Here is a 57671-nt window from a genome sequence, read left to right as displayed (position 1 = left end):
TCGGCAAGGCGACCATGAGCCGTCAGCTGCGGGCCCTGGAGGGGCTCGGTCTGGTGGCGCGCGAGGCCGACCCCGCGGACGCCCGCGCCTCCCTGGTCCACCTCACCGACGAGGGCCTCGCGCGTTTCCGCAGCGTCCGTGACGCGCGACGCGGCCGCTACGCCCGGAAGCTCGCCGGCTGGGACCGGACCGAGGTCGCGGAACTGGCCCGCCTGCTGCACCACTTCAACGAGCGCGCCGAGGAGTGAGGAGCGCCGGGGTGGAGCGGCTACAGCTCGACGAGGACCGCCGTCGCGTCGTCATGGGTCTTGCTGCTGCGCAGGTGCACGCGCTCGGTGTCGGCCCGCTCCAACTCCCTGACGCGGTCGATCAGCCCCTGAGGTCCCGCCTCGCGCAGCACCCCCAGGGTGGCCGTCCAGTCACCCTCCCGGAACTTCTCCGTCCAGCGGCTCGCCCCGTCGGTCAGCGCCGCCAGCGCCCTGACCTCCGCCCGGGGGGTCTCGCCGGTCACCGCGCGTGACGCCACCAGGGGGTCGGCGGCGGCCGTGAAGAAGCCGCCCTCCTTGTTCCGCACGTGGGCGTCCGCGATCTCCGCCGAGGCGAGCGAGCCCGGCGGCAGCCGGTCGAGGCGGTCGTCGAGCAGCGGTCTGACCGTGCCGTCGGGCCCCTCGACGAGCAGGGCCGAGTCGGAGAGCACCAGGTGCTCGACCCTCTCGTCGTCCCAACGCGCCAGGACCACGGTCGCCTGAGGCGTACGGGGGTGAGAAAGGTCACACAGGGAACGGTGCGTGTCGGCGGTGCGCCGGATGGACGCCGCGAGGATCTCGGTGAGTGTCAGATCCCTCCGCGAAGCGGACAGTTCGGCCAGCGCGCCCCCGAGCCGCGCCGTGAACCACGGAACCGAGTGCACACAGCCGTCGCTGCCGGGGGGAGGCGTCACGCCGTCCAGCAGGACGAGGGCGCCACCCCGGCCTTCCGCAGGGGCCAGGGCCGATACCCAGTCCTCGTTGGGGCGTTCGGGGCCGCCCGGCTCGGTGGCGAGTTCGATGCGCATTCAGCCAGTCTGCACGATGCCTTCACGGCGCCTGCACGATCCCGGGGTTGGGCCGTCGCGGCAGGTCAGAATGGCCACGGGGCAAGGAATCCAGGGCCTTGTGCATATGCGGGCGGGCATACTGCCAAAGCCTGGCCCGAAGTTCCACCCGGTGGTCCGCGCATGCCTGGAGCCGCCTGTGGGGAGACTTGTTCGCCAACTCCGGAGTGATGTTCACTCGTTCGAGTGGCGGAGCGGTTGATGCGCGGCCCCCCTCCCAAAAGCGCTGGAATGGTCGGAAGCCGTACGGCGCCCACCAGGGCGGGGTGCCCATTCACGTGACTGCGCGTCACCTCTGCTTCAAGGGCGGACGAGTCAAGATTGCGAGCACCGGTGCAGAAGAAGCGGCCTCGGAGCAAGGACAGCACGCGCGAGGAGTCCGGGGCGGTGCCTCAGGCTGCGGGTGCCTCCAAGCGGACCGTACGGGTACGCAGCCGGCTCGTCGCCGGCGTCGCCGTCGTGGGGATCACCGTCATCGCGGCGGGAGCCCCGGCGGCCCTCGGCGCGTCCTCCGATCTCAACGAGTCCCAGCGGCTGGTCACGCTCGCCGAGCTGAACCAGCAGGCCATCACCCTCGCGCACTCCCTCGCGGACGAGCGCGACCAGGTCACCGCCCACATCGCGGGCGGCCGTGAGGACAAGGACGCCGAGGACGGCACCACCGGGCCCGCGGCCCGCGTCGACCAGCAGGCCGACGAGATCAGGGAGGCCGCCCCGGCAGCACTGCGCCGGGACCTCGCCGAGATCCCGTCGCTCCGCCGGACCGCCCTCACCGGCAAGGGCTCGGCCATGGAGGCCTACCAGGCCTACTCCGAGGTCATCGCGAAGCTCCACGACCTCGCCGACGAGCTCGCCGAGAAGACCCCGCCGCGCGCCGCCGACGCCACCCGCGCGCCGCTCGCGCTCGGTGGCGCGGTCGAACAGGCCTCCGCCACCAGGGGACTCCTCCTGGCCGCGCTCGCCGTGCCCGGCTCGGAGCCGCCCCAGCAGCAGATCGACCCGTTCACCGGCCTGCCCGTCCAGGGCCAGGACACGGGCGGCGACGAGGACGACCGCGACCGCGACGAGCTGAGCGCCGCCGCCCAGCAGGCCCGGGTGCGCGAGCTCGCCTCCCTCGCCGAGTTCGACCAGTCCGCCGGGCCCACCGCCCGCGACAAGCTCTCCTCCACGGTCACCGGCCCCGAGGTCACCCGTGCCGAGAAGTACCTCACCCGGTTCACCGACCGCCCCGAGCTGTCCGACGAGGACCGCGCGGCCGACCCCGAGAAGGTCGAGGCCGCGCTCTCCGCGCGGATCGACCGCATGCGCTCGGTCGAGTCCGCGCTGGGCACCGCACAGGTCGCGCGACTGGAAGGGCTGCGGGACGACGACGTCACCGCACTGGAGCTCAGGCTCGCCCTGCTCGGCGGCTGCCTGCTGATCGCCGTCGGTGTCTCCACGGCCGTCGCCCGCACCCTCACCCAGCCGCTCGCCGTCCTGCGGATCGGCGCCGGCCGGATCGCGGCCGAACCCGAGACCGCCGAACCGGTCCGCTACACCGGGCGCAACGACGAGTTCGCCCAGGTCGTACGGTCCATCAACGCCCTGCACGGCAAGCTGCACGGGCTGCACAACGACGTCACCGGCCGGCTCGGGAGCATGGAGACCGAGCGGGGCGAGCTGATCGCGGGCCGCGAGGCCCTCACGCTCCAGCGGGCCGAACTCCAGGTCCGGGTGGCGGAACTCTCCGGACAGCTGGAGCGGCTGCGGAACACGGTCCACCACACCTTCGTCAACCTGTCGCTGCGGACCCTCGGCCTGGTCGAGCGGCAGCTGGGCGTCATCGAGGGCCTGGAGGAGCGCGAGCAGGACCCCGAGCGCCTCGCGACCCTCTTCAAGCTGGACCACATGGCCACGGTCATGCGGCGCCACAGCGAGAACATGCTGGTCCTCGCCGGCACCGATCACAACCAGGGCCACGCGGGTCCGATCCCGCTCGTCGATGTACTGCGCGCCGCGGTCAGCGAGATCGAGCGGTACGAGCGGGTGACCATCCAGTCCCTGCCGCCGCACGCCCAGGTCGCGGGCTTCGCCGCCGACGACCTGAGCCACCTCGTCGCCGAACTCCTGGAGAACGCGACGTCCTTCTCCCCGCCCGACTCCCATGTCGAGCTCTCCGGCTGGCTGCTGGAGACCGGGGAGGTGATGCTCTCCGTGCAGGACGAGGGCATCGGCATGTCGGCGGTCCGGATGAGTGAACTCAATGCCAGGCTGGCCGACCCGGCGTCCTTCGAAGCGGGCGAACAGGCCGCCGACGGGGCCGGGCTGGGTCTTCAGGTGACCTCGCTGCTGGCGGCCCGCCACGGCGTACGGGTGCAGTTGCGCGAGCAGAAGGGGAGCGGGGTGACCGCGGTCGTCGTCCTTCCCCAGGCGCTGCTGCCCAAGGCACCGCCCACCGCGTCCCCGCCGCCCGTCACGCTGCCGGGCGACGCGCCCACCCTGAACCTCCCCGGATCGGTCGCCGAGGCCAACTCCAACGCGCTGCCGACCCGTTCGGCCCTCCCGGCAGGGGATCCGCTGATCGCGGCAGCCGAGCGGACCCTCCAGGCGGCCGGCACGGAGCCCGCGGCGACGGAGGCAGCGGTGCCGGGGCCCGCCCCGGCACCCGCCGAGGCCGTGGTCCACGAGGCGCCCGCGCCCGCCGCCGCCCGGCCCGGGCCCGCGGCCGACGAGGAGCCCGCGGCCGGCGAGGAGTCCGACGCCGAGACCACCATGCAGGTCCGGCTCCCCGCACAGAAGGACGCGCCGAGCCCCTACGCCATCGGGCCCGACCGCCACGAGCGCGCCGCGGACACCAGCCCCGCCACGGCCCCCGCCCCTGCTCCGGCCCCCGCTTCCGACCCGGCTGCCGAGGCCGTGCCGGGCCCCCGGCAGCCGCTGACCGGACTCGGCGAGGAGGTGCCCGACCCGGCGCCCTCGCCCGAGCGCCTCACCGACAAGGGGCTGCCCAAGCGCACCCCGAAGATCTCCGCACCTCCGGCGGCCCCGGTCACCGAGCGGAAGGGCACCCTGGACAAGGAGGCCCTGCGCCGCCGGCTCGGCGGCTTCCACCAGGGTGCGAAGGACGGCCGCCGCGATGTCGAGGCGGAGATCGCCGACAGCGGCCCACAGACCGACCACGACCGTACCGACGGTCGAATCGATGAGACGGGGGACACAGTCGAGGAGGCACGCAGTTGACTGCGCCCAGCACATTCGGGCTGAGCACCGAGGCCCGGAACCTTCACTGGTTGCTGAGCAATCTCGTGGAGGAGGTGCCAGGGGTCCACTCGGTCACCGTCGTCTCGTCCGACGGGCTGATGCTGCTCTCCTCGGACCCCGGTCTCGCGACGGCCAAGGCGGCAGGACGGCAGACGGGTCCCAGGGGCTCCAGTGCCGATCTCGCCACCATCGTCTCCGGCATCGGGTCCCTCACCATCGGCGCCGCCAAGCTGATGGACGGCGGTGGCGTCAAGCAGACCATGGTCGCGATGGACGAGGGCAGCGTCTTCGTCATGTCGATCAGTGACGGCTCCCTGCTCGGTGTGCACGCCACCCCCGACTGCGACATGAGCGTCATCGCCTACCACATGGCGCTCTTCGTCGGCCGTGCCGGACACGTACTCACCCCCGAACTCCGCAGTGAGCTGCGCAAATCGATGGAGAGCACCCAGTGACGTCAGCTGCTGAACCCGTACGAAAACTCCCCGTCCGGGGTGCCGACCGGAAGGCCGCTCGGGTCCGTCCGTACTCCCTCACCGGCGGCCGCACCCGCTTCGGGCACGTCCTGCTCGTCGAGACCTTCGTCGCCGCGCTGGACGCTCCCGAGGAGCGCCGCGAGCTCACGAACGGCAACCTCGCCTCGCGGGTCATGCCCGAGCTGCACGCCATCGTCGAACTCTGCCGCCGTATGCGTACGGTCGCGGAGATCTCGGCCCTGCTGAAGATGCCGCTCGGCGTGGTCCGGGTGCTGCTCAGCGACTTGGCCGACCAAGGAAAGATCCGCGTGTACGGAACCGGTCACGGCACCGGCCAGCCCGACCGCGCGCTGCTCGAAAGGGTGCTCAATGGACTCCGCCGTCTCTGAGGCGCCGCTCTTCACTCCGCGTCAGCGGGGGCCGCAGGACGGGCCCGGTGAGTCGGTCCAGGCCTGGCAGCTCGACCACACGCGCGCACCGATCGCGACCAAGATCGTGGTCGCGGGCGGCTTCGGCGTGGGCAAGACGACGTTCGTCGGATCGGTCTCCGAGATAACCCCGCTGCAGACCGAAGCGCTGATGACGCAGGCCAGCGAGGAGACCGACGACCTCACGGCGACCCCCGACAAGGTCACCACGACGGTCGCGATGGACTTCGGCCGCCTGACACTGGACGACGACCTCGTCCTGTACGTCTTCGGCACCCCCGGTCAGCAGCGATTCTGGTTCATGTGGGACGACCTCGTGCGCGGCGCGATCGGCGCGGTCGTCCTGGCCGACACCCGGCGGCTCGCCGACTGCTTCGCGGCGCTCGACTACTTCGAGAGCTGCGGCCTCCCCTACATCGTGGCGGTCAACCACTTCGAGGGGACGACCGGTTACGAGGAGGACGACGTCAGGGAGGCCCTGACCGTGCCCCCGCACGTGCCTGTTGTGATCATGGATGCGCGTAAGAGGATCACGGTCGTCGAGTCGCTGCTCGCCCTGGTGGGCCACGCACTCGACGTCGCCCCCGAGTAAGACGGACGCACCCAGCACACGTAACGGAGAACCGCGATGCGGAAGATACTCATAGTCGGAGCCGGCCAGTCCGGTCTCCAGCTGGCCCTCGGACTGCAGTCCAGCGGGTACGAAGTCACCCTGATGTCCAACCGCACCGCGGACGAGATCCGGTCCGGCCGGGTCATGTCGACGCAGTGCATGTTCCACACGGCCCTCCAGCACGAGCGCGACCTGCAGCTCAACTTCTGGGAGTCGCAGGCCCCGCGGATCGAGGGTGTGGGCGTCTCGGTCGCCGGCCCCGACTCCTCACGGGTCATCGACTGGGTCGGCAAGCTCGACGGCTACGCGCAGTCCGTGGACCAGCGCGTGAAGATGGCCGGCTGGATGGACACGTTCGCCCAGCGCGGCGGGCAGCTCGTCATCCACGGTGCCGCCGTCTCCGACCTGGACTACTTCTCCCGCACCTACGACCTGGTGATGGTCTCGGCCGGCAAGGGCGAGCTCGTCTCCATGTTCGGCCGGGACGCCTCCCGTTCGGCGTTCGACGCCCCGCAGCGCGCGCTGGCCGTCGCCTACGTCCACGGTCTGGGCCCCCGCCCGGAGCACCCCGAGTTCGACGCGGTGCGCTGCAACCTGGTCCCCGGGGTCGGTGAGCTCTTCATCATGCCGACCCTGACGACCTCGGGCCGCGCGGACATCCTGTTCTGGGAGGGCATCCCCGGCGGTCCGCTCGACGCCTTCCAGGGCATCAAGGACCCGTCGGAGCACCTGGCCAAGACGCTGGAGCTCATGGAGACGTACACCCCGTGGGAGTACGCGCGCGCCACCAAGGTCGAGCTGACGGACGCCAACGCCACGCTGGCGGGCCGTTACGCCCCGACCGTCCGCAAGCCCGTCGGGCGGCTGCCCGGCGGTGGTCTGGTCCTCGGCGTCGGGGACGTGGTCGTCGCCAACGACCCGATCACCGGTCAGGGTTCCAACACCGCGTCCAAGTGCGCGCACTCCTACCTGCACTCGATCCTCGAGCACGGCGACCGCCCGTTCGACGAGGAGTGGATGGAGGCCACCTTCGAGCGCCACTGGGAGAAGACGCAGCACGTCGTGAAGTGGACGAACGCGATGCTCGGCCCGCCGCCGGAGCACGTGCTGAACCTGATCGGGGCCTCCGGCCAGCTCCAGCCGGCCGCCGACCGCTTCGCCAACGGGTTCGACAACCCGGCGGACTTCGACAACTTCTTCTTCGAGCCGGAGAAGACGAACGCGTACCTCGGCTCGCTCACGGGCGCCCAGGGCTGACGTCCGCGCACCCCGGAACCGGGCCGCCACATCCGTCACGCAGGCAGGGACGGACGGGGCGGCCCGGTTCTCATGCGTCCGGGGCGTCGTACCCGGTGTCGGACCCGGAGGCGGCGTCCTCGGGCAGCTCCGGAAGGGTGTACGCGCTCAGCGGCTCGCCGTCCGGATCCGGGCGTACGGCACCCAGCAGGGGGTTGGAGGCCAGGGGGGACACCTTCACCGAGGCCCCGGCCCTGGGGGCCTGGACGACGAGGCCGTCGCCGATGTACAGCGCCACGTGCGTCGCCTTCGGGAAGTAGACCACCAGGTCGCCGGGGCGCAGCGAGCCGACCGGAATCCTCGGCAGCTCCCGCCACTGCTCCTGCGAGGTCCGTGGGATGGTCCGCCCCGCGTCCGACCAGGCCTGCGAGGTGAGCCCGGAGCAGTCGAAGGAGTCCGGCCCCTCGGCGCCCCAGACGTACGGCTTGCCGATCTGCCCGACCGCGAACCGCACGGCCTCGCTGCCCTCCTCGGACGGCGGCCGGGCAGAGCTGAGCGCTCCGGAGGCGGCCAGCGCGTCCTGGGCCTCGCCGACGTTCTTCTTCTCCAGCGACGACAGGGCCGCGAGCTGCTCCGCGGACAGCGAGGCGAGCATCGCCTCGATGCCCTTCAGCCGTGTCTCCACGGTGTCGCGCTGCTTCTTCCGCTGCGCGGCCAGCGCCCGCTGCCGGTCCTGGGCGGTCCGGGACCGGGCCGCCAGCTCCTCGGCGTGCTTCTCCGCACCGGTCAGCCGGTCGACCACCGCCGACCGGCCGGCCTGGGCGCGCTCGATGACATGGCTCTGCTCCAGGGCCCGTGCCGGGTCCTCGGCGAGCAGCAGGCGCAGATAGACGGAGAAGTCGGTGCGTCCCTGGTACTGGTCCCGCGCCAGCCGCCCGGCGTCACGGCGGCCCGAGTCCAGGGCCCTGCGCGCCCGGGCGAGCTCGGCGCGCAGCTTCCCGGCCGCGGCCGTACGCTTCTTCAGCTCGTCCTCGGTGCCCTTGTACAGCTCGCCGGCCTCCTCGGCCTTCCGGTAGAGCGTCTGCAGCTGCGCGAGCAGTCCCGCCACGCTCTGCGGCTCGGCTCCGGCGGCCGGGGCGGGGTCCGGCCCGGCCGCCGGAGCCGACCCCGGGTCGGCAGGTTCGGCGAAGGCGGGCGAGGCGGCGACGACCGCGGCCAGCGCCGCGGTGCAGAGGGTACGTGCGAGTCTTCCTGACACGACATCACCTCCGGTGACAAGGGTGATGCCGATTAATCGGATTACCCCACGAATGGTCGGATCTCGACCATCCGGTCACTCGGCCGGGAGTGATGCAAGGACCGTCCCGCGCGCCGTCCGGGGCGTGCCCCGAACGGAGGACGCCCCGGGAGTCACTCCACGGGGAAGGCGTAGAAGGCCCGTTCTCGCCGTACGACGGTGGTCCTGCCGGCGGGCAGCACCCGGTACCACCCGGTGACGGTCGCACCCTTCGGGTCCTGGACCCCGATGTCCTGGAACTTCCACAGCCGGCGGCCGTCCGCCGCGTCGAAGGCGGTCACCTGCGTGGTGTCCGCCGCGAGCAGGGTCTTCCCGCCGCCGCTGAGCGCGATGGAGGGCGCGTAGGTGCCGAGCGGACCCTCGGTGGACCGTCGCCAGAGCAGCCTGCCGGTCGCGCTCTCGACCGCGGCGACCTCCTGGTTGCGGTTCGTGGTGTGCAGCACCTCCCCCGCAGGGAGGGGGGTGCCGAAGACGGACGACGCCGTGCCGTTGAGCGTCCAGACCGGCTTCCCGGTGCCGGTCCCGAACGCCTGCAGGTCGTCGCCGACCGCGGCGTACAGCCGCCCCGCCTCGTCACCGGCCGCCGATCCGGACGGCGGGACCGCGCCGAACTGCCGGGTCCACAGCGGCTTTCCCGTGGCGCGGTCGAAGCACCGGAAGGTCGCCCTGCCCTTGGCCGCCGCCACGTCGGCGGGCGTGAGCGTGCCGGCGTCCTGCCGTACGACGATGTCGGCGTCCCTGACGGCGGTCAGACGGTGGACCGGGGTGCCGGGGGCCCGGCCGGCGGGGACGGGGGTGCGCCAGAGTTCCTTGCGCCGCACGAGGTCGTACGCGAAGAGGTACGCCTTGACGACCTGCTTGTCCTTGCCGGGCTTCTTGCCCTTCTTCGGCTTCGGTGCCTTCTCGGTGACGGTGTGGGACCCGGTGAACCAGAGCACGGAGCCGGACACTCCGGTGAGCGTGGAGACCTTCATGCCGGGCATGCCGGTGAACTGGTCGGCGAAGCGCACCCGGTGCGCGATCCGCCCGTCCTTCGCCGACAGCCAGAGGAACTCCGTCGGGCTCGCCAGGAAGCAGAGGCCCTCACCCGCCGGGAGGACCTCCTGGGCACCGGCCGCGTCGGCACGCTCCCAGACCTTCCGCCCGGTGCGCAGGTCGACGGCGGTCGCCCGGGCCTCGTCCGTCAGCACCAGGAGCTCGTCCTGCCAGACGCCCGCGGTGAGCGGGGCCGGTGAGGCCGCCGGGTGGGTGTAGATCCACCGGGGATCCGGGGCCCGGCCGGGGACGGCGGGGCCGGGCCGGGCGGCCGGCTTGTCGTCGGTGTCCGCGGCGGCGGAGTCGTCCTGCCCGAGGGCGGCCACCGCGGCTCCGCCCAGGACCAGCCCGGCGGCGCCCGCGGCGACGGCGGTGAGCAGCGCCCGCCGCCCGGTGACCGGGCCGGCCCCTCCGCCACCGGCCGGTGCGGCCGGTGCGGCGGCGGGCAGGGGCAGCGGGGCGGGTGCGGGCGGCCCCTGGGGAGCGGCGGCCGGGTACGCGTACGGGTACGGCTGCGCGGAAGCGGGAGCAGGCACGGGCACGGGCGGGAGTGCGGGAGCGAGGGCGGGGAGCAGCGCCGCTGCGGCGGGGCCCGGGGGAGTGGATCCGGTCGCTTCCCGGGGGAGGGCGAGCTGGGCCGTCACCCGGTCGGACTGCGGTGAGCGCGCCCCGGTTCCCAGGAATCGCGTCGTCCGGCTGTCGTCGCCGACGTCCCCGCCGTCCCCCGCTCCGTCCGCGGGAGCCGCGTCCTGGACCGGGTCCGGAACCGCGTCCTGGGGCGGGTCCACCGGAGGCTCCAGGGACCGGGCCCTGACCCCCTGGTCCGTCACCGCGGCCGACAGGGGCCCGGGGAGCCAGCCGCCCTTGGCGAGCCCCGCGGCGCCCTCCAGCGCCAGTTTCGCCGCCACCGCTCCCGCACCGGGCCGGTCGTCCGGATCCTTCGCGAGGCAGTCCGCGATCAGATCACGCAACTCGTCCGGTACCGAGCCCAGTTCGGCCGAGCCGTGCGCGATGCGCTCCGCGGCCTCGTCGGCGGGCCCGTCGGCGAGCGGGGTGGTCCCGGTCGCCGCGTACGCAAGCAGCAGGCCCAGGACGAACAGGTCCGACGCCGGGCCCGCCTCCTTGCCCTCGACCTGCTCCGGGGTGAGATATCCGAGCCGTACCGACAGCTGCCCGCTCTCCCGGGACTCTGCGGAGGCCGCGGCACCCAGGGGGCCGAACGCAGCGAGCCGGGGCCCGTCCTCGGCCAGCAGCACCGTCTCCGGCGCCAGTCCCTGGAGCACGGCCCCGGCGGCGTGCACCCGGGAGAGGGTCTCGGCCAGCCCGGCACCGATTATCCGCACGGCACGCTCGGGCAGCGGACCGGCGAGGCCGATCGCCTCGGCGAGCGTCACCGCGGGCACATAGGCGGCGGCGGTCCACAGGGCCTCGTCCTCCGGCGCGGCGAGCGGCGGCTGGACCCAGCGGCCCGCGAGGCGCTCGGCGGTGCGGGCCTCGGACCGGAAGCGGCGCCGGAACGCGGGTACGGAGGCGAGGGCGGGCCGTGCGGCGGTCACCACGGCGAGCTCGTCGCCGTCCGCGCCGCGGGCCAGGAAGTGCACCGAACTCGCGCTCTCGCGGAGGCGCGCCAGCGCCGTGTACGGGCCGAAGCGGCGTGGATCGTCCTGACGCAGCGCCTCCATGGCGCACCCCCCTTGTGACCGTGCCCTCGGCACCTGACCGCCGATCTTACGGCCGCCCGCGCGGATGCGGCTCAGGACCCGCTGCGGGGCCTGGTCCAGGGCCACTTGGGGGTGAAACGCTCCCGTCCGCCGGGGGCGTACTCGTACACCCAGCCGCGCTGGAGCCCGAGCCGCTTCGAATAGCCGGCCGGAGCACGCCGGTACGCGTACACGGTGGCCGGGCCGCCGTCGGCGGCCGGCACCGGGACCTCGTACCACTTGGGCGGATGGCCGGTCGGCCCGAGCAGGACGGGCAGCACCCGGCCGTCCAGGGGGCCGCCGCGGAAGGGCGTGTTCTCGCTTTTCACGGTGCCAGTCTCACCCAGGAGCCCTCAGTCCGGCGGCAGCAGGTGTGCGGCCCGGCCGGCGACCGGGATGATCAGCGTCGCGAGCCGGCCGGCGGGGCCGTCCGCGGTCTCCTTGCCCAGGAGCTCCGCCACCACGGCTTCCGTCTCCTTGTCCGAGGCGGCGGTGGCCGCGAGCAGGGCCATCAGATGGTCGACGAGCCAGCCCCGCAGGTCGGCGGGGCCGGGCTGCTTCCCCTCGTCCAGCCAGATCAGGGACGCGGCCTCCACGGCCGCGATCCAGGTGCGCACCATCATCCGCAGGCGCGGCCCGGCGGGTTCCTGTCCCGGGCCGCCGCCGCGCCCGAGGTGGAGCAGGATCTGCTCGGCCGCCGACCGGCGCACGCCGTCCACGATCGTCGACGTACGCGAGGTCTCGGCCACGCTCCCTCCGCGCAGCAACGCGCTGAAACCGGCGTCGTGCTGGTCGACGAAGCCGAGGTAGCGGTCCAGGACCCGGCTCACGCGCTCGGTGGGCGGCCCGACCGCGGGTTCGGCGAAGCAGAGCGTCAGCTGCTCGGCGGCCGACCCGAGAGCGGCCTCGTACAACTGCTGCCTGCCGCCCGGGAAGTAGCGGTAGACCAGGGGCCGGGAGACACCGGCCGCCGCCGCCACCTCGTCGATGGAGACGTCGTCCGGTGCCCGGTGGGCGAAGAGGGTGAGCGCCGCGCCGAGCAGTTGGGCGCGGCGCTCCTCGACACCGAGCCGTCGGTACGCGCGGGCCGGCGGTGCTGCGGGGGCGGAGGTCATACCCCGAAGCCTACGGCGGGCCGGCGCGTGAGGGGGCGGCGTCGCGCGGGCCGGTACGCGCGAAGGAGGCGGCCTCAGGCCAGCAGACCCGAGCTCTTCCACAGCCTGCGTCCCACCCCGTTGAGCACACCGATGTCGTCGAAGAAGTCCGTCAGCCGCTTCGCCCCCGTCTGCATGACCTCCGCCCGGTGGCCGCTCGCCTTCACCTGGGCGACGGCCTCGTGGCGGTCCAGACCCACGTTGTCGTAGACCTGCGGGTTGACGAAGCAGACGGAGAAGACCCGGGCCGCCTCCCCGCAGTTGAGCCGGGTGAGACGGCGCTCCCAGTGCGGCGCGGTGACCATCTGGCGCCGCAGCTCCTCCCGGGCGTAGCGCACGTGCCGGGCCTCCTCGACGACGTGGATGCGGGTCACCCCGCGCACCAGCGACTGGACGCGCTCGTCGGGGAAGGTGAGCCGCTGCATCCAGTCCAGGATCTCCTCGCCCAGCAGAGTCGCGGCGAAGGAACCTGGGGTGGTGGAGATGGTCTTCAGTACCCGTGCCAGGTTGTGGTAGCGCCGGGGGACCGGATAGCTGGGTGCCCCGCCCCACTCGATCATGCGGGCGAACATCATGGAGTGCCGGCACTCGTCGGCTATCTCCGTGAGGGCGTACCGGACGTGCTTGCTGGTCACGGACTTGTCGTAGATGTGCCGGACGAGGAGCTGCATCAGGATGATCTCGAACCAGATCCCGAGCGAGGCCAGCGACGCCGCCTCGTGCCGGGCCAGTTCCATCCGCTGCTCCTGCGACATCTTCCGCCACAGCGGGGTGTCGTAGAGGGAGACCAGCTCCGGGGGCCAGAACCACTTGCCGTCCTCGACGGCCGAATCCCAGTCCAGCTCGGTGTCCGGGTCGAAGGAGTGCTTGGCCGAGGCCTCCAGAAGGCGGACGGCGACCTGTTCGCGGTCCTTGAGGGGGCCGAGGGCATCGCGCAGCGCCTGGATGTCCTGGTCGGTCACTGTCGTCATGGCTGAAGGCACCTCGCACATGGGGTTACCGGCGGTCAGGTTGGCGGTCACCCATATGAGACTGCCTGTCAGCAAGACAGTCAATCCCTTGTGCGCGACTTGTTGACCGCGCGTCTACCAACGTGTGAACCTGCCAACTGACGTCAGCACCACGGAACGTACGATCCTCGCCAGGCGAAGGAGCTGTCCGTGTCGACACACGACCTCTACACCACCGCACCCACCGCACCCACGTGGCAGGTCCCCGCCACAGGGGCGGCCCGGTTCAACTGGGACTACGACGACGGCCGCGAACGCCTCCTCGCCCTGTACCAGAAGGGCAAGGACAAGCAGTGGGACGGCAACAAGCGCATCGACTGGAGCCTGGAGGTCGATCCCGCCGACCCGCTCGGCACCCCGGACGAGGCCCTCACCCTCTACGGCACCCCGCACTGGGCGAAGATGACCGAGCGGGACCGCGGCGAGCTGCGCAAGCACTACACCTCCTGGCAGTTCAGCCAGTTCCTGCACGGCGAGCAGGGGGCGATGGTCTGCGCCGCCCGGATCGTGGAGTCCGTCCCCGACCTGGACGCGAAGTTCTACTCCGCGACCCAGACGATGGACGAGGCCCGGCACGCGGAGATCTACGGACGCTTCCTGCACGAGAAGATCGGGATGCTCTACCCGGTCAACGACAACCTCCAGGGGCTGCTCGGCGACACTCTCCGTGACTCCCGCTGGGACATGCCCTACCTCGGTATGCAGGTCCTCATCGAAGGGCTGGCACTGGCCGCGTTCGGAATGATCCGCGACACCACCACCAAGCCGCTGCCGAAGCAGATCCTCGCCTACGTCATGCAGGACGAGGCCCGGCACGTGGCCTTCGGCCGGATGGCGCTGCGCGACTACTACAAGCAGCTGAGCGACGCCGAACTGCGCGAGCGCGAGGAGTTCGTCATCGAGGGCTGCTACCTGATGCGCGACCGCCTCAGCGGTGTCGAGGTCCTGGAGAACTTCGGCATCGGCAAGCAGGAGGCCAAGGACCTCTCCGAGCACTCGGAGTACCTCCAGCTCTTCCGCAAGCTGTTGTTCAGCCGGATCGTCCCCTGCGTCAAGGACATCGGCCTCTGGGGCGAGCGGCTCCAGAAGGCCTACGTCGACATGGGCGTGTTCGAGCTGGGCGACTCGAATCTGGACCTGCTGATGGCCCAGGACGAGGAGATCGCCGAGCAACTGGACCGGGACCGCTTCGCCGTGGAGGAGCAGGCGCGGGTCGCGGAGGTCGCCGACGCGATAGCGGATGGCGGCACCCCCGGGTGAGCGCGCCCGGGAGTGCACCCCGGTCGAGTGCCTCCGAGTGAGCACCCCCGGGGCGCGCGGCGCCGGACGCCTGCGGGGCCCGGCGCGTGCGGCGCCCGTGCACGGAGAAAGGGGATGTGCGCCTCCGGGCCACCCGGGCAGGATGGGAGGCATGAACTCGACCTCCACCGGCGGGGACACGGCGGCCGCGCGCCGCAGCCTCGAGGCGCTCGCGCTCGGTGACGCCTTCGGGGAACGCTGGTTCCCGCTCTTCCGGCCGCCCCGGCAGGCGTACGCCGAGGTCCGCGCGCGCCGGACCCCGCACGAGCCCGAGTGGCACTGGACCGACGACACCGCGCTGGCGCTCGCCCTGCAACGGGTGCTGGACGAGCACGGGGAGGTCGTACAGGACCGGCTCGCCCTGTACTTCGCCCTGGCCTTCGAGGCGGACCGTGCCCGCGGGTACGGGCACGGCATGCACATCCTGCTGCCGGAGCTGCTGACCTCGCCGGCCGACTGGCGCACGCTGGCGCCCGGACTCTTCGAGGGCGGCAGCCTCGGCAACGGCGCGGCGATGCGGGTTGCGCCGCTCGGGGCCCGCTTCCACGCGGACCTCGGCCACGTCGCCGAACAGGCCGCGCTCTCCGCGGTCGTCACCCACGCCCACCCGGAGGGCGTCGCCGGCGCGGTGGCGGTGGCGGTCGCCGCGGCGCTCTCGGTGCGCGGGGAGTTCACCCTGGAGGCCGTCGCCGGGCGTACGCCGGAGGGGCTCGTGCGCGAGGGCGTGCTCCGTGCTGCCGAGGTGCCCTTCACGACGGAACCCTGGAGGGCCGCCGATCTCCTGGGCAACGGGCGGCGGATCAGGGCCGACGACACGGTGCCGTTCGCGCTGTGGACCGCCGCCCGGCATCCGGACGACCTGGAAGCGGCCCTGTGGTCGACGGCCGAGGGCTTCGGAGACGTGGACACGACCTGCGCGATCACCGGGGGCGTCGTCGGCGCCCGGACCGGGATGGAGGGCGTCCCCGCGGAGTGGCGGCGGCGGAGGGAGCCGCTGGACCGATGGGGGCGGCCGCGGAGCGATCCCTGGTGACCGGGCGGGCCTGACCGGGCGGATTCCCCGGAACCGGCCGACAGGTGCACGGACCTGGCGTTCCCGGCACCACGCACAGGCCCGTGGTGCCGAAGACCCTGGCGGCCGGAGGAGGAGTTCACCCCCGGCCGCGATCCTGGAGGGGGCCGCCGAGTCGGACGGCGGCGAGGCCGTCGCCCCGTCGACCTGGCGACGTCGGCCGGCGGGACGCCGGTGGTGCGCGCGGAGATCCGTCAGCCGACCGGCCGGGACCGGGGGAGATGGCGCTCCAGCGCGCGGGCGGCGCCGAGCAGTTCGGCGTCCTGCCCCCGGTCTGCCACCAGCTGGAGCCCGGCCGGGCAGCCGTCCGGGGTGAGCCCGGCCGGCAGGCTCGCCGCCGGATGCCCGCTGAGGTTGAAGGCCCACGTGAGCGCGGTGGAGTAGACGTCACCCGGCCCGTCGTGGCCGTGCGGCCGGTTGGGTGTGACCGGGGTGAGCAGCAAGGGCGTCCGGGCGAAGAGGGCGTCGAGGGTCCGGTCGTTGGCCTCCCGCAGCCGCTCCGAGGACGGGGTCCGGGTCCCTCCGCGCACCGCGAGCCAGGCCTCGGCCGGATCCAGCAGTGTGCAGGGGGCCGGCACCAGGCGTACGGCTCCCGCCGCCACCAGCCGGCCCACCGCGGCCCGTGTCACCTCCGCCACCTCCGGGTCGACGCGGGCGAATCCGAGATCCGGGCTGAACACGGCGGGAACGGGGAGGCGCGCGGGTCTCGGCACATATCCGTCCAGGACATGGCTCAGACAGGTCTCCGCGAGCCCGGCGGAGCTCGCCAGCAGGCCCGCGGACGCGAGGCCCGTACGGTCGGGGGAGGGCAGCAGCCCCCTCGTCGTCCGCAGACCGAACACCCCGCACCACGCCGCCGGGATCCGCACCGACCCGGCGCCGTCGCTGCCCGTGGCCACGTCGACCATGCCTGCCGCGACGGCCACCGCGGAGCCCGCGGAGGAGCCGCCCGGAGTCCGGTCGCGGCACCAGGGGTTGACCGTACGGCCGTGCGCCCCCCGGCCCCAGGTCTGCCACCCGGTGCCCGGGCCGGGCACCGAGGTCGCACCGACCGGGATCCCGCCCGCGGCGATCAGACGGCGTGCCGTGTACGAGCGGATGCCCGCGCGTCCCTTCACGGCGAACGGCAGTCCGGCGAGCGGGAGGCGGGACGCGTCTGCCTCCCGGGACCGTGCCTCCTCGTGCCACACCTCGGTGAACGCGCACAGGTCCGGGTCGAGCCGGTCGATCCGTCCGAGGGCCGTCGCCAGAGCCGATGTCATGGACCCAGTGTCGCCGGGCCGGCCTCACTCCCGCAGCGCCGCCTCCATCACCGCACGGGCGATCGGGGCCGCGTTGCCGCCCCCGCTGACGTCGGCCCGGTCGGCCTCCGCGTCCTCCACGACCACCGCCACGGCGACCGCCGGGCGCCCGGAGTCCGGCGCCTGCGCCCAGGCGATGAACCAGGCGTACGGGGTCCCGGAGTTGTCGACCCCGTGCTGGGCGGTGCCCGTCTTGCCGCCGACCGTCACACCGTCGATCGCCGCGTTCGTGCCGGTGCCGTTCTCCACCACGTCGACCATCATCCGCTGGAGCTGCCGGGCCGTCGTGGGGTTCATGGCCCGGTGGTACGAGTCGGGCCCCTGCTGCCGGACCGTGCCGCCGTCGTCGGTGGTCACCCGGTCCACCAGCTGCGGGCGCATGAGCTCACCGCCGTTCGCCACCGCCGAGGCGACCATCGCCATCTGCAGCGGGGTCGCCGCCGTGTCGAACTGGCCGATGGAGGACTGGGCGAGCTGGTCGTCGCTCATGTCCTCGTCGAAGTTGCTGCGGGCGACCCGGGAGGGGATCTTCAGGCCGTCGTCGTTGAACCCGAATCCGGCGACCGCGTCCAGCATCCCGTCCAGCCCCACCTGGACGCCGAGATGGGCCATCACCGTGTTGCAGGACACCCGGATCGCCTCCGCCAGGGACGCCTTCCCGCAGCCCTTCGCCTCGTTGGGCAGCACGGTCGAGGTCCCCGGCAGGACGTACGGCGACGGGGTGTCCGTGTCCGCGTCCGGATCGGTGACCACGCCCGCGTCCAGCGCCGCAGCCGCCGTCACGATCTTGAAGGCGGAGCCGGGCGGATAGGTCTGCCGCAGGGCCCGGTTGAGCATCGGGCGGCTCGGCGCACGGTTGAGCCGCGCCCACGCGTCGGTGACGGCAGGGCCGGTCCCGGAGAGGACCTCGGGGTCGTACGAGGGCGAGGAGACCAGCGCCAGGATCCGGCCGGTCGCCGGGTCGAGCGCCGCGACCGCGCCGCGCCGGCCGTCCAGGCCCTCGTACGCCGCGCGCTGCACCGCGTCCTGGACGGTGGTGACGACGTCGCCCCCGGGCTGCAGGCTGCGTGTGATGTCACCCCACAGGGGGAGCGGGGCCAGGATGGGGTCGGAGCCGGAGAGGACCGGGTCCTCGGCGTTCTCCAGCAGCGTGGTCCCGTACGTCTGCGAGGCGTACCCCGTCACCGGTGCGTACAGCGGACCGTGGCGGTAGGTGCGCTCGTACGCCAGCTGCTCGCCGGTGTCCTTCGAACCGGTGACGGATTCGTCGCCGACCAGGATGTTGCCGCGCGGCTGGTCGTAACGGTCGATGGTGGTGCGGCGGTTGGCCGGGTTGGCGTCGAGCTCGTCGGCCTCGAAGAGCTGGACGCGCGCGGCGTTCGCCAGCAGGGCGAGGAGCAGCAGCAGGCAGAAGCCGGCGGCGTGCCGGATGTAGCGGATCACTGTTCCTCCGCGGCCGGCACGGTTGCGGTGCCGGGGTCGGGTGTGCGGGCCACGTCGCTGACCCGGATGAGGAGGGCCACGATGATCCAGTTGGTGACGACGGACGAGCCGCCCTGGGCGAGGAACGGCATCGCCATCCCGGTCAGCGGGATCAGCCCCATCACCCCGCCCGCGATCACGAAGACCTGGAGCGCCAGGATCGAGGCGAGGCCGATCGACAGCAGCCTGCCGAAGGGGTCGCGCAGGGCCAGCCCCGCGCGGAACCCGCGGGCCACCAGCAGGGCGTACAGCAGGAAGATCGCGGTGAGGCCCGCCAGGCCGAGTTCCTCGCCCGCGGTGGCCAGGATGAAGTCCGACTTGGCGGCGAACCCGATGAGGATGGAGTGGCCCAGCCCGAGGCCGGTGCCGAGCATGCCGCCGGCGGCGAACGCGAAGAGCGACTGCGCGAGCTGACCGGGTCCCTGCCCCGCGTCGATCGTGGCATAGGGGTCGAGCCAGTCCTCCACCCTGCTGTGCACATGGGGTTCGAACGAGCCGACGACGAAGGCGCCCGCGGCGGCGAGGAGCAGCCCGACGGCGATCCACCCGGTCCGGCCGGTGGCCACGTACAGCAGGATCACGAAGAGGCCGAAGAAGAGCAGTGAGGTGCCGAGGTCCCGTTCGAGGACGAGGACACCGACGCTGAGCAGCCAGATCGCCACGATGGGCCCGAGCACCCGGCCCGTGGGGAACTGGATCCTCCAGATCGTGCGGCCCGTGTACGCGAGCGCGTTGCGGTTCGCGGCGAGGTAGGCCGCGAAGAAGACGGCGAGCAGGATCTTGGCGAACTCGCCCGGCTGGAAGGAGAGGCCGCCGAGACGGATCCAGATCCTGGCCCCGTTCACCGCGGGGAAGAAGATCGGCACGATCATCAGCACCAGCGCCGCGGCGACCGAGAGGTACGCGTAGCGCTGGAGCACCCGGTGGTCCCGGAGCAGTACGACGACGGCGATGAAGAGGGTGACCCCGAGGGTGGACCAGATCAGCTGGGTCGTCGCCGCACGGTCGCCCGGGGTCTCCAGGTCGAGCCGGTAGATCAGCACCAGCCCCACCCCGTTGAGCAGTACGGCGATGGGCAGCAGCAGCGGATCGGCGAACGGGGCGCGGAAGCGGACCGCGAGATGGGCGAGCAGGGCGAGGAGGCCGAGCCCCGCGCCGTACCCGGCGACGTCGGGAGGCACGGCGTCGTTCCGGGCGAGGCCGACGGCGGCGTAGCCGTAGACGGAGATGAGCACGGCCCCGATCAGGAGCGAGAGCTCGACCCCGCGCCGCTTGGGCAGGCGTAGCTCGGGCGGGCGTGCCTCCGCCGTCGGTGCGGTCATGCCCCGCAACGTAGCAAGAGGCGGGTGTTATTTCCCTTATGTCACCCTCGTGGCACTTCCCCGGCCTCCACCGCCCGACGGATCAGCTCTGGTAGGGGTTCTGGCCGCCGGGGGGCGCGTAACCGGGCTGCTGCTGCGGCGCTCCGTACGGATTGCCGTCCTGCCCGCCCTGGGCCTGCGCCAGCAGCTGTTCGGCCTGCTCCTTCGGTATCTGCCGCTCACCGCCGCAGAAGGTGCACTGCGTCGCGTACTTCGTGGAGAAGGGGAACAGCGGCACGAAGAACAGCGTGAACTTGGTGACCCGCTTGCGCAGGGTGTGCGCCGCGGGATTCCCGCACCAGCCGCACACCATCGTCAGGACCGCCAGTTGGTGGAGATAGCCCCGCGTACCGAAAATGATCATGATGTGTTTCCTTTCCCCGTGCTTCCCAGGAGCGCCCGCCGGCAGACCGCCAGCAGCTTCTCGTCCTCATGAGTGTCGTGACTGCCGTATCCGCCGTCCATCGCCTTGTGGCGGCGTACGGACAGGAGCTCGGCGCGCAGCACCCGTGTCGCGTCCGAGCCTGCACCGCCGGGGCCCATCCGCGCCAGGCATTCCGCCACCCGGACCCTGACATGGCAGTTCTTCTCCCACGCCGACAGGAGCACCGGCACCACCTCGGCGGTCCGCCCCGAGATCTCCCACAGGGCGATCGCCGCCTCGACCCGGAGCCACAGCTCGTCGTGCGCCAGGAGGGCCCGCAGCCGCGGCGCCACCGCCCCCGCCCGGGGTCCCAGCGCTCCCAGCGCGCTCGCCGCCGCCCGGCAGTCGCGCGCCTGTTCCGCCCACAGCCCCTCGGTCAGCACCGGCAGGACCGCGTCGGCGTCGCCGGTCACCGCCCAGAGCGCCTCGGCAGCCTCGGTCGCCGCAGCCGTCCCCGGGCGCCGGACCAGCCGCCGGAGCTCCGGGACCGCGCAGCCGGCGGCCGGTCCGAACGAGCCCAGCGCCCGCAGCGCCGCTGTCCGCAACCACTCGCCCCGGTACTCGGGCGCCCCTCGCAGCACCCGCAGCACCTCGGGGGCCGCCTCGCCCGCGCGCAGCGCCGTCAGCCCCGCGAGCAGCGGACTCGCCCGGTCGTACGCGCTCTCGTCCAGGGCGACCTCGCCCAGCCTGCGCCGCAGTGCCCCGGCGAGCGGGTCGGCCGCGGCACCCAGGCATCCGATCGCGAAGCCCACGTCGTGCGGCACCTCCGGCCGCTCCAGAGCCGCAGCCAGGGCGGGCAGTACCCGCGCGTCGCCCAGCCTGGCCAGCGCCTTCACCGCCGAGCCGAGCCCCGGAGGGCCGCTCGGCCACTCCTTCACCCAGGCCCCGGGGTCCCCCGCCACCCGCTCCGCGAGGGCGTCCCCGGCCGGCGCGGCCAGGGCGAACAGGTCCTCCAGCGCGTACGAGGCCGCCTCGGCCAGCCGGGGTTCCGGATCCGAGAGCTGCGCCCCGACCAGCCGCACCAGCTCCTCGTACGCCCCGCGCCAGGCCCGCATCAGCCCGCTGCTCATCCGCACGGCGTCGACGCGCTGCCAGGGGTCGGGGCTGCCCAGCTGGTCCGTCAGCAGCGCCGTACGGTCCGCCACGCGGTCGTCCAGGCCGACGTGCAGGGTCCGCAGCAGGTCGGTGGCCCACGGGGTGCCCCGCCCGGCGGAGTCCTCCGCGGACAGCTCCCGCAACCGGCCCACCAGGGTCGGAGCGGTGGTCCGGTCCGACGCCCCCTCGTCGCCGCCCGGCGGCTCCGAGGCGGAGGTCTCCACGAGGGCCGGCCCCGAGCGGAGCTCCCGCAGCAGCCCGGACACCACCCGCACGACGTCGCCGGGCAGGGCGTCGGGGGAGCACCGGGCGAGCTGGGCGAGGGCGGCGAGCCGCAGTCCGGGCGGGTACGCCTCCGCCGCGAGCCGGCTCAGCCAGTCCGCCACCCGTTCCGTGAGCCGGGCATGGCGCAGGGCGATCCGGCCGGCGGCCTCGACGAGCGCGAGGCGCACCTCGTCGTCGGCCTCCACGGGCAGCCGCTCCCTCAGCAGCGCGAGCACCCTGGCGGGCCGGGTGTGCAGGGTGGCCAGCGCCAGCGGGGCGGCGAGTCGCACCCCCGGGTCCTCGTCGGCGACGAGCTCGAAGAACACCGGGGAGCCCGCCGACACGGCGGCCGCCGCCATCGCGTAGTTGGCCACGCCCTCGATCTCGTCCTCGTCCAGCTCGTCGAGCCCGTCCTCCTCGTCCTCGTCCAGGTCGATGCCGCCGATGCTGGTGAGCAGCTCCACGATGCCGCCCCGGTCCCGTATACCGGGGTCGGCCGCCAGCTCGAAGAGGAACGGGATGCAGGCCAGCGTGCACGCGTACACGTTGCCCTGGTGGTGGACCGCGCCGTACATCCCGTCGAGCGCGCTCTCCCGCTCCGCCGGGTCTGCGGAGGCGAGTCCGTACAGCAGCCCCGGCACGTCGTCGGCCGGGCCGTAGGCATGCTTCATCGAGGCCCAGCCGACCTCGTCGATCCCCGTGAACACGCCACACCCTCCCCGTGTCTTCCTTCCGCGCCCCCCACACGGCGGAGAACCATGCCGTGAAGCAGCGTCTGGGCAGAGTGTGCACCACGGCCCGGACAATCCACCCTCCACTTGCGGCCTTTCCTCGCCGCGCCGGCCCAGGGCTGTGAAGGTGCTGTGAGCGCCCTCTTCCCGACCGCCCTCCTCAGCCCCGGGGGAGTGCCCGGGCCTGCCCGGGATCGTTCAGCGGAGCGAGGAGATCCCCGTGCCGTTCCAGCCGTGCGGGCATGTCACCGGCGAGGAGGAGCAGGTCGTCCGGAGCGCGGCACCCCTCGATCTCGTCCCAGGTGACGGGTGCGGACACGGTCGGGCTGCCCTTCGCCCGCAGGGTGTACGGCGCCGCGGTGGTCTTCGCGGCTGCGTTCTGGCTGAAGTCGACGAACACCTTTCCCGGGCGCAGCGCACGCGTCATCCGGTGCACGGCCAGTTCGGGCAGCGCGCCCTGTGCCTCGACCGCCAGCTTCTTCGCGTAGGCCGTCACCTCCTCGGAGGGGGTGGGCTCCAGGGGCACGAGCAGGTGCAGTCCCTTGGACCCCGAGGTCTTGCCGTACGAGGACAACCCGTCCTCGGCCAGCCGCGCCCTCAGCCACAGGGCGACCTCGCAGCACTCGACGACGCCGGCGGGGGGCCCGGGATCCAGGTCGAACACCATCCGGTCGGCCACGGCGGGGGAGTCCCGCCGCCACTGGTGGGTGTGGAACTCCACCACCAGGTTCGCCGCCCACATCAGCGACGGGAGGTCCTGTGCGAGCACCTGCCGGGCGCCGGGGTCGTCGCTGCGGGGGACCGGGGCCGTCCGCACCCAGTCGGGTGTACCGGGCGGCGGATTCTTCGTGAAGAAGCGCAGCCCTTCCGGGCCGTCCGGATACCGGAGGAACGACAGCGGGCGGTCACGCAGGTGCGGCAGCATCACGCCCGCCGCCGTGGCCGCGTAGTAGTGCAGCACCTCGCCCTTGGTCGTGCCGGTGGCCGGGTACAGCACCTTGTCGAGATTGCTGAGCGCCAGGCGCCGCCCCTCCACCTCCGTCATCGGCGTCATACGATAAGAATCACATGAAATCGGCTGATTGAGGGCACGGCGGGCGCGAGGAGTGAAGCGGTGAGGTCGATCTGGAACGGTTCCATCTCGTTCGGGCTGGTCAGCATCCCGGTCAAACTCATGAACGCCACGGAGAACCACGCGATCTCCTTCCGGCAGATCCACCTCGCCGACGGCGGACGCATCCGCTACCGCAAGGTCTGCGAACTGGACGAGGAGGAGGTGCCGCCCTCCGAGACGGTCAAGGCGTACGAGGACGCCGACGGCACGGTGATCCCGGTGACCGACGAGGACCTGGCCTCGCTCCCGCTCCACACCGCGAAGACGATCGAGATCGAGGGCTTCGTGCCGGCTTCGGCGATCGACCCCCTCCAGCTGGACTCGGCCTACTACCTCGCGGCCAACGGCGTCCCTGCCGCCAAGCCCTACGCCCTGCTGCGCGAGGCCCTGCGGCGCAGCGGCAAGGTCGCCGTCGCGAAGTACGCACTGCGCGGGCGGGAGCGGCTCGGCATGCTGCGGGTGGCCGACGACGTGATCGCGATGCACGGCCTGCTCTGGCCGGACGAGATCCGCGCCCCGGAAGGCGTCGCACCGGACGCCGGCGTCACGGTCCGCGACGCCGAGCTCGACCTGGCGGACGCGCTGATGAACACCCTCGGCGACGCCGACATGGACACCCTCCACGACGACTACCGCGAGGCGGTCGAGGCCCTCGTGGCGGCGAAGGCGGCCGGTGAACCCGTCGCCGAGGAGGAGGCCGAGGAGTCCGGCGGCAAGGTGATCGACCTCATGGCTGCCCTGGAGAGCAGTGTGCGGGCCGCCCAGGAGTCGCAGGGGGACGCGGAGGACGGCAAGGACGCCGACGTCCACCCGATCGAGGGCCGCACACCACGGTCCGGCGGGAGCGCCGCTCCCAGGAGGGCGGCCCGCAGGAGCGCCGGGAAGAAGGCCGCGGCCACTCCGAGGAAGGCGGCGGCGAAGACGACGGGGGCGAAGAAGGAACCCGCGAAGGCCGCGGCGAAGAAGACCGCCGCCAGGAAGTCCACGGCGAAGAAGTCCACGGCGAAGAAGGCCGCGTCGAAGAAGGGCGCGGCCGGGAGGACCACCTCGGGCACCGGGAAGCGGACCTCGGCCTGACGCGGCAACGCGTCGGGCCGAGGTCCGCCCGCTTGGTGCATTGCGACGGCTCGACCCGCTCGTTCAAGCGCTGCCGGAGAGCGTGTGCAGCGGCTGGGACAACAGCCTGTCCTTCGACGGCCAGATGGCGACAGCCAACCTGGCCAGATGAGAACTCCGGGCACGGATGCGACGCTCGTCCCACGTGGAGTTCCAGTCTGCGACGGCGGTTGCGGCGTCGGTGTCAGGAGCGTTGAGCAAGGTGCCATGGGTCAGTCGGAGAAGACTGTGCTCGCCGAGCCACCGGCGCTTGTCCAGCCAGGCCATGTTGCCGAGGGTGGGATTGAGTTTTGCCGTCACCAGGGTCAGATTTCCTAGCGTATGCACCAACTCGTCCCGCCCGAGGCCCTCTTCGGGATCGTCGTGCAGGGGTGGCCAGTTATCGCGCCAGCTCTGGGGCATGACGTGCTCGATCGTCAGCTTCGATCCGATGTCCACACCGACCGGTACGGTGAGTTGTTCGGTGTGTTCCGAACGCAACGCGTCCTCCAAGGCTTCCAGCAGAATCCGCACCCGATGCCGGTAGAGGCGGGTGTAGAGCGGGTCCTGCTCCAAAACCGCGGTGAAATCGTTGTCCGTCGGCCACAGCCGATGGTGTCCTTGCATCGCTGCCATGGCCTTGATGACGGCCTCGTCGGCGGTCTCAGGCTGTTCGGAAGCGGCTGCAACCAGGTCGCGAAAGACGTGATTGTAGTCGCGATTGCTGAGATTGAGCATGGCTCGACGCACGAGGTAGCTGTCCACTGCCCGGATCGCCCGCTCACGTCGTTCCGGAGGGAGGACGTCGTCCCCGAGGCCGAACAGGAACAGTAGCAAGGGCATCGGCGTGGACGTCTGCATGACTTTGAGTCGATAGAGGAATCGACCTTCGTGGCCGAGCAGGGGGTGTTTGTCGAGTCTGTCGTAGATCTCCGCGTACCTGGCCAGCTCTACGAAGACTTCCTCGGTGGAGACGTCTTCTGCCCGCAGCCACCGTTCGAACTCCTTGAACAGGGCGGATGTGGTGAATTCGCGCTGGGTGCGCATGGACAACCAATAGGTCAGGAAAACGTCCAGCCTGCTCCGGGTGATGCGCCCGGTCGTCTGTTCCGTGCGCCATTGCGGCTGGTCGAAGGGGCTCCAGTAGGTCAGATAGAGCCGATCGATATCAGCCCCAGTGTGCTCGGCCTCGCGGAAGAGCAGATTTTTCACCAGATCTGCGTGCTCCAGCGGGGTGCCGCGACTGTTGAGCGTTTCGAAGACGACCTGGGCGTCGTCGTGCTCCTCCAGATCGATGATGACCAGCCGAAGCTGTTCTCGAAGTGTCTGGACCAAAGCGTCGAGTCGGTCATGAGGTTCGGGCGCCTCTGCCAACCAGGTGTCGAGTTCCTGGCGGAAATATGCGACTGCGTCGGCGAGCTTTCCGTTGCCCTCTGCGCCGGTCATCACGGCTCGGAACTCTTCGCGGTCGGCGTTCGTGGGCCAGACCTTGTAGAGGTGGTCAGGGTGCCTCTCGGAATCGAAGAGGTCTCGATCGTTCTCCAGGAACTTGCTCAGTAATCTGCGGGACCTTTCGTGATCCAGCGCTGTGGCTGAGATCCGAGCGGCGAACACGAAGAGTTGAAGGGTCGTCAGGCGCTGCTGTCCGTCGATGACCTGACGCGTCTCCAGGTTGGAGGACAGGTAGGGAGTCTGGTCGAACACCACGGCACCCAAGAAATGCGGAGTCACCGTGCTTCCGTCGTGCTGGGACTGCTCGAGTCGCTCAACCGTTCGCCGGATGTCGACCCATAGGGCTTCCCAGTTGTCCCGCATGGTCCACACGTAGGGGCGCTGGAACAACGGCACGGTGTACCGGACGTCCTTTCCGAAGATGCGCCTCAGATCGACCGTGTCCGCCCGCATATCGTTCCTTCCTCGCGTCGAACCGCCAACCTAGCGAGCCGTGAGGCGACAGTTCAGTCGGATCGGTCAATTGGTGCGACACTCCGGCGCCGCCGCAGACTTCGTCGTGCAGGCCAACGGTTCGTCCGGCGGATGCCCTCGGCTCACCGCAGCAGCGACGCGGGCTTCAGCAGGTCGGACAGGTCGGGGACGGTGGGCAGGTCCAGGCCGTACCGGTCCCTCTCCACGACGTACGTGCAACTCGTGTAGGTGTAGCCGGGCTGGACGCGGGAGCCGGAGGAGTAGCTGTCCACGGCCGCCGTCGCCCCCGTGCCGTGCTTGTACAGGAAGTGGTACTCGCCCGCCGGGAGCCGCAGCCGCGCCTTCGGGTACGACGTGCCGCTCGCCCTGCACGCGCCGGCCGAACCGGCGGCCTCACTGCTGAACCGCTCGCAGCCGCCGCAGGGCTTCAGCTTCACCGTGCCGGTGACCGGGCCCGTGTAGAGCACCTCGACCTCGTTGGGCGCGCCGTTGCTGATGACGAGCTCCATGCGGACGCCGCCCGGCGTGCCGCTCCCGGGCAGCCGCTTGCCCGCGGCGGGCCGGTCCTCGGCTATCTCCGCCGCGATGGCGATGTTCCGGGCGTGCTGTCGGCGCCGGTCCTCCTCGTAGGTGTCCGCGAAGTCCGTCATGGTCTGCCGCGCCTCGGTGAACTTCTTGTCCTTGAACTCGTCCACGCCGCAGGCGTACACACCGTCCTGGACACCTGCGTCGGCCTGCCGGCCCAGCGAGGGCACGGAGGTCTCGGGGAGCTCCGCGACCAGGGTGCTCGTACGGCGCAGTTCGTCGGTGACGGCGCAGGGCTCCGCACCCTTCAGCCCGGCCACCTGCTGCCGTATCCTCCCGCTGACGGCGGGACCCACCTGCCCGGCCTGCGAGGACTCGGGGAACGTACGCAGCAGGGTGCCCAACTCCTTGCTGCCCAACTCGGTCCCCGTGCCGTCCAGCCGCGAGACCCCGCAGCCGTACAGCGACTCCGCGAGCGGGCCGTCGGGCCAGGTGGCGAGGTCGCCGAGCAGCTTCCGGTCCACCGTGCCGGGCAGCGTGCGCAGATGGGTCAGGGGCTCGACCGCCTCGCAGTACCGCTCGGCGCGGTACGGCGCGGCGACCGCCGCGTAGTAGGCCTTCATGCGCTCGGGCACACCGGCGGCGGCGCGGGAGCCGGGGTGGTCCTCGGCCAGATCCCGGTAGAGGGAGAGCGCCTCGCGGTAGTCGGGTCCGGACAGGATGTACGAGCTCTTCGCCGCCTTCGCGACCAGATCGTCGCCCTCCTCCAGCCGGCCGAGCAGTTCCTGCTCGGCCGCCTCGTCCCGCGCGGAGCCGTAGGCGAGGGTGCCCGCCGCGGGGACACCGAGAAGCAGCAGCCCCAGCACCGCCGCCAGGACCGGCCGCGGCCACCGGCCGGCATCCGTGCGCAGGGCGATCCGGGCCGCGTCGGCGGCCGCGAGGACGAGCAGCAGGAGGTAGCCGGCGACGAGGGCGGCGGGCACGCCGTCCGGATCGGCGGGCAGTGCGACGAGCAGCAGGAGAGCGGTGGCCGCCCAGCTCACCGCGGCTCTGCCCCAGCGGCGCACCAGGACATGACCGAGGCCCAGGCCGGACAGGTTCAGCAGCCCCGCGGCGACGGCCCTCGGCACGGCGCCCGGAGGCGGCGGCCCGACCACCGGCGGCCGGGAGGGAGGCTGGGGCCGCTCGGCGTCCAGCCAGGCGTACTCCGGCAGGGTCTCCCACCCGGTCCCGGGTCTGGGCTCAGGTGTCTCCGACTGATCGCGCGATTCCATCACGGCCCCCCACCGTCGAACCTCGTCAGGTCCTCGGGAAGCTGCCCGGATTCATGCCCGTTCACTCGTCCTTGGGGCGTCCGTGCGGTATTGGTGCGAGATGGTGCGGCTGGGGTGGATCCGGCGGGGAGTGGTGCGCCCGCCGCAGGCCACGGAGAAGGAGCTGGGGCCTGCGGCGGGATCAGCAGCCGTCGACGTACGCCCGGGCGGCGACCATGACGTCCTTGAAGCGGCCGTCCGCGATGCACTGGGCGGGCGTCTCGTCCTCGAGCTGCGGATTCATTCCGATCATCCAGGCGCGGGCGGTGTGGTTGTCCTCGGCGCTCTGGATGATGTGAAAGGTCTGGAGGGCCGCCCGGAGGCGCTCTTCGGCCTCGTCGCGCGGCCGCGTGTCACCCGCGGCCCACTTGCCCACCTGGCGGGGATCGCTGACCCGCGTGATGCGGGCGGTGATCCGCGGTCCGAGATTCTCCTGCAGGAATCGCGCGATCTCCGCGATGCGCATGCGTGTGGTCGTGCCGTGCGCGATCTCGGCGAGGTCGGTGCTGCGAGGCGTGTCGGTGACGGTCGGCGTCATGGTGGTGGTCATGGGAGTCTCCCTCGTTGTCATGGCTGCACGCCTCGGAGGGCGGTCGCGTGCCGGACGACGGGTGATGGGCACGGGCGGTGCGAAGGCACCGTGAGGCGCCGCGCGCCGACTGTCGGAGGAGACGCGGGAACCTGTGCCGGGTAAGAGGAACGCTTCTTGGTGCACACCCGCGGGGAAGCGTGACCGCGGCGGGCGGGGTGGGCTGGTGCGCGCCAGCTCCTCAGTCTCGATGCCTGCCGGTCGTCGGGGATCCGGTGCATGGAGGCTGGTGCGCGGCCGTGTCGATGTGACGGCCGGTATTCCGGTGCGGCCGCAGCGCACAGAAAGGCGGCCTCGGGGCCGTGCCTAAGACGGTCCTCTGCTCACTCATGATCGAACCCCCATCTGAAGAAGATGCATTTAGACTACCCATCAAGTCTGCTCAACTCCACCGCTTTGACTGTTGTTTCAGACACGTAAGAAAGCGTCAAGTTGACGTGTAGGACGGCGTGTTGGTGTGGTGACCTGCTGATTCCGGCCTGTGATGAGGGATCCGGGCGCCGTGGGTGCCAGGGATGTTCACCTCTTCGGGGCAAGGGTGTGACGTGACTTCCGGTGTTCCCGCGTGGTTTTCCTGTGGGTTTCCAGGTGCTTTCCAGTGGTTTTCCGATGGGGCGCCGTCGGTTCCGCCGGCGTCATCGCAGGCGCAGGTCGTACGCCTCCACCACTCTGCGCAGCGCCGGGTCCTCCGGGAAGATCAGGTTCGACTCGATCCGGGTGAAGGCGACGTCGTTGTAGACCGCCCAGCACTGGTGCATGCCGAGCCGGGACCGGTAGGCGATCCCGTGGACGAGACGGCCGCCCTGCTCGGGTTCCCGCTGGCTGATCGCCCAGGCGGAGATGGCGCGGGTGATCTTCCGGTTGAAGCCCTCGATGTGGTTGCGGGTCAGTTTGTCCACCCCGTTGAGGCGCAGGGTCTCCCTGAGCTCGTCGGACAGGGTCGTCAGGGTGCGCTCGTCGTCGACGTCCAAGAACCTGGCGTCCTTGGACAGTTCTAAGCGCTCCAGCGTGTGCCGCGTCGGCCAGTCCGGGGGGACGAGGCCGGGCGCACCGTCCTCCCAGTCGGCGGCCGCGAGGTCGCGCCAGTCGGGGTGCACGCGGAACGGCGCGAGGGCTTCGGCCAGGCAGCCGTCCTGCTCGGAGGCGCAGTAGAGGGTCCCGTACCCCACCAGGCTCCATTGGTTGCCTGCGGAGCTGTCCGCGTCGTCGCGTCCGATCTGCTCGTACCTCAGCGGATCGCGGACCTTTCCGAGCCGCCAGACACCCCGCTCGGGTGCGGGGATCAGCCTGACGTCCGGCTGGTCTCCTCGTACGGTCATGCACGGCTCCTCACTCGGGTGGACGGCGCCCGGAAGCGCCGGGCCCCACGCTGCTGGCCGCCTCGGGCGGCGCGTCGCCCGACGGGCGGAACCGCCGGGCGGGACGGCTCCGCGTAAAGCGACAGCCTCAGATGCGGGACGATCATTTTTATGCCCGGTTCGCTCCTCCGCGGCCCGCCCACGCAAAGAACACCGGGGCGCACACAAGCTTCTGGGGGGCGCACACGGGGGCACCGGGCCGGATGTCAGAGATCCCTGACATCCAGCTCCATGACGACGGCGCCCGCGTGCCCGGCCGCGGTGAGGGTGACGCGGCCCGGCTCCGCCTCCGAGGGGCGTGCCGCGAGCGTGCGCACGGGCACGGTCATGGCCAGCCGCAGGAGGGCGCGGCCGGTCGCCGCGTCCCAGACCCGGAGCGTCCCGTCGCGCGACGCGCCCGCCACGAAGGGCCCCACCCCCTCGGCGGACCATGCGGCGACGGCGTCGACAGAAGCGGTGTGCCCCAGCAGAGGCGGACCGAGCGGCCCGGCCGTCAGGAGGTCCCAGACGCGCACCGATCCGTCGCTCCCCCCACTGGCCAGGTAGGGCGGCAGACCCGCCTGCGGGAGCGCGTTGACGGCCAGGGACCGGACCGTGCCCTGGTCGCACGCGATCACGGCAGTCGGAGCGCTGTCGTCGACGCTCCAGAGGCACGCGGTGCCGTCCGAACCGCCGGAGGCGAACCAGTCGTTGTTCAGGCCGGAAGCCGCCGCCACCGCCAGGACGGGCAGCCCGTGAGCGTTCCACGTACGCCTCAGTGACGGTCCGTCGAGGTCCCAGAGCACGACCCGGTGGTCGCGTCCGCCGCTGAGCACGACCTCACGGCCCTCGGTGGTGGTGCAGGACGCGAGGCAGGTCACCCGCTGTGTGTGCCCCTTGAGCCTGACGGCCCGGTTCCTGCGCGCAGCCGGGTCCCACAGGTGGACGCCGTGGTCGGGCGCCGCCCAGAGCAGGGTCCGGCCGGACGGGCGGCGCGCCCAGACCAGGGCGGGTGGCTCCTCGGTGCCTCCGGTGCCGAATCCCCCTTCGGACGCTCCCGTCTCCAGGTCCCACAGGGTGACCGACTCCGTCGTGGCCACGGCCACCAAAGGGGCGTCGCCCCCGTCGGCGGAGAGAGCCGCGACCGCGGGTGGCAGAGCCTCGGCCGTGCCGCCGTCGAGGGCTCGGAGCAGGGCGGCCCGGTCCCAGAGCCGCACGGTCCTGTCCTCGGCCGTCGAAGCCAGGACGTCCGCACCGGACAGGGGAAGAGCCGCCAGCGCCGTGACCGGGCCGGAATGCCCCGGGAGACGGCCGGCCCGGCGGGTGCCGGCCGTGTCCCAGAGGTCGACCACGCTTCCGTTGGCGACCGCCAGTACATGACGCCCGCCGATGTCCAGCGCGACCACCGCGGTCACCGGGTGGCCCGGACCGCCGAGGACCGTCCGCCCGCCCGTGGAGACGTCCCACAGGACGACCGTGCCGTCCGCGTGTCCGGCCGCGACCTCCCCCGGACGCAGGGTGGGTGCGAGGACCCGCAGCTCCTGACCGGGCTGTCCGGGAAGGGGCCACGTGTGGAGGGCCTCTCCGCCGGACGGCGCCCAGGCGGTCAGGGACCCGGCGGCACTCACCAGCAGCAGACTGCCGTCCTCGCGCCGGACGGTCGTGACGCAGATGCGGACCGCTGTGCCGACGGACGTCGGAGCACCGACCCCGCCCGACTCGCTCCAGCGGGTCAGGGTGCCGTCCCCCTTGCCGGACACCACCACGGGAAGGCCGTCGCCGTCCAGATACCCGGTCACATCGTCGGCCCAGACCGTTCCGGGAGTGCCGACCTGGCTGACGAGGGCGCCGGTGAGCATGTCCCGGATCCGTACGGTGCCGTCCCCGCTTCCCGACGCGAGGACGAGGCCGGCGGGGTGCCGGACGCTCGTCAGGGAGCGCACCGCGCCGTCGTGCGCGAGCAGCCGGTCACCGACGCGTCCTCCGGTCGCCGGATCGATGAACTCGATGCCGCCCCGTTCGTCCCCGGCGGCCAGGAGCGTCTCGCCGTCCGCGTCGACGACGGGCGCGAGGGCGTTCACCCGGTACGCGGTCGTGGCGAGCACGTTGGTGGGAGGCGTCCAGCGGGACCAGAGGACCTTCAGGAGGGACCCCGGCGGCACGGACCCGGCGGGCAGCCGGGAGTGGGGCACCCCCGGATGGTTGAGCGCGGTGTGCGCGAGGTGCAGGCCGGCGAGCCGTGACGTCGCATCCGCCCGCGTCACGTACGGCTCGACGACCGCGTACGCCTCCAGCCAGCCGCGCGGCCCGCCACCCGTGGTGGAGGCGAGCAGCCCGCGGATGCTCCCGCTCGTCTCCCACGGCAGCACGCACACCGGCACGTGGGAGTCGTCCAGCACACCGCCCAGCCGCGCGTGTTCCGCGAGGTGGCGCCGGATGTAGGGGGGCGGCGGATCCCCTTGCGTCCGCTCCGAGGTGCGTGCCAGGGCGGTGCTGATCGCGGCGTGGGCCGCCCGCTCGTCCCCGGCGGCCCGCCCTTCGGACGGCTGTTCCCCGTCGTCGGTACCGGGGGTCCCGTCGTCCGTGGCGTCGGTCCACGGCGGGCTCCGCCGCAGGATCTCGGTCAGGCGTGCGTGGGCGGGGCGGTAGACGATGCGCTCGTCCTCCACGTCGTGGCTGAGGTATCCCGAGAGCGAGCTGTGCAGCAGCCTGTCGATCATGCCGTCGGCACCCGCCAGCGGGTGGCCGAGGATCGCCCCGGCCGCGGCCGGCCAGACCTCCCCCCAGGCCATGCCCCGGCCCTGCGCGAACGCCGTCGCACGCAGGAGGGCGAGTGCCTCCGCGGGAGGCAGGTCGCCCGCGGCCGCGCGCAGGTCGGCCCTCAGGAGTCCTGCCGTGCCATCGGCGAGCCGGGCGAGCCACTCCCGGTCGCGCAGCAAGGACGGTCCGCCCACGCGCAGTTGTTCCGCGGCGCGCTGTGCGTCCAGGAACGACGGACGGACCTGCCGGGCCACCAGCCCCGCCGCCTCGGCCCGCTCCGGCTCGCCCCAGCCGTCCGCGCTCTCCAGCAGGGCACGGGTGTACCGGTCGATGTCGTTCTCCGTCCCCTCGCCGTCGGTGCGGAGCTCCCGGGCCGAGGGAAAGGCGGAGTGCAGCACGGAGGTGAGGCTCGTCCCGCGGAGCCCCGCGGGGGCGAGGGGGCCCGGACGCGAACTGCGTACCCCGAGCAGGAGCCGCAGGCCTCGGCCCACGGGACCCCGCGGGGCCCGGCCGGTCTGGCCCGGTACGCGGCCGAGCGACGGACCGGGGGCGATCAGGGCGGCCAGCGGGGCCAGGACGTCACTCACGCAACGGGCCGGACTCAGGGCCTCGTCGACGGAATCCACCACGATCGTGACCACGGAGGCGGAATCCAGGAGGAGGGCGCGCAGATTCTCCTGGCCCCGGCGCACGTCGCCGGGCTCCACGTGCCGCCCCTCCGCCCCGAGAGCGGCGCAGAGGGCCTCCAGAAGGTCGGACGAGCTGCGGTTCCGTGCGCTGACGGCAGCGGTGATCGCGCCGTCCGGCGGCACGGCCCAGGCCGGAGAGTCCCGCACCGCCGCGCTGTACTCCTCGGAGAGCCGGAAGGCGGGCGCGCTCAGGGTCACCGCCCGCCCGAGCACCGCCGACTTGCCGCTCGCCGCCGTACCGGTGACGATCAGGACGCCCGGTGGACCCTGGAGGAAAACGGCGACCTCGCGGTTGAGGTCCTCCCTGCCCGAGAAGTACCAGCCGGTGTCCTCCGGCCTGGGACGGCCACTGGCCTTCTCCAGCCAGTGACCGGGTTCCGGCCCGCCGGCGCCGGAGCTCCCCGGCTCAAGGCCGTCGTCGAGCGGTGACGCCTGAGCCAGGTAACCCGGATTGGGGATCGCGGCCGTGGGGGAGTCGAGGCCGGCTGTCAGGATGGGGCGTGGGCCTTCGATGCTGCGGTGGTCCCTCATGTTGACGGTGTCCGTCGCTGCCCGCAACGCCTCCATGAACTCGGCCATGGACAGATGCGGGCGGGTGATCCCGCCCGCTCTCCGCGACCACGCGTGCGCCTCCTGGAGGATCATCGCGAACTCCAGCCCGAGCACCGCCGTCCGGTCACCGGTGGTGGCGAGGACGTTGAGCCTGTTCCTCTGCTCGCGGCCGGGCGCCAGGTCGCGCATGGAGGAGAGCAGTTCGCTGCCGATACCGGCTGCCTCGCACAGGTTGACGACGACCAGGACGTCCTGCGCGCAGGAGTCCAGGGCCGCCACGACGATGTCGCAGGTGGGCAGGGTCGTCGCCAGCAGGCGTCCGCGATCCGACTCCGGGAGGAGCAGGTAGTGACGTGACCCCGTACCCGCCAGGCCGTGTCCCGTGACGAAGAGCACCAGCGGGACGTCCGGCTCCGCGTCGCGCAACCCCGCGCTCTCCAGGAAGAGTTCGACGTCGTGCCGACGCCGGGGTTCTCGCGTCTCGATCACGTCGAAGCGTGCTCCGGCGGGGCCGTCCCCCCACCAGGCGCGCACGGCCCGCAGTTGCTCGTCGACCGCGGCGCCGAACGCCTGCGTACCGTCCTCGACGGCCAGCACGACCAGGAGGCCGGCCGGGGCGGATCCCTGCTCCGGCACGGCTGCCGACCGCCGAGGCCGGCCGGTTAACTCGATCTCCACCCGCTCCCCCCGCATCGTCCCTATTCTGCACAACCATGGACCGTCCGCAGCACCGATCACCGTTTCCGCAGTCCGCCGCCGACCGGCCGCTCCCGGAGAGGGTCACGCAGGACGCGGTGGTGGTCGTGCCGGGCATCATGGGCAGCACGCTGGAGGACGCCGCGACGGGGCGTCATCTCTGGGGGCTGGGCGGGGCCTCCTGGTACATCAAGGCGTGGACCCGGCCCGAGGGGCTCCGGGAACTCCACCTGACCGAGGACGAGCTCGAAGGGCGGACCGGCCGGATCCGGGCCTCAGGACTGCTCACCGCGACGGCGTGGACGCCCTATCTGCGCGGCCACGAGCCGTACACCGCCCTGATCGAGCGCGTCAGGAAATGCGTCGCGGACGAGGCGGCGATCCTGCCCTTCGCCTACGACTGGCGGCTCCCCGTGGCGGCCAACGCACGGGTCCTCGCCGAAGCGGCCCGCCGGCACCTGAGTGCCTGGCGGGCCCACGAGGCCCACGACCGGGCCCGCCGGCACCGCGTGGACGAACGCCCGGGCCGTCTGGTCTTCGTGGCTCACTCCATGGGCGGTCTGGTGACCCGGGCCGCCCTGGACGGCGGCCACGACAGCGACCTGGCCGCCGACACCCGGGGCGTCATCACCCTCGGTACGCCCTTCAGCGGCGCGGTCGAGGCCGCGGTCATCCTCAACACGGGGCGCGGGGCGCCCGTGCCGCTTCCCCGGCGCAAGCTGCGTTCGCTGTGCGCCACCATGCCGGGACTGCACGACCTGCTGCCCCGGTACCGGAGCGTCCGCGAGGACGACGACGTCCGGCACCTCACGCCCGGGGACGTGGCCGCCATCGGGGGGAGCGCCGAACTGGCCTCCTGGGCACTGGACTTCCACGCGGACCAGCACCGTGTCGAGCTGCCCGACCACCGGTCCGTCGTCGGGATCAACCAGCCCACCTCGCAGAGCCTCACCATCCGCGACGGCCGCGTCGAGGCCTTCCCCGACGGAGTCCGGCAGAACAGCGACGGCACCTTCGTCCGGGACCGGTACGACAGGCTGCGCTACTTCACCGTGCAGGGTGACGGCACGGTCTACAAGGAGTCGGCGGAGATCACCAGCGCAGCGACGACCCTGCCCGTGCAGCACGGCTCGCTCCCCGTCGAGGGAACGGCACTCGACGCGGTCGAGGAGATCCTCTCCGGCGACATCCATCTGGGCCCGCCTCAGGGGCAGTTCGGCTGTGGCCTGACCGCCCCGGACATGGCGGAGGCGGGCAGCACGTGGACGCTGTCCCTGAGCGGGGTCGATTCGCTGGCCGGCCTCACCTGCCGCATCCAGGACGTCGAGGATCCGGGCACCGCCCGGGAACTCGCGCCCGGGTGGATGGACGGAGGCGTCGGTGTCCGGGTGACCGTCGCCACGCCCGGCCTCCACCGGGTGGAGGCACGGACCCGGGACGGGTTCCGGATCACCCAGGTCGTCCTCGTGACGGACCCCGCGCTCCGGCTGGAGGAGGCGCCCTGAAGCCTCCGCCCGGGGAGGTGCGCAGGACCCGCGGCGCGGTTCCGTACGGCTGCCCTCCCGGGCGCCCCCCTGCCGCACGGCTCCGGAGCGCCCGTGGCGCGCTGTCGCGGAAGGCCGGACCGCAGTAGGGTGCGGAATGCCGCGACTGGCGCGTACCCGGCAGGGTGCTCCGTGGAAACGACCACGAGGGAGCGGCACACTCCGGGCACGCCCGGGGCGTCATCGCCGGAGGGCCGTCCGCCTGGGCAATCCGGGTCCACGTCGCCCCCGTGCGACCGACCCGGGAGGAACCCCCGTGGCCGTACAGCCGTCCGATGCCCGCCGCCCCGCCCTCGCAGCGGCCGATCCCGAGCTCGCCGCCCTGGTGAACGCCGAGGAGCGGCTCCAGGCGGACACCCTGCGCCTGATCCCCAGTGAGAACTACGTGTCCTCCGCCGTGCTGGAGGCCTCCGGCACCGTCCTGCAGAACAAGTACTCCGAGGGGTACCCCGGCAAGCGGTACTACGAGGGCCAGCAGGTCATCGACCAGGTCGAGACCCTCGCCGTCGAGCGGGCCAGGGCGCTGTTCCGGATGGAGCACGCCAATGTCCAGCCGTACTCCGGGTCCCCCGCGAACCTCGCCGTCTACCTGGCGTTCCTGGAGCCCGGCGACACCGTCCTCGGGATGTCGCTGCCGATGGGAGGGCATCTCACCCACGGCTGGGGTGTCTCGGCCACCGGCACGTGGTTCCGGGGCGTGCAGTACGGGGTACGGCGCGACACCGGGCGCGTCGACCTGGACGAGGTGCGCGACCTCGCCCGCGCCGAAAGGCCCAAGCTGATCTTCTGCGGGGGCACCGCGGTGCCCCGGGTGATCGACTTCGCGGGGTTCGCCGAGATCGCCCGTGAGGTGGGAGCCGTGCTGGTGGCCGACGTCGCCCACATCGCGGGCCTGATCGCCGGGGGAGCCCACCCTTCGCCCGCCCCCTACGCGGACGTGGTGTCCACCACCACCCACAAGACCCTGCGCGGGCCGCGCGGCGCGATGCTGCTGACCACGGCCGAGCACGCCAAGGCGGTGGACCGGTCCGTGTTCCCCGGGCTCCAGGGCGGCCCGCACAACCAGACGACGGCCGCCATCGCGGTCGCCCTGAAGGAGGCCGCGGAGCCGGACTTCGCCGCGTACGCCCACCAGGTCGTCGCCAACGCCCGCGCGCTGGGCGAGGAACTGTCCGCACGGGGCTTCGACCTCGTGTCGGGCGGTACGGACAACCACCTGCTGCTGGCCGACCTCACGGGCAAGGGCGTCTCCGGGAAGATCGCCGCCAAGGCGCTCGACCGGGCCGGGATCGTCGTCAACCACAACACCGTCCCCTACGACCCCCGTAAGCCCTTCGACCCGTCCGGCATCCGCATCGGCACCCCCGCCCTGACGTCCCGGGGCATCCCCGCCTCCGAGATGGGAGCGGTCGCGCAGTGGATCGACTGTGTCGTCGACGCCGCTCGTACAGGTGATGAAACGGCCATTTCCAAGGTCCGGGACGAAGTGCGGACCATGATGGACGCCTATCCGGCGCCGGGTCTCCCCCTCGCCTGAGCGGGGCGCCGGAGCAGTCCGGTCCGGGGCACTCCGGGCCCGGACTGCTCCGGAACGCCGTCACCCCGACTCCGCGCGCCCGCTCTGCGCCCTGTGCGGGGGCCGCATCGCCGTCCAGGCTGGGGAGCAAGGATGCCGGAGGGGTGAACAGAGGGGGAACGATGCAGGATCTCAAGGTCACGTCATGGCAGCTCTTCGGGCACGACCGGCTCTATGTGAATCTGCCGGACGGCACCGCGATCGGATGGGCGGACCGGGGCAGCGGCACGATCACGGTCCTGCACCCGCGCTACCGCGACGCGGTGACCGACGCGCTGGCGCGCCAGGTCCCGGACCTGCCGGCCCTGGTCGGCGAGGACGCCCCGGCCGCGGTGCCGAGCCCGCCGGTGCCGCCCGTGGCCCCGCGGATCCCGCCGATGCGGGGGATGCGGAAGCGGGGCGCCGCCCGGCGGGACCCCGCCGTCCCCGTACCCGGGGCGGACCCGGGGGCCGTGGGGGAGCGGGTGGCGGAGCCGGAGCCCGCGTCCGTGCCCGCCCCGGACGTGGAGTCCGTGCCCACCGTCGTCCCCGGGCCCGATCCGGGGAGCGCACCCCGTGCGGAGCGGCGCCGGAGGCCGGCTGTCCTGCCGCCGCTGACACCCGCGAGCGACCTCGCTCCACGACGGCCGGGGGCCGGGCTCCGCGAGCAGCTCGGCGAGTCCGGCGCGGGTTCCCTCGTGCGCGTGGCGACGGGGGCGCTGCGGCGGAACAAGGAGGCCGACTCCCGGCGCGGAGCCCTCGCGGGGGAGCGGAGGGTCGGGGCGGAGCTCAAGCGGCTGACCCGGCACGGCTGGCGGGTCCTGCACTCCCTCCCGCTGCCGGACGGCAGTGAGATCGGGCATCTGCTCATCGGGCCCGGAGGGGTCTTCGCGGTGAGTACGGAGCACCGCCCCGGAGCACGGGTACGGATCGGGGACGGCACGCTGCGGATCGGTGACGGCGCCCCGCAGCCGTACGACCTCGGCGGCACCCCGGGCGCCCACCGTGCCCGGGAGGTGCTGGAGGCCTTCTGCACCTTCGACGTGCCGGTGCAGACCGTACTGGTGTTCACCGGGGTCACCGCGCTGGAGGTGGTCGCCACTCCGCCCGCCGTACGCGTCTGCCGTGAGCGCGAGCTGTCCGCCCTCGCGCCGCTGACGGGCGTGCTCACCGCCACCCAGGTGGAGCGGGTCTACGACGTCGCGCGGAACGGGGAGGCCTGGCTGGACGCGTGAGCGCCGGACCCGGCCGGTAGATTCCCCGGTGCCGCCGCGGTGCTGCCGCACCGCACCGACCGCCGCCGCACCGGCGACCGCCGCACCGGCGACCGCCGCACCGGCGACCGCCGCACCGGCGGGCGCAGGGCCGTCGCCGTGCCGCCGAAGGGGAAGCCGCCATGAAACTCCGCTGTGCCGTGCTCGACGACTACCAGTCCGTGGCGGCCACCGCCGCGGACTGGTCACCCGTCGCCGACGACATCGACGTCGTCAGCTTCGCCGACCACTGCGCCACCGAGGACGAACTCGCGGCACGCCTGGCCGAGTTCGACGTCGTCGTCACCCTCCGGGAGCGGGTGCCGTTCCCCGCGACGCTGATCGGGCGGCTGCCCCGGCTCCGGCTGATCGTCGCCTCCGGCATGCGCAACGCGTCCATCGACCACGCCGCCGCCGAGCGTCACGGGATCACCGTCTGCGGGACCGCCAGCACCGCCACACCGCCCGTCGAGCTCACCTGGGCGCTGCTCCTCGGGCTGGCGCGGGGGATCGTGACCGAGGCCGGCGCCCTGCGGAACGGCGGCCCCTGGCAGTCCACGGTCGGAGCGGATCTGCACGGCCGCAGGCTCGGGATCCTCGGCCTGGGAAGGATCGGCGGCAGGGTCGCCGCGGTCGGCCGCGCCTTCGGCATGGAGGTGGTGGCCTGGAGCGAGAACCTGACCGGGGAGCGGGCCGAGGAGGCGGGAGCGCTGCTCGCCGCGTCGAAGGAGGAGCTCCTGGAGACCAGCGACTTCGTCTCCGTCCACCTGGTCCTGAGCGAACGCACCCGGGGGCTGCTGGGCGCGAAGGAGCTCGCGCTGATGCGGCCGGGCAGCTATCTGGTCAACACCTCACGGGCCGCGGTCGTCGACCAGGACGCACTGCTCGACGTTCTGCGCAGGGGAGCCATCGCGGGCGCGGGCGTCGACGTCTTCGACGTCGAACCCCTCCCGGCGGACCACCCGATGCGCGCAGCGCCGCGTCTGCTGGCCACGCCGCACCTTGGCTACGTCTCGCAGGCCAACTACGCGGCGTACTACGGGGACGCCGTCGAGGACATCCGCGCCTGGCTCGACGGGGAGCCGGTCCGCAGGCTCGGCTGAGGCGGAAGCCGGCTTCTCCGGCGGTCACGTTCCGGCCGAAGTAGCCTGACCACGGGGGCACTTCGGCCCTCCGGACAGGGAGGGCGCCGCGTGAGCCTGCTCGACGACGAGACGGCGGCGGGCATGGTCCGGATACCGGCCGGCACCGTCGACCTCCGCGACGACCGCACCGGGCAACAGCGGCAGGAGGCCGTCGAGCCCTTCCTGCTCGCCCGTCTCCCCGTCACCCTCGGCCAGTACTGGGCCCTCACGGAGACGGCTCCGGATCCCGCCCTGTCCCATGCCCTGCCCAAGACGAACGTCAGCTGGCTCGACGCCGTCCGCCTGTGCAACCGCTTCTCCGCCCGCATCGGCCTGGCCCCGGCCTACTCCCGCGACGCGCGCAGCGGCGAGGTGACCCGCGACCCGTCCGCCGACGGCTACCGCCTGCCCACGGAGGCGGAGTGGCAGTACGCGTGCACGGCGGGGACCCCCGGCCACCGTTGCGGCGAACTCGACGACACCGCCGGGTGCGAGGGGAATACGGGCGGCCGGCTCCACGACGTCGGTGGCAGGCCCCCGAACGCCTGGGGGCTGTACGACATGCTGGGCAACGTCTGGGAGTGGTGCGGAGACCTCCACGACGAGGAGGCCCACGACGCCCACCGCACCTTCCGCGGCGGCTGGGCCGAGCCGGAACGCGGCTGCGGCGCCACGGTGCGCCGCCGCAGCCACCCCGCCTTCGCGATCGGCGACCTCGGTTTCCGCATGGCACGGAACCTCCGGGAAGGGGACGGCGGAAATCCGCGCGACTGATCGAAAACGGGTGCGGTACCGTTCCTGATCACTCGAAGGGGGCGAAGTGACGAAGCTCAACCAGATCATCGCCGTGGAGAAGGGTGTCAAGAGCAAGTCGCTCCAGGACATCACCGCGGCCCACCACAAGGTGCAGAAGCCCGTACCGCTGGCCGGCATCTCGCGTACGTACCAGCCGAAGGACGAGGAGGGCGAGCAGCTTCCGCCCGAGTCCACGCGCGTGCAGGTCAAGGCCGAGGACGTGGTGCGGGAGATGGCGGCGTCGCTGACCCGGCTGTTCGACGTGACCGCGACCAAGGACTGGGCCAACTGCTCCGCCCGTGCGGACGTGACCGTCGACGGACGGGTCGTCGTTCCCGACGTCCCGGTCAGCTACCTGCTCTTCCTGGAGAAGCAGCTCACCGACCTGCACACCTTCGTGAAGAAGCTCCCGGTGCTCGACGCCTCCGAGTCCTGGTCGCTCGACCCGTCCACGGACTGGTGGAAGACGGACCCGGTCCGCACGATCCGGACGAAGAAGGTCCCCCGCAACCACGTGAAGGCCGAGGCGACGGACAAGCACCCGGCGCAGGTCGACGTGTACTACGAGGACGTGCCGATCGGGTACTGGACGACGGTGAAGTTCTCCGGCGCGCTGCCCGCCCGGCGGGTCAACGAACTGCTGGAGAAGGTCGAGAAGCTCCAGCACGCCGTGAAGTTCGCCCGTGAGGAGGCCAACGGCGCCGAGGTCACCGACCAGCGGGTCGGCGACGCGGTGTTCGGCTACCTGTTCGGCTGACCCCGGACATGAGGCGACACCCCGAAAACGCCCCCACGCGATGGCGTGGGGGTGCGCACCCTGCACGAGGCGGAATTGAGGTCCGCCCCGTGTGACGAGCGCAAGCTGAAACTGAACGTTCAGCCTGAAGACGCGGTAACGGTGGAGGTTCGAGTCCTCCCCCCGGCACCACCTGCCGGGGTGGCCCAACATGGCAGAGGCAGCCGCGATCAATCTCAGACTCTCGCTCCAGCTTCAGTATCGCCACCGACTGCCAGATCGACCGAGTACGGACGAACACCTTTGAATGCTGGTTCGAATCCGGCCTGCGCCTCTGCCACGGCGCGGTAGTTCAATGGAAGAACGCGAGGGTATGACGACTGATCCGCACTCTTAAACGGCGCTGGCACGCGCAATTGGGTGGCAACCCCAGGGGCCCGGGAGCTGGATACGACTCCCGGGCTCCGCCACGTCCGGGGCCGCTCCCTGGACGCCGGTCCCTGCGCTCACGACGCGTCACGGAGGACCGGGGTGGCCGGCGCCCATGCCGTGCCGACAGCCGGCATCGCCACGGCTGCGAGTGCGGCCGGCAGGTGGTCCGGCGGCATGAGGACGACCGACCACGGCTGAGCCCGGCCGTTGCCGCCCGAGTTGCCGATGAGCATCATCGTGATCACCCAGGCGACCGGAGCGATGGCTGCCACCTGAAGCCCTGTGAGCCGGCGGCAGCAGAGCATCGGTCCGACCAGGAACGCGGTGTTGCGGCCGCCCGTGTTGGCGATCGCGGCGTCGAGGAAGTGTGGAGAAGTCACGTTGTGCACGTAAGGCGACTTGCCGTCGGGCATCCCGTCCGCGCCTCGACACCGGCCTCGGAATGCCCGATTCGTGAGATGCGGGTCACCTGTCCGGAGTACGTTTTCGGCATGGTCAAAGGGAATGTGATCGAGAATCCGGAGTCGCGCTTCTCCGCTCTCCTCCTCGGTGCAGCAAGGCTTCCGGGCGTACGGGTCGACAGGGAGGCGTACCTCCGGACGGCGCTGGCCCGCCATTGCTCGGAGTGCGAGGTCCGCGTGGCGACAGCGGAGACCCCCGCGGTGGCCGGTGTCTCTCTCGACGTGCTGGAGAGGGTGGCCGACGAGTCCATCCGCTACGAGACCGCCAAGGTGAGCGCCCTCTCCGCGGCGGCCGGATTCCCCGGGGCCCTGGCCCTCCCCGCCACGGTGCCGGCCGATCTGACCCAGTACGTCGTCCACATGCTGCGCATCTCGCAGAAGCTCGCCTACCTCTACAGCTGGCCCGATCTGTTCTCCGAGGACGGCGACGACGAACTCGACGACGCCACCAAGGGAGTTCTCACGCTCTTCTTCGGTGTGATGTTCGGGACCCAGTCGGCGAACGCCGCCGTGGGGAAGGTGGCGAAGGCGATGTCCGAACAAGTCATCAAGAAGCTGCCGCAGAAGGCGCTGACCCAGGGGGTCGTCTACCCGGTCGTGAAGAAGGTCGCCGGATACCTCGGCGTCGAGATGACGAAGCAGACCTTCGCGAAGTCCGTGTCGAAGGCCATCCCTGTTGTCGGGGCCGCAGTGTCCGGCACACTCACCTACGCGACCTTCCGCCCGATGGCGAGGCGTCTCAAGGCGCACCTCTCCGGCCTGGATCTCGCCACGCCGGCCGGACAGGTCATCCCGGGGGAAGTCGTACAGGACGTGGCCTCCCCGCCCGAGGAGCAGGTGAAGGTCCCCCGCCCCGGCCGCGACTGGCGCGTGGTTCGGCGCCGCCGGTGATGAGGCGTGGACGAGAGGGGGTCGCCGACTCGGTCCCCCTGGCAGGGGTGCGCGGTCGCCGCTCCGGCGCGCGGGACCTGAATCCCGCGATCCGGACGTCGTGGAGTCCTGCGTCGCTCGTCCGGGGGTTCGCTGAAGGGCTCCCCCGGCAGGGGGAGCTGGGCCTGGAGGCCGAGCCGCCGGCTCCGTCGAACCGGGCGCGCTCCCTGCTTCCTGAGGGCATGAAAAAGACCCCCTGCTCAGTGTCTCCACTGGTCAGAAGGTCTTTTCGGCACTTCCTGCGAAGTGCCCCCGGCAGGATTCGAACCTGCGCACCCGGCTCCGGAGGCCGATGCTCTATCCCCTGAGCTACGGGGGCTGAATCGCTGCTCTCGGCGGCGACGAGTGAAACCCTACCAGCTCCGGCCGGGTGTCCGGGAACAGGTATTTCCGAGCCGCGGGTACCGGTGTCCGGGGCGCGGAGGACCGGCGGCCGCACCGGTGTGCGGGCGGGTCTCCCGGGAGGGGTGCCCGCCACCCCCGCGGGGGCGGAAGTGGGCAAAACCCGGACGCAGCTCCTCCGCTCGCCCTACCCTCGAAGGGTGTCAGGGGCGTACGGCCGCGTGCTTGTTGTCGACGACAACAAGGTCATCCGGCAGCTGATCAGGGTCAATCTCGAGCTGGAGGGCTTCGAGGTCGTGACCGCGGCCGATGGTGTCGAGTGCCTGGACCTGGTGCACGAGGTCTGCCCTGATGTGATCACCCTCGACGTGGTGATGCCCCGGCTCGACGGCATACAGACCGCCGCCCGGCTGCGCGCCGATCCCCGGACGGAGCATCTGCCCGTCGCCGTCATCAGCGCCTGTACCCCTTGCGAGGCCGACTCCGGCGCGGCCGCCGGGGTCGACGCCTTCCTGGCGAAGCCCTTCGAGCCGAGCGAGTTGGTGCGCATGGTGCGCCGACTGGCCCGCAGGGAGGATCCCGCGCCGTTCGACGGCAGGCGCGGGGCGGGGACGGCCGGGAGTGCGGCCGGCTGACCGCGGGTCCGGCCGGGGCCTCTGCCCGCATGGCGAAACCGGTTGGCGAAGTGCCCCCCGTCCTCCCATACGCTTGTCCTGTGACCCCCGCCGATCTCTCCCGGACCGTGCTGCGCGCCGTGCGCCGTGCGGTCGACGAGGACGCCCTGCGCGCACCCGTCCCCGCGCGGGTGCGGGTCGAGAGAACGCGGCCCGGGGGAAGCGGGGACTACGCCTGCGCGGTGGCCCTGCAACTGGCGGGGCCCGCGGGTCTCCCGGCGCGCGGGGTGGCCGAGATCCTGCGGGAGCGGGTCGCCGGCGCCCCCGGTATCGGGCGGGTCGAGATCACCGGCCCCGGATTCCTGAACTTCACGCTCGACGCGACCACCGGCGCCGAGACCCGCGCAGCCCGTGTGCGCGAGGTGCGCGAGCGGGGCCTGAGGTACGGACGGGTCGGCACGCAGGCGGGGCGCCTCCACCGCCTCCACCACCCCCGCGAGATCCGGGCCGCCGTGCTCGCTCAGAGCGTGGCGCGTCTCCTGCGCACCCAGGGCGCCCATGCCGTCGTCAGCTGCACCGGGGAGCCCGGCCCGCGCTGGGAGGAGCTGCGAGTCAGGACCGGCCCCGCCACCGGGACGGAGGGGAGCGCGGAGATCCGCGCCGTCCCCGCCGGTGCCACGGCCGGGTCGCTGGTGGACCGGCTGGGACGGGACGCCGCGCTCTGGGGGCTCCAGCGGCCCGCCGCGCACGACCACGCGCCCCTGGGGGACGGCCTCCTCGTGCAGCGGGAGTCCAACCCCCTCTTCCTGGTCCGCTACGCCCACGCCCGCGCCCGTGCGCTGACCCGCGAGGGGGCGAGGCTCGGCCTCACCGCCCACTACGGCACCGACGTCGACGCGCCCGCGCTGCACACCGCGCTCGCCGACCACCCCGGCGTCCTCGCCACCGCCGCACGCCTCCACGCCCCCGACCGGGTCGCCCGGCACCTGGAGACGGTGGCGGACGCCTTCCTCGACTTCCAGGGCACGACCGCGCCGCTCCCCGTCGGCGACGAGAAACCCTCGGCCGCCCACCGCTCACGGCTGGCCCTTGCCGAAGCCGCCGGGACGGTGCTGGCCGGCGGCCTGTTCGTGCTCGGCATCCACGCGCCCCCACACGTCTGACGAGAGACCTGAGAGAGCAGAACGATGAGCCGATCCGCACACCCCGCCGGCCCCCGCCACGCCGACGTCCTTCCCGAGGGCCACTACACCGCCCCGGCCACCGACCTGAACGAGCTGGACGCGAAGGTCTGGTCCCGCACCGTCACCCGTGACGCCGACGGCGCGCTCACCGTCGGCGGGATGGAAGTCGCCCGTCTCGCCGAGGAGTTCGGCACCCCGGCGTACTTCCTGGACGAGTCCGACTTCCGGGCGCGCTGCCGGGCTTGGGCGGACGCCTTCGGGGCGGACGCCGACGTGTTCTACGCCGGGAAGGCATTCCTCTCGCGCGCGGTGGTGCGCTGGCTCAAGGAGGAGGGGCTGAACCTCGACGTGTGCTCCGGCGGTGAGCTGGCCACCGCGCTGGACGCCGGGATGCCCGCCGAGCGGATCGCCTTCCACGGCAACAACAAGACCGTCGCCGAGATCGAGCGCGCGGTCGAGGCGGGCGTCGGGCGGATCGTGCTGGACTCCTTCCAGGAGATCGCCCGGGTCGCGCACATCGCCCAGCGGCTCGGCACCCGCCAGCGTGTGCAGATCCGCGTCACGGTCGGCGTCGAGGCCCACACCCACGAGTTCATCGCCACCGCCCACGAGGACCAGAAGTTCGGCATCGCGCTGGCGGGCGGCCAGGCCGCCGAGGCCGTACGCCGGGCGCTCACCCTGGACGGCCTGGAGCTCATCGGCATCCACTCGCACATCGGCTCGCAGATCTTCGACATGGCCGGCTTCGAGGTGTCCGCGCGGCGTGTGGTGCAGCTGCTCGCCGAGGTCCGCGACGAGCACGGCGTCGAGCTCCCCGAGATCGACCTCGGCGGCGGCCTCGGGATCGCGTACACCAGCGACGACGACCCGCGCGAGCCCCACGAGATCGCCAAGTCGCTCGGAGACATCGTCACCCGGGAGTGCGAGGCGGCCGGCCTGCGGACGCCCCGCATCTCCGTCGAGCCGGGCCGGGCGATCGTCGGCCCCACCGCGTTCACGCTCTACGAGGTGGGCACCATCAAGCCCCTCGAAGGTCTGCGGACGTACGTGAGCGTCGACGGCGGGATGTCGGACAACATCCGCACCGCGCTGTACGACGCCGAGTACAGCGTCGCGCTCGTCTCGCGCACCTCCGACGCCGAGCCGATGCTGGTCCGCGTCGTGGGAAAGCACTGCGAGAGTGGTGACATCGTGGTCAAGGACGCGTTCCTGCCGTCCGACCTGGCTCCCGGCGACCTGATCGCGGTGCCTGCCACCGGCGCGTACTGCCGCTCCATGGCGAGCAACTACAACCACGCCCTGCGCCCGCCGGTCGTCGCCGTGCGCGACGGACAGGCCCGGGTCATCGTCCGGCGCGAGACGGAGGAAGATCTCCTGCGGCTCGATGTCGGCTGATGAAATTTACATCTCAAAATCCGGACGGGTGGCAGAAACCCCCGTCCGGTGAGTGAGACTGGTCCACACATCAGAAGTATGAGAAACGAGGTCGGATGATGCGTACGCGTCCGCTGAAGGTGGCGCTGCTGGGCTGTGGAGTGGTCGGCTCAGAGGTGGCGCGCATCATGACGACGCACGCCGACGACCTCGCCGCGCGCATCGGCGCACCGGTCGAGCTCGCCGGTGTCGCCGTCCGCCGGCCCTCCAAGGTGCGGGAGGGCATCGACCCCGCACTGATCACCACCGACGCGACCGCCCTGGTCAAACGGGGCGACATCGACGTCGTCGTCGAGGTCATCGGGGGCATCGAGCCCGCCCGCACGCTCATCACGACCGCCTTCGAGCACGGCGCGGGCGTCGTCTCGGCCAACAAGGCGCTGCTCGCCGAGGACGGCTCCGCGCTCCACGCCGCCGCCGAGAAGCACGGCCGGGACCTCTACTACGAGGCGGCCGTCGCCGGCGCCATCCCGCTCGTACGGCCGCTGCGCGAGTCCCTCGCGGGCGACAAGGTCAACCGGGTGCTCGGCATCGTCAACGGCACGACCAACTTCATCCTCGACAAGATGGACACCAGCGGCGCCGGGTACTCCGAGGCCCTCGACGAGGCCACCGCCCTCGGGTACGCCGAGGCCGACCCGACCGCCGACGTGGAGGGCTTCGACGCCGCCGCGAAGGCCGCCATCCTCGCCGGGATCGCCTTCCACACCCGGGTGAGGATCGGTGAGGTGCACCGCGAGGGCATCACCGAGGTCACCGCCGCCGACATCGCGTCCGCCCGCCGCATGGGCTGCACCGTCAAGCTCCTCGCCATCTGCGAGCGCGCCGCCGACGGCAGATCCGTCACCGCGCGCGTGCACCCCGCGATGATCCCGCTCAGCCACCCGCTGGCCTCCGTCCGCGAGGCGTACAACGCGGTCTTCGTCGAGGCCGAGGCCGCCGGGCAGCTGATGTTCTACGGTCCCGGCGCCGGCGGCTCCCCGACGGCGTCCGCGGTCCTCGGCGACCTGGTGGCCGTCTGCCGCAACATCATCGGTGCGACCACCGGTCCCGGTGAGTCCGCGTACACGCGCCTGCCCGTCAGCCCCATGGGCGATGTCGTCACGCGCTACCACATCAGTCTCGACGTGGCCGACAAGCCTGGCGTGCTCGCCCAGGTCGCGACGGTCTTCGCCGAACAGGGCGTATCGATCGACACGGTCCGACAGCAGAGTCGGCCGGACAGCCAGGAAACCGGCGGCGAGGCATCCCTCGTCGTCGTCACCCACCGCGCGCCCGACGCCGCCCTCTCCGGGACCGTCGAAGCGCTGCGCAAGCTCGACACCGTGCGCGGTGTCGCCAGCATCATGCGTGTTGAAGGGGAGTAAGGACCCATGACCAGCAAGGGCACCCACCAGTGGCGCGGCATCATCGAGGAGTACCGGGACCGTCTTCCGGTCACGAGCACGACGCCGGTCGTCACACTCCGTGAGGGCGGCACGCCGCTCGTCCCGGCGCAGGTCCTCTCCGAGCGCACGGGCTGCGAGGTGCACCTCAAGGTCGAGGGCGCCAACCCCACCGGTTCGTTCAAGGACCGCGGCATGACCATGGCCATCACCCGGGCCAAGGAGGAGGGCGCGCAGGCCGTCATCTGCGCCTCCACCGGCAACACCTCCGCCTCCGCCGCCGCGTACGCGGTGCGCGCCGGCATGGTCTGCGCCGTCCTCGTGCCGCAGGGCAAGATCGCGCTCGGCAAGATGGGCCAGGCGCTCGTCCACGGTGCGAAGATCCTCCAGGTCGACGGCAACTTCGACGACTGCCTGACCCTGGCCCGCAGCCTCTCCGACAACTACCCGGTGGCGCTGGTCAATTCGGTCAACCCGGTCCGCATCGAGGGCCAGAAGACCGCCGCGTTCGAGATCGTCGACGCGCTCGGCGACGCCCCCGACATCCACGTCCTGCCGGTGGGCAACGCGGGCAACATCACGGCCTACTGGAAGGGCTACAAGGAGTACGCGGGGGACGCCGTCTCCACGCACACCCCGCGCATGTGGGGCTTCCAGGCGTCGGGCTCCGCGCCGATCGTGCGCGGCGAGATCGTCAAGGACCCGGCGACCATCGCCACCGCGATCCGCATCGGCAACCCGGCGTCCTGGCAGTTCGCACTGGACGCGCGGGACGAGTCGGGCGGCTTCATCGATGAAGTGACGGACCGTCAGATCCTGTCGGCGTACCGCCTGCTGGCCTCCCAGGAGGGTGTCTTCGTCGAGCCCGCCTCGGCGGCGTCCGTGGCCGGTCTGCTCAAGGCGGCCGCCGAGGGCAAGGTCGACCCCGGCCAGAAGATCGTCTGCACCGTCACCGGCAACGGCCTCAAGGACCCCGACTGGGCCGTCGCGGGCGCACCGCAGCCGGTCACCGTGCCGGTGGACGCCGTGGCCGCGGCCGAGAAGCTGGGCCTCGCGTAACCGGCCCCTGCCGCAGCTCAGCCGCCCTTCCGGGCGGAGAGCGCATAGGAGGCGTGCGACACGCATCGTGCGCCTCCTGTGCGCCCTATGTCGCCGCGGAACCTTCCTTCGATAAGCTGTACCCGACCCGCCCCGCCGCATCCGCCGCGGTGCAGCAGCCGTCGTGACTGCCGGGCCTCCCCGCACCCCCGCACAACGGCACCCCACGCACGCCGAAGTACCCTGCACCACATCCCCGCCGCCGTACAGGAAGAGTCGTCCAACCGATGGCCGGTCCCGCGTTCCGAGCCGCCGCCGTCCGGGTGCGCGTCCCCGCAACCAGCGCCAACCTGGGCCCGGGTTTCGACGCCCTCGGCCTCTCGCTGGGGCTCTACGACGACGTCGTGGTCCGGGTCGCCGACTCCGGGCTGCACATCGACATCGCGGGTGAGGGCGCCGAGACGCTGCCCCGCGACGAGAACCACCTGCTCGTACGCTCCCTGCGCACGGCCTTCGACCTGCTCGGCGGACAGCCCCGCGGCCTCGAGATCGTCTGCGCCAACCGCATCCCGCACGGCCGCGGCCTCGGATCCTCCTCCGCCGCCATCTGCGCCGGGATCGTCGCCGCACGCGCCGTGACGACGGGCGGCGAGGCCCGTCTCGACGACGCCGCCCTGCTGGAGCTGGCCACCGAGATCGAGGGGCACCCCGACAACGTCGCCGCGTGCCTCCTCGGCGGATTCACCCTCGCCTGGATGGACGGCGGAGCCGCCAGGGCGATCCGGATGGACCCCGCGGACTCCGTCGTGCCGGTGGTCTTCGTCCCGGCCACGCCGGTGCTCACCGAGACCGCCCGCGGCCTGCTGCCGCGCACCGTCCCCCATGTGGACGCCGCGGCCAACGCCGGCCGTGCGGCCCTGCTCGTCGAGGCCCTGACCAGGCGCCCCGAGCTGCTGCTGGCCGCCACCGAGGACCGGATCCACCAGGAGTACCGGGGCCCCGCGATGCCGCAGAGCGTGGAGCTGGTGAACCGGCTGCGCGCCGACGGTGTCCCCGCTGTCATCTCCGGCGCGGGGCCCACCGTGCTCGCACTGACGGAGGAAGGTTCGGCGGACAAGGTCGCCCGGCTGGCGGGTGAGGGCTGGGCCGCGAACCGGCTCGCTCTCGACGCCGCCGGCGCGAGCGTGTTGCCGCTCGCCGCGTAATCCCACGTGATTGCCGGTGCATGAGAGGGGGAATGTTTGTTGGAGCCGGTAGTGTTAACCTCAAGTCAGCAATCGACGTCTTCGTGGCGCGTTGCTTCGTGTCCCCCTCCGGGACCACCACTCTTCCGGGAGCCTCCCCGACTGCCTGAGCATCCTGCCTGAGCTTTCGAGCACGCTCCGGAACCGGCACGACACCCTCTTGCTCGTCCAGGAGTGGGCCGAGCAGGGGGATCTCGCGCCGGAACCCCGCACATTCGTCTCTCCGCCGTACCCGGCGGACCACCGCCCCGGCAAGGTCCGCGATCGACACGATCAACAGACCGCAGTCGGACAGCACAACCGGTCGCCGAGCCAGAAGGCCGACGTCCGCTCCAGGGAAGGACCCTTCGTGAGCGACACCACCGATCTGATGGGCGTGACTGCCGACAAGAACGTCGACAGCTCCGTGCCCGCCGAAGGTGCTGCCACTGGCACCACCGCACGGCGCCGCCGCTCCGGCACCGGCCTCGAGGGCATGGTCCTGGCCGAGCTGCAGCAGGTCGCGTCCGGCCTCGGCATCAGGGGAACTGCGCGGATGCGCAAGAGCCAGCTGATCGAGGTCATCAAGGAGGCGCAGGCCGGAGGCTCCTCCGCCCCCGCCTCCAAGGCCGCCGCGTCCGCCGGTACGGATGCCGCGAGCAAGCCGAAGCGGCGCGCCACGTCCAAGACGCGCACCGGTGACGAGACCGCTGCCGCCCCGGCCGCCGACAAGGCCGCCGCCCAGCAGCAGATCGACATTCCCGGTCAGCCGGCCAGCGACGAGCAGCCCGCGGGCGAGCGTCGCCGCCGCCGGGCCACCGCGCAGGCGGGCAGCCCCGACACCAAGGGCGAGTCCAAGGCGGAGGCCAGGACCGAGCCCAAGGCGGAGCCGAAGTCCGAGCCGAAGGGCGAGGGCCGTCAGGACCGCACCGACGAGCGCGGCGAGGCGAAGGCCGACGCGAAGGCGGAGTCCGCCACGGACACCGCCGAGGGCCGTCGCGGCGACCGCCAGGACGGCCGTCGCGGTGACCGCCAGGACCGCGGTGACCGCGGTGACCGCCGGGACCGCCAGCGCGACCGCCGGGGCAAGGGCGACGACCAGGGCCAGCAGGGCGGCGGACGCCGTCAGGGCCAGCAGGGCGGCGGCCAGAACCAGGGCCCGCAGGGCGGCGGCCCCCAGCAGGACGACGGTTTCGACGACGAGGGCGGCCGGCGCGGCCGCCGGGGCCGCTACCGCGACCGCCGTGGCCGTCGTGGCCGCGACGACTTCGCGACCGACGTCCAGGTGGCCGACGACGACGTCCTGATCCCCGTCGCGGGCATCCTCGACATCCTCGACAACTACGCGTTCATCCGGACCTCCGGCTACCTGCCGGGCCCGAACGACGTGTACGTCTCGCTCGCCCAGGTCCGCAAGAACGGCCTGCGCAAGGGTGACCACGTCACCGGAGCGGTGCGCCAGCCCAAGGACGGCGAGCGCCGCGAGAAGTTCAACGCGCTGGTCCGCCTGGACTCCGTCAACGGCATGGCGCCGGAGAGCGGCCGTGGCCGCCCCGAGTTCCAGAAGCTGACCCCGCTGTACCCGCAGGACCGGCTCCGTCTGGAGACCGACTCCAACGTCCTGACCACCCGGATCATCGACCTGGTCGCACCGATCGGCAAGGGCCAGCGAGGCCTGATCGTGGCCCCGCCGAAGACCGGTAAGACCATGATCCTCCAGGCCATCGCCAACGCGATCACGGTCAACAGCCCCGAGTGCCACCTGATGGTCGTCCTCGTCGACGAGCGTCCGGAAGAGGTCACCGACATGCAGCGGTCGGTGAAGGGCGAGGTCATCTCCTCGACCTTCGACCGTCCCGCCGAGGACCACACCACGGTCGCCGAGCTCGCCATCGAGCGCGCGAAGCGCCTCGTGGAGCTGGGCCACGACGTCGTGGTCCTGCTGGACTCGATCACCCGTCTGGGCCGCGCCTACAACCTGGCGGCACCGGCGTCCGGCCGCATCCTGTCCGGTGGTGTCGACTCGACCGCGCTGTACCCGCCGAAGCGCTTCTTCGGTGCCGCGCGCAACATCGAGGACGGCGGCTCGCTGACGATCCTGGCCACCGCGCTCGTCGAGACCGGCTCGCGCATGGACGAGGTGATCTTCGAGGAGTTCAAGGGCACGGGCAACATGGAGCTCAAGCTCGACCGGAAGCTCTCCGACAAGCGCATCTTCCCGGCGGTGGACGTCGACGCGTCCAGTACCCGTAAGGAAGAGATCCTGCTCGGTACCGACGAGCTGGCCGTCGTCTGGAAGCTGCGCCGGGTGCTCCACGCCCTCGACCAGCAGCAGGCCATCGAGCTCCTGCTGGACCGCATGAAGAAGACGCAGTCCAACGCGGAGTTCCTGCTCCAGATCCAGAAGACGACGCCGGGCAACGGCAACAACGACTGACCGGACATCTGAATCAGGACAGCTCAAGCACCCCTGGAATCCGCCCCGTTACTCGAGTGACGGGGCGGATTTCTGTGTGTAACATCAACTGGCCGTCACTCTCCCCCCACATACGGCACACATTCTCTGAAATGCCATTGAACAACGGGAGATCTGCGTGCGCATATCGCGTCATGCCGGACCGGTACGGAAACTTCGAAGACTGATAGGCGCCGGCGTCGCGGCGCTCGCGTTGCTGGGAAGCGGTCTGGTGGTGAACGCCCATGCCGCAGACGGCGGTGAGCGGTTCCTGCCTCCCAAGGGCGCCACCGTGGTCAGCACCAAGGGCAAGTCCGCGCGCATCATCGGCGGCACCAGCACCGCATTCAGTAGTGCCCCCTGGATGGTCCAGCTCCTCTTCGAGTTCGACAACGACGGCTACTTCTACTTCACCTGTGGCGGAACGCTCGTCGCCCCCAACAAGGTGATGACGGCCGCACATTGCGTGACGGACGAGAACGGCAAAGCGCTCGACATGGCCGGGCGGGGCATGGTTCTCGCCGGGACGGCCAAGCTGGCGGGAGGCCCCAATGACGAGGGCACCGCGGTCGGCATCACCCGCTCCTATTTCGCGGGCAGCTACAACGCGGACGCGATCGACAACGACATCGCGCTGCTGACGCTCTCCAAGCCGCTGTCCTACACCCCTGCGCAGCCCGCCTCGTACGGTGACAACGCCCGTTACACGCCCGGCACCGTGGCCACCACGTACGGCTGGGGCATGACCGGCTCGGACTGGGACTTCTCGCCGCTGTCGGACACCCTTCTCCGGCTGGAGCAGCCGCTCCGATCGGACGCCGAGTGCTCGGAGAACCTCGACACGGCGGTCAGCACGCCGGGCGCCTACAAGCCCGGTCACATGATCTGCGCGGGTGTGGGTGGCACGGGCAACGACTCCACGGGCAAGTCCACCTGCCCCGGTGACTCGGGCAGCCCCATGTTCGTGAGCGGCCGGGTCATCGGCCTCACCTCGTGGGGCGTGGCCAGCGACCTGGAAGCCTGCAACATGCAGGGCACGTACGACGTGTACACCAAGGTCTCGACGTACTACCGCTCGATCCAGCCCCGGATCGACGACACCAGCTTCAGCGGTGACCACCGTGCGGACCTGTTCGCCCGGAGCACCGGCGCCACCGGCTACACCTTCAACTCCACCGGTGAGGCCCTCGCGGCGCGCAAGACCTTCGCCGGCTCGTACAGCGAGTACAACCTCCTGGTGCAGACGGACCTCGACCGCGACGGCTACGAGGACCTGATCGCCCGCCAGGCCTCCACCGGGGACGTGTACTGGCTCCACCGCTCCGCGAGCAGCTCGACGTACGCGAAGACGAAGATGTTCAGCGGCTGGAAGACCGTGCGTGCGATCGTCGCCCCGGGCGACGTGAACAACGACGGCAAGGGCGACGTCCTCGCAGTCACCTCGACGGGCGACCTCATGGTGTACCCGAGCTACGGGAACGGGAAGTTCAACACCGCAGTCAAGGCTGCGACCGGCTACCAGGTGTACAACCAGGTCCGCGGCCACGGTGACTTCACCTACGACGGCAAGAACGACCTGCTCCTGCGTCGCGGGGGGACGAACGACCTCTACATCGCCAAGGGCACCGGCAAGTCCACCGCCCCGTTCGAGGCTCCCGTCGTGGTCCGCAGCAACTGGTCCGCCTACGACCTGCTCGTCACGCCGGGTGACGTCAACGGGGACGCCAAGTCCGACCTGGTGGCACGTACGCCCGCGGGCGCGCTGTACCTCCTCAAGGGGACAGGCGTGGGCACATCGGAGATCTTTGCCACACAGGTGAAGCTCGGAACCGGCTGGAACAGCTACTACACGGTCGGCTGAAACGCCAGGTGAGCCGCCGGTTTCCGGATGCTCGCCCGCTCCTGCCGAGGCCCCCGTCGCCGGACGGGGGCCTCGGCTCGTTGTGCAACGCTTCTCGCTGCTCCGGCTGTCCCACCGAGTGACGCCGGACCACGCCCGTGCACCACGGCAGGGGGTAACAGCGAGCAGCGGAAGAGGGAGCGCATGAGCGAGCAGAGCAGGAGCACCGGCCGAATACGTGGCACCGGCAGCCGCCGGAGGAAGCCGTCGCGGGCCCGCCGGGTGAAGCGGATCGCCCTGTGGGGGGCGGCCGCCCTGGTGGTCGTCGGCGGGTCCGGGCTCGGTTACGCCTACGTCACCCTCAACGGAAACCTGAAGGGCGTCGACATCGACGCGGCGCTGGGCACCGAGCGTCCCCGCGACGTGGACGACGGCTCCCAGGACATCCTGGTGCTCGGATCGGACTCCCGTTCCGGCGCCAACGCGAAGTACGGCGAGGACCAGGGTTCCGCGCGGTCGGACACCGCGATGGTCGTCCACGTGGACAAGGGCCACACCTCGGCGAGCGTCGTCTCCGTCCCGAGGGACACCCTCGTCGACCGCCCCGCCTGCGCGAGCGACACCACCGGCGAGCAGGTCGGCGGGCAGAAGCAGGCGATGTTCAACACGGCGTACGCCGTCGGCGGACCCGCCTGTGCCGTGAAGACCGTCGAGAAGATGTCCGGCATCCGCATGGACCACTACGTCGAGGTCGACTTCACCGGGTTCAAGAAGCTCATCGACGAACTCGGCGGGGTGAAGATCACCACCGCGAAGGCGATCGACGACCCCAACAGCCACCTCGCGCTGAAGCCCGGCCCGCACACCCTGAGCGGGGAGCAGTCCCTCGGTCTCGTCCGTACGCGTGAGAGCGTCGGGGACGGCAGCGACCTGGGCCGGATCCAGCTCCAGCAGGCTTTCGTCAAGGCCTTGATGGACCAGACGAAGAGCGTGGGTGTCTTCTCCGACCCGCAGAAGCTCTTCGGGCTCGCCGACACCGCGACCAAGGCCGTCACCACCGACTCCGAGCTGGCCTCCGTCAAGAAGCTCACGGGCTTCGCCAACGGGCTCAAGGGCCTCGGCTCGTCGCACGTCGACATGGTCACCCTGCCCGTGGAGTACGACCCCGAGTCCCCGAACCGGGTGCTGCCCCAGGAGAAGGCCGGACAGCAGGTGTGGGCGGCGCTCAAGCACGACAGGCCCATCCCGGCGTCCGCCACCGCGAAGTCGGCCGGCGACAAGGGCGATGCGGGGAAGGTCGTGCGGTAGCGCACGTTCCGTCACCGTGCGGCCGCGCACAGTACCCCGGACCGCCCGGGAATATGCGGGGCAGGGTCCTCGTTTTGGGAGATACGGCCGGTCCTGGCAGACTGGTACGTCGGCCCCGGTTCACGGACGCGCAATCCGCGCGAACGACCCGGAGCCCTCCCGAAACTAGGAGACACCTTGAAGCGCGAGATTCACCCCCAGTACGTCGAGACCCAGGTCAGCTGCACCTGTGGCGCGTCGTTCACCACCCGGAGCACCCTCGACGGCGGCGCGATCCGTGCCGACGTCTGCTCCGAGTGCCACCCGTTCTACACGGGCAAGCAGAAGATCCTCGACACCGGTGGCCGTGTGGCCCGCTTCGAGGCCCGCTTCGGCAAGGCCGCCGGCTCCGCCAGCAAGTAGCGAGCCACTGCGCCGGTTCCCGACGCCCCTCACCGGGCGCCGGGGCCGGCGTTTTTTCCGGCTGTGCGGCCGGCCGCCCCGCGGGGCGCGGCACCGGAGGCACACCGTCCAGCAGGCCCGCAGACGTATGACGCAGAAACCAGGAGCCCGAAGATGTTCGAGGCGGTCGAGGAACTGATCGGCGAGCACGCCGATCTCGAGAAGAAGCTCGCCGACCCGTCGGTCCACGCCGACCAGGCCAACGCGCGCAAGCTCAACAAGCGCTACGCGGAGCTGACCCCGATCGTCTCCACCTACCGGTCCTGGAAGCAGACCGGCGACGACATCGGGACCGCCCGCGAATTCGCGGCCGACGACCCGGACTTCGCCGCCGAGGTCAAGGTCCTGGAGAAGCAGCGCGAGGAGATCACCGAGAAGCTCCGCCTCCTCCTGGTCCCGCGCGACCCCAGCGACGACAAGGACGTCCTCCTGGAGATCAAGGCGGGCGCGGGCGGCGACGAGTCCGCCCTGTTCGCCGGCGACCTCCTGCGCATGTACCTGCGCTACGCCGAGCGCGTCGGCTGGAAGACCGAGATCATCGACTCCACCGAGTCCGAGCTCGGCGGCTACAAGGACGTCCAGGTCGCCGTGAAGACCAAGGGCGGCAACGGCGCCACCGAGCCCGGCCAGGGCGTCTGGGCGCGGATGAAGTACGAGGGCGGGGTGCACC

General features: G+C 71.9%; 45 protein-coding genes, 1 tRNA gene and 1 riboswitch (2 of these 47 cut by a window edge). Of the genes, 27 read left to right on the top strand and 19 right to left on the bottom strand.

Features of this window, described 5'->3' with window-relative positions; all coding sequences use genetic code 11:
* Positions 1-248 carry the 3' portion of a MarR family winged helix-turn-helix transcriptional regulator gene (locus tag ACFC51_RS02255; RefSeq protein WP_376378985.1) on the top strand. 250 nt of this gene lie to the left of the window's left edge, so the window shows 248 of its 498 coding nt (coding positions 251-498); its start codon lies off the left edge, out of view; the stop codon is at positions 246-248.
* A 20-nt stretch (positions 249-268) separates the two neighbouring features.
* On the opposite strand, the gene ACFC51_RS02250 is transcribed toward ACFC51_RS02255, so the two are convergent.
* A complete protein-coding gene (locus ACFC51_RS02250; RefSeq protein WP_376378982.1) occupies positions 269-1054 on the bottom strand; it encodes a protein phosphatase 2C domain-containing protein in 786 nt (261 codons plus the stop codon).
* Positions 1055-1426: 372 nt separating this feature from the next.
* On the opposite strand from ACFC51_RS02250, the gene ACFC51_RS02245 reads away from it, so the two are divergent.
* Genes ACFC51_RS02245 through ACFC51_RS02225 form a run of 5 tightly spaced genes read left to right on the top strand, consistent with a single transcriptional unit; the run spans position 1427 to position 7107 of the window.
* Positions 1427-4312 (top strand): nitrate- and nitrite sensing domain-containing protein, encoded by a 2886-nt coding sequence (locus ACFC51_RS02245; RefSeq protein WP_376526588.1) that lies wholly within the window; start codon positions 1427-1429, stop codon positions 4310-4312.
* On the top strand, positions 4309-4788 hold the full coding sequence (locus ACFC51_RS02240; RefSeq protein ID WP_376378976.1) for a roadblock/LC7 domain-containing protein: 480 nt from the start codon (positions 4309-4311) through the stop codon (positions 4786-4788). The genes ACFC51_RS02245 and ACFC51_RS02240 overlap by 4 nt, the downstream gene beginning before the upstream one ends.
* The gene (locus tag ACFC51_RS02235) at positions 4785-5198 is read left to right on the top strand and encodes a DUF742 domain-containing protein (protein WP_103513691.1); all 414 of its coding nucleotides are present in this window, start codon (positions 4785-4787) and stop codon (positions 5196-5198) included. Before ACFC51_RS02240 ends, ACFC51_RS02235 begins: the two co-directional genes overlap by 4 nt.
* Complete coding sequence (locus tag ACFC51_RS02230) at positions 5179-5829, top strand: ATP/GTP-binding protein (RefSeq protein ID WP_376526585.1); 651 nt, start codon at positions 5179-5181, stop codon at positions 5827-5829. The genes ACFC51_RS02235 and ACFC51_RS02230 overlap by 20 nt, the downstream gene beginning before the upstream one ends.
* 36 nt (positions 5830-5865) lie before the next feature.
* Positions 5866-7107: a styrene monooxygenase/indole monooxygenase family protein gene (locus ACFC51_RS02225; protein ID WP_376378970.1), complete on the top strand. Its 1242-nt coding sequence runs from the start codon at positions 5866-5868 to the stop codon at positions 7105-7107.
* 70 nt (positions 7108-7177) lie between these two features.
* On the opposite strand, the gene ACFC51_RS02220 is transcribed toward ACFC51_RS02225, so the two are convergent.
* The 5 genes from ACFC51_RS02220 to ACFC51_RS02200 all read right to left on the bottom strand — a co-directional run bounded on the left by ACFC51_RS02220 (position 7178) and on the right by ACFC51_RS02200 (position 13243).
* The gene (locus tag ACFC51_RS02220) at positions 7178-8344 is read right to left on the bottom strand and encodes a C40 family peptidase (protein ID WP_376526583.1); all 1167 of its coding nucleotides are present in this window, start codon (positions 8342-8344) and stop codon (positions 7178-7180) included.
* A 152-nt stretch (positions 8345-8496) separates the two neighbouring features.
* Positions 8497-11100, bottom strand: coding sequence for a PQQ-binding-like beta-propeller repeat protein (locus ACFC51_RS02215; RefSeq protein WP_376526580.1), 2604 nt, complete (start codon positions 11098-11100; stop codon positions 8497-8499).
* A 71-nt stretch (positions 11101-11171) separates the two neighbouring features.
* Positions 11172-11447: a hypothetical protein gene (locus ACFC51_RS02210; protein ID WP_099174502.1), complete on the bottom strand. Its 276-nt coding sequence runs from the start codon at positions 11445-11447 to the stop codon at positions 11172-11174.
* A gap of 24 nt (positions 11448-11471) precedes the next feature.
* Positions 11472-12233: a TetR/AcrR family transcriptional regulator gene (locus ACFC51_RS02205; protein ID WP_376373864.1), complete on the bottom strand. Its 762-nt coding sequence runs from the start codon at positions 12231-12233 to the stop codon at positions 11472-11474.
* A 74-nt stretch (positions 12234-12307) separates the two neighbouring features.
* On the bottom strand, positions 12308-13243 hold the full coding sequence (locus ACFC51_RS02200) for a diiron oxygenase (RefSeq protein ID WP_376373861.1): 936 nt from the start codon (positions 13241-13243) through the stop codon (positions 12308-12310).
* Positions 13244-13432: 189 nt separating this feature from the next.
* On the opposite strand from ACFC51_RS02200, the gene ACFC51_RS02195 reads away from it, so the two are divergent.
* Together ACFC51_RS02195 and ACFC51_RS02190 are read left to right on the top strand one after the other, a co-directional pair.
* The gene (locus tag ACFC51_RS02195) at positions 13433-14542 is read left to right on the top strand and encodes a ferritin-like domain-containing protein (protein WP_376373858.1); all 1110 of its coding nucleotides are present in this window, start codon (positions 13433-13435) and stop codon (positions 14540-14542) included.
* Between the two features lie 151 nt (positions 14543-14693).
* A complete protein-coding gene (locus ACFC51_RS02190; protein ID WP_376526577.1) occupies positions 14694-15614 on the top strand; it encodes an ADP-ribosylglycohydrolase family protein in 921 nt (306 codons plus the stop codon).
* A 233-nt stretch (positions 15615-15847) separates the two neighbouring features.
* Here the strand turns inward: ACFC51_RS02190 and ACFC51_RS02185 are convergent, their stop codons facing one another.
* The 6 genes from ACFC51_RS02185 to ligD all read right to left on the bottom strand — a co-directional run bounded on the left by ACFC51_RS02185 (position 15848) and on the right by ligD (position 23365).
* Positions 15848-16915 carry an amidase family protein gene (locus ACFC51_RS02185; RefSeq protein ID WP_376526575.1) on the bottom strand — a complete coding sequence of 356 codons (1068 nt, stop codon included), beginning with the start codon at positions 16913-16915 and terminating at the stop codon, positions 15848-15850.
* A gap of 24 nt (positions 16916-16939) precedes the next feature.
* Positions 16940-18397, bottom strand: a complete 1458-nt coding sequence (locus tag ACFC51_RS02180; RefSeq protein WP_376373852.1) for a peptidoglycan D,D-transpeptidase FtsI family protein — start codon at positions 18395-18397, stop codon at positions 16940-16942.
* Positions 18394-19758: an FtsW/RodA/SpoVE family cell cycle protein gene (locus ACFC51_RS02175; protein WP_376373849.1), complete on the bottom strand. Its 1365-nt coding sequence runs from the start codon at positions 19756-19758 to the stop codon at positions 18394-18396. Before ACFC51_RS02175 ends, ACFC51_RS02180 begins: the two co-directional genes overlap by 4 nt.
* An 82-nt stretch (positions 19759-19840) precedes the next feature.
* Positions 19841-20161 (bottom strand): zinc-ribbon domain-containing protein, encoded by a 321-nt coding sequence (locus ACFC51_RS02170; protein WP_376373846.1) that lies wholly within the window; start codon positions 20159-20161, stop codon positions 19841-19843.
* Positions 20158-22287 (bottom strand): PBS lyase, encoded by a 2130-nt coding sequence (locus ACFC51_RS02165; protein WP_376526572.1) that lies wholly within the window; start codon positions 22285-22287, stop codon positions 20158-20160. Before ACFC51_RS02165 ends, ACFC51_RS02170 begins: the two co-directional genes overlap by 4 nt.
* Positions 22288-22471: 184 nt before the next feature.
* Positions 22472-23365, bottom strand: coding sequence for a non-homologous end-joining DNA ligase (ligD, locus tag ACFC51_RS02160; protein ID WP_376526569.1), 894 nt, complete (start codon positions 23363-23365; stop codon positions 22472-22474).
* A 60-nt stretch (positions 23366-23425) separates the two neighbouring features.
* Here ligD and ACFC51_RS02155 point away from each other — a divergent pair, with 60 nt between their 5' ends.
* Complete coding sequence (locus ACFC51_RS02155; protein ID WP_376526566.1) at positions 23426-24502, top strand: Ku protein; 1077 nt, start codon at positions 23426-23428, stop codon at positions 24500-24502.
* 63 nt (positions 24503-24565) lie between these two features.
* On the opposite strand, the gene ACFC51_RS02150 is transcribed toward ACFC51_RS02155, so the two are convergent.
* The 5 genes from ACFC51_RS02150 to ACFC51_RS02130 all read right to left on the bottom strand — a co-directional run bounded on the left by ACFC51_RS02150 (position 24566) and on the right by ACFC51_RS02130 (position 34847).
* Positions 24566-26425, bottom strand: a complete 1860-nt coding sequence (locus ACFC51_RS02150) for a DUF262 domain-containing protein (protein ID WP_376373836.1) — start codon at positions 26423-26425, stop codon at positions 24566-24568.
* 143 nt (positions 26426-26568) lie between these two features.
* Complete coding sequence (locus ACFC51_RS02145) at positions 26569-28245, bottom strand: hypothetical protein (RefSeq protein WP_376526563.1); 1677 nt, start codon at positions 28243-28245, stop codon at positions 26569-26571.
* Positions 28246-28426: 181 nt separating this feature from the next.
* Positions 28427-28834, bottom strand: a complete 408-nt coding sequence (locus tag ACFC51_RS02140) for an XRE family transcriptional regulator (RefSeq protein WP_376373830.1) — start codon at positions 28832-28834, stop codon at positions 28427-28429.
* A gap of 674 nt (positions 28835-29508) precedes the next feature.
* Positions 29509-30192, bottom strand: coding sequence for an RES domain-containing protein (locus ACFC51_RS02135; RefSeq protein ID WP_376373827.1), 684 nt, complete (start codon positions 30190-30192; stop codon positions 29509-29511).
* A gap of 245 nt (positions 30193-30437) precedes the next feature.
* Positions 30438-34847 (bottom strand): hypothetical protein, encoded by a 4410-nt coding sequence (locus tag ACFC51_RS02130; RefSeq protein WP_376526560.1) that lies wholly within the window; start codon positions 34845-34847, stop codon positions 30438-30440.
* Positions 34848-34924: 77 nt separating this feature from the next.
* Here ACFC51_RS02130 and ACFC51_RS02125 point away from each other — a divergent pair, with 77 nt between their 5' ends.
* From ACFC51_RS02125 to ACFC51_RS02100, 6 genes are all read left to right on the top strand, one after another.
* Complete coding sequence (locus tag ACFC51_RS02125; protein ID WP_376526557.1) at positions 34925-36412, top strand: hypothetical protein; 1488 nt, start codon at positions 34925-34927, stop codon at positions 36410-36412.
* A 131-nt stretch (positions 36413-36543) separates the two neighbouring features.
* Positions 36544-36666: riboswitch (ZMP/ZTP riboswitch) on the top strand.
* A 41-nt stretch (positions 36667-36707) separates the two neighbouring features.
* Entirely contained in the window at positions 36708-37988 is a 1281-nt protein-coding gene (gene glyA, locus ACFC51_RS02120) for a serine hydroxymethyltransferase (RefSeq protein WP_376526555.1), read from the top strand.
* A 161-nt stretch (positions 37989-38149) separates the two neighbouring features.
* Positions 38150-39241, top strand: coding sequence for a nuclease-related domain-containing protein (locus ACFC51_RS02115; RefSeq protein ID WP_376526552.1), 1092 nt, complete (start codon positions 38150-38152; stop codon positions 39239-39241).
* A 161-nt stretch (positions 39242-39402) separates the two neighbouring features.
* Complete coding sequence (locus ACFC51_RS02110; RefSeq protein ID WP_376526549.1) at positions 39403-40362, top strand: D-2-hydroxyacid dehydrogenase family protein; 960 nt, start codon at positions 39403-39405, stop codon at positions 40360-40362.
* Positions 40363-40452: 90 nt separating this feature from the next.
* Complete coding sequence (locus tag ACFC51_RS02105) at positions 40453-41157, top strand: formylglycine-generating enzyme family protein (protein WP_376373811.1); 705 nt, start codon at positions 40453-40455, stop codon at positions 41155-41157.
* Positions 41158-41203: 46 nt separating this feature from the next.
* Positions 41204-41935 (top strand): hypothetical protein, encoded by a 732-nt coding sequence (locus ACFC51_RS02100; RefSeq protein ID WP_376373809.1) that lies wholly within the window; start codon positions 41204-41206, stop codon positions 41933-41935.
* Positions 41936-42420: 485 nt separating this feature from the next.
* Here the strand turns inward: ACFC51_RS02100 and ACFC51_RS02095 are convergent, their stop codons facing one another.
* Positions 42421-42726, bottom strand: a complete 306-nt coding sequence (locus ACFC51_RS02095; protein ID WP_376526547.1) for a hypothetical protein — start codon at positions 42724-42726, stop codon at positions 42421-42423.
* Between the two features lie 111 nt (positions 42727-42837).
* Here ACFC51_RS02095 and ACFC51_RS02090 point away from each other — a divergent pair, with 111 nt between their 5' ends.
* Positions 42838-43698 (top strand): hypothetical protein, encoded by an 861-nt coding sequence (locus tag ACFC51_RS02090; RefSeq protein ID WP_376373804.1) that lies wholly within the window; start codon positions 42838-42840, stop codon positions 43696-43698.
* Positions 43699-43984: 286 nt separating this feature from the next.
* Here the strand turns inward: ACFC51_RS02090 and ACFC51_RS02085 are convergent.
* Positions 43985-44056: transfer RNA gene (locus tag ACFC51_RS02085), tRNA-Arg, on the bottom strand.
* Between the two features lie 175 nt (positions 44057-44231).
* On the opposite strand from ACFC51_RS02085, the gene ACFC51_RS02080 reads away from it, so the two are divergent.
* The 11 genes from ACFC51_RS02080 to prfA form a co-directional block, all read left to right on the top strand.
* Positions 44232-44714, top strand: coding sequence for a response regulator transcription factor (locus ACFC51_RS02080; RefSeq protein ID WP_376373801.1), 483 nt, complete (start codon positions 44232-44234; stop codon positions 44712-44714).
* A gap of 80 nt (positions 44715-44794) precedes the next feature.
* Positions 44795-45856: an ArgS-related anticodon-binding protein NrtL gene (gene nrtL, locus ACFC51_RS02075; RefSeq protein WP_376526545.1), complete on the top strand. Its 1062-nt coding sequence runs from the start codon at positions 44795-44797 to the stop codon at positions 45854-45856.
* Between the two features lie 24 nt (positions 45857-45880).
* A complete protein-coding gene (gene lysA, locus ACFC51_RS02070; protein ID WP_376373796.1) occupies positions 45881-47272 on the top strand; it encodes a diaminopimelate decarboxylase in 1392 nt (463 codons plus the stop codon).
* A 95-nt stretch (positions 47273-47367) separates the two neighbouring features.
* Positions 47368-48678, top strand: a complete 1311-nt coding sequence (locus ACFC51_RS02065) for a homoserine dehydrogenase (protein ID WP_376373793.1) — start codon at positions 47368-47370, stop codon at positions 48676-48678.
* A gap of 6 nt (positions 48679-48684) precedes the next feature.
* A complete protein-coding gene (gene thrC, locus ACFC51_RS02060) occupies positions 48685-49755 on the top strand; it encodes a threonine synthase (RefSeq protein ID WP_376373791.1) in 1071 nt (356 codons plus the stop codon).
* A gap of 266 nt (positions 49756-50021) precedes the next feature.
* On the top strand, positions 50022-50939 hold the full coding sequence (thrB, locus tag ACFC51_RS02055) for a homoserine kinase (RefSeq protein ID WP_376526542.1): 918 nt from the start codon (positions 50022-50024) through the stop codon (positions 50937-50939).
* Positions 50940-51327: 388 nt separating this feature from the next.
* The gene (rho, locus tag ACFC51_RS02050; protein ID WP_376373785.1) at positions 51328-53394 is read left to right on the top strand and encodes a transcription termination factor Rho; all 2067 of its coding nucleotides are present in this window, start codon (positions 51328-51330) and stop codon (positions 53392-53394) included.
* Positions 53395-53551: 157 nt separating this feature from the next.
* Positions 53552-55273: a trypsin-like serine protease gene (locus ACFC51_RS02045; RefSeq protein WP_376373782.1), complete on the top strand. Its 1722-nt coding sequence runs from the start codon at positions 53552-53554 to the stop codon at positions 55271-55273.
* Between the two features lie 183 nt (positions 55274-55456).
* Positions 55457-56560 carry an LCP family protein gene (locus ACFC51_RS02040; protein ID WP_376373780.1) on the top strand — a complete coding sequence of 368 codons (1104 nt, stop codon included), beginning with the start codon at positions 55457-55459 and terminating at the stop codon, positions 56558-56560.
* Positions 56561-56737: 177 nt separating this feature from the next.
* Positions 56738-56962 (top strand): 50S ribosomal protein L31, encoded by a 225-nt coding sequence (gene rpmE, locus ACFC51_RS02035; protein WP_031091482.1) that lies wholly within the window; start codon positions 56738-56740, stop codon positions 56960-56962.
* Between the two features lie 153 nt (positions 56963-57115).
* Positions 57116-57671: the 5' portion of a peptide chain release factor 1 gene (gene prfA / locus ACFC51_RS02030; RefSeq protein WP_014154059.1), read on the top strand. 521 nt of this gene lie beyond the right edge of the window; only the first 556 of its 1077 coding nucleotides appear in the window; it begins with the start codon at positions 57116-57118; its stop codon lies off the right edge, out of view.

The sequence above is a fragment of the Streptomyces sp. NPDC055962 genome, from assembly GCF_042270185.1.
Classification (GTDB): Bacteria; Actinomycetota; Actinomycetes; order Streptomycetales; family Streptomycetaceae; genus Streptomyces.
The sequence above is the reverse complement of the archived record's forward strand: the minus strand, read 5'-3'. Positions and strand labels throughout refer to the sequence as shown.

Coding starts and splice junctions, on each gene's coding strand:
- ACFC51_RS02250 (WP_376378982.1), bottom strand. CDS start 1,054: ATGCGCATCGAACTCGCCACCGAGCCGGGCGGCCCCGAACGCCCCAAC.
- thrB (WP_376526542.1), top strand. CDS start 50,022: ATGGCCGGTCCCGCGTTCCGAGCCGCCGCCGTCCGGGTGCGCGTCCCC.
- ACFC51_RS02190 (WP_376526577.1), top strand. CDS start 14,694: ATGAACTCGACCTCCACCGGCGGGGACACGGCGGCCGCGCGCCGCAGC.
- ACFC51_RS02040 (WP_376373780.1), top strand. CDS start 55,457: ATGAGCGAGCAGAGCAGGAGCACCGGCCGAATACGTGGCACCGGCAGC.
- ACFC51_RS02125 (WP_376526557.1), top strand. CDS start 34,925: ATGGACCGTCCGCAGCACCGATCACCGTTTCCGCAGTCCGCCGCCGAC.
- thrC (WP_376373791.1), top strand. CDS start 48,685: ATGACCAGCAAGGGCACCCACCAGTGGCGCGGCATCATCGAGGAGTAC.
- ACFC51_RS02090 (WP_376373804.1), top strand. CDS start 42,838: ATGGTCAAAGGGAATGTGATCGAGAATCCGGAGTCGCGCTTCTCCGCT.
- ACFC51_RS02215 (WP_376526580.1), bottom strand. CDS start 11,100: ATGGAGGCGCTGCGTCAGGACGATCCACGCCGCTTCGGCCCGTACACG.
- ACFC51_RS02170 (WP_376373846.1), bottom strand. CDS start 20,161: ATGATCATTTTCGGTACGCGGGGCTATCTCCACCAACTGGCGGTCCTG.
- ACFC51_RS02200 (WP_376373861.1), bottom strand. CDS start 13,243: ATGACGACAGTGACCGACCAGGACATCCAGGCGCTGCGCGATGCCCTC.
- ACFC51_RS02225 (WP_376378970.1), top strand. CDS start 5,866: ATGCGGAAGATACTCATAGTCGGAGCCGGCCAGTCCGGTCTCCAGCTG.
- ACFC51_RS02115 (WP_376526552.1), top strand. CDS start 38,150: ATGCAGGATCTCAAGGTCACGTCATGGCAGCTCTTCGGGCACGACCGG.
- ACFC51_RS02065 (WP_376373793.1), top strand. CDS start 47,368: ATGATGCGTACGCGTCCGCTGAAGGTGGCGCTGCTGGGCTGTGGAGTG.
- ACFC51_RS02230 (WP_376526585.1), top strand. CDS start 5,179: ATGGACTCCGCCGTCTCTGAGGCGCCGCTCTTCACTCCGCGTCAGCGG.
- ACFC51_RS02185 (WP_376526575.1), bottom strand. CDS start 16,915: ATGACATCGGCTCTGGCGACGGCCCTCGGACGGATCGACCGGCTCGAC.
- ACFC51_RS02145 (WP_376526563.1), bottom strand. CDS start 28,245: ATGGAATCGCGCGATCAGTCGGAGACACCTGAGCCCAGACCCGGGACC.
- ACFC51_RS02205 (WP_376373864.1), bottom strand. CDS start 12,233: ATGACCTCCGCCCCCGCAGCACCGCCGGCCCGCGCGTACCGACGGCTC.
- ACFC51_RS02150 (WP_376373836.1), bottom strand. CDS start 26,425: ATGCGGGCGGACACGGTCGATCTGAGGCGCATCTTCGGAAAGGACGTC.
- ligD (WP_376526569.1), bottom strand. CDS start 23,365: ATGACGCCGATGACGGAGGTGGAGGGGCGGCGCCTGGCGCTCAGCAAT.
- lysA (WP_376373796.1), top strand. CDS start 45,881: ATGAGCCGATCCGCACACCCCGCCGGCCCCCGCCACGCCGACGTCCTT.
- ACFC51_RS02110 (WP_376526549.1), top strand. CDS start 39,403: ATGAAACTCCGCTGTGCCGTGCTCGACGACTACCAGTCCGTGGCGGCC.
- ACFC51_RS02175 (WP_376373849.1), bottom strand. CDS start 19,758: ATGACCGCACCGACGGCGGAGGCACGCCCGCCCGAGCTACGCCTGCCC.
- ACFC51_RS02135 (WP_376373827.1), bottom strand. CDS start 30,192: ATGACCGTACGAGGAGACCAGCCGGACGTCAGGCTGATCCCCGCACCC.
- ACFC51_RS02140 (WP_376373830.1), bottom strand. CDS start 28,834: ATGACCACCACCATGACGCCGACCGTCACCGACACGCCTCGCAGCACC.